The following is a 57,671-nucleotide window of genomic DNA, read 5'->3' on the forward strand; positions in this document are numbered from 1 at the left end:
ATGTCATGGCGCTGGTATTTGGTGCGGCCTTGGTTGGGGTGGCGATCGATTACGGTTTGCATTATTTTTCGGCGCGTTTGGCCTGCGGCCAGAAGTGGGAGGCGACACGCGGCACCCGACATTTGCTGGCGCCGCTAACGCTTGGGTTGTGCACCAGTGTGGTGGGGTATTTGAGCTTTGTGGCGGCTGGGTTTCCGGGGTTTACACAAATTGCGGTGCTGTCGAGTACCGGCTTGGTTACCGCCCTGGCTACGGTGTTGTGCTGTTACCCAAGTCTGTTATCGAAGGCGCCCGGGCGGGTTATGCCCGCCCGGTTACAAGATTTTATCCGCCGGTTGGTGAGCGTGCATGAACGTGCTTTGCGGCCATTGGCCCGCCGGCGCAGCTGGCTATTGGTGTTGCTACTGGGGTTAATTGCTCTGCTGAGCCTGGCGCCTACCAGCGACAGCATCCGCCAGATGCAACAGCCCGACCCCGAGCTTGTGCAAATGGAAGCTCGGGTGCGCGAAAGTTTAGGTGCCGGTACAGCGTTGCAGTATGTATTGCTGCAGGCATCGAGTGGAGAAGCATTAATGCACCGGGTAGAGCAGGCGGTAGCGCGGCTGGAGCCCCTGCAGGGTAGCCCGGCATTAGCCGGGTTTGACGCGCTAACCCGGGTGCTGCCTTCGGTGCGGCAACAACAACAGAATCAAGCGCTGTGGCAAAGTGCCGTAATCGACAGCGGTGCTTTACAGCAGCTTGCCCGGCAATTACAGCTGACGGACAGTGCCAGACAAAAAATGCAGCAGGCGGTGTCGTCCCCGCCGCTGTTAACGCTTGAGCACATGCAGCGCGTGCTGGCCGAGCGGCCTGATTTACCTTTGTATTTTAGCGCCGATGGCAAGCACTTTAGCGCGCTGAGTTTAACGATGCCCCTCAATGTGGCGGCCGTGCGTCAAGCGTTGGCCGGGCTCGATGGTGTGAGTCTGGTCGACCCGGTAGCACGCACCGATCAACTGTTAGAGCATTATCGGCACAGTGCCGCGGGGCTGTTGTTGTTGGCTTACGTCATTATTGCCTTGCTGTTGGCGCGCCGTTACACAATGCTTGGTGCGCTCATGGTTATTTTGCCCCCGGCATTGGCCAGCGCCTTGGCACTGGTGGTGATTAGCGTGGCAGGAAGTGCATTAAATGTGTTCCACTTAATGGCATTGTTACTGGTGTTGGGCATCGGTATCGATTACACCTTGTTTTTACGCGAGGCCCACTCTGAGCAGCTGGGTACACGGCTGGCCATTGGTTTATCGACCTTAACCACCGTGTTATCGTTTGGCCTTTTGGCCCTTTCGGCGACGGCAGCGATCCACAGTTTTGGTTTAACCGTGTTACTGGGTATTGTTATGGCCTACTTATTGGCTCCGCTGGTAATAGTGGCAGGAACCGTAAATAAAGCGTAATGGAATGACTATGGCAGAGCCAAACGAACCGTTAGATGTTGTGGTTATTGGTGCCGGCCCGGCGGGGGTGGTGGCGGCCACGTTACTGCAGCAACAAGGCTACCAAGTGCGGGTACTTGAGCGGCAGCACTTTCCGCGCTTTTCTATTGGTGAGAGTTTGTTGCCCCAGTGCATGGTGTATCTGGAAGAGGCAGGCTTTCTCAATGTGGTGAATTCGGCTGGGTTTCGTTTTAAAAATGGCGCTGCGTTCGGCTGGGGCGATCGCTATACCTGGTTTAATTTTGAAGAAAAGTTTACCCCGGGGCCCGGCACTACGTTTCAGGTAGAGCGCGCACAATTTGATAAATTGCTCGCCGATGAGGCTGCCGCCCGTGGGGTGGATATTCGCTTTGGCCAGTCCATCACGGGCTTTACCGAAACCGACACCGGCTCGCGCTTAACCGTCACCGCCGAGGACGAGAGTATTAGCCACCTTGACTGTCGCTATGTGTTGGATGCCAGTGGCTTTGGTCGGGTACTACCTCGCCTGCTGGAGTTAGAAACGCCGTCCGATTTTCCGGTACGCCAGGCGTTTTTTACCCATGTGTTGGATGGCATTACGTCTGAGGCGTTTGATCGCGATAAAATTTTAGTGACGGTACACCCCACGGAGCGGGATATCTGGTACTGGTTAATTCCCCTTAGCGACAGTAAGTGCTCCTGCGGTGTTATTGTCGATGAGGCAAAGCTCGCCCGACGCCGGGGTGAAACTCCCGCGCAATTGCTACGCGAGCTGATTGCCGAGGCGCCGGTGTTGGCGGATTTACTCAGCAACGCCCAGTGGCCTATGCCAGTTAATAAACTCTCTGGTTATTCGCGCAGCGTTAAGCATCTGGCTACCGAGCGCTATGCGTTGTTGGGTAATGCCGGTGAATTTCTCGATCCTATTTTCTCGTCCGGTATTACCATCGCTATGCGCTCGGCCAGTACGGCGGTGGCGACTTTGGTGCGTCAATTAGAAGGGGAGCCGGTCGACTGGTACCGCGATTACGAGCAGCCACTGCGCGAGGGGGTGGATACTTTTCGGGTGTTTGTCGAGGCTTGGTACGAGGGGTTATTTCAAGACATTATCTTTTTCCCCGGTCAGGTGCCCAGTGTGCGCGATATGATCTCGTCGGTATTGGCCGGTTACGCCTGGGACAAAACTAACCCCTTTGTGGCCGACCCCATCCGCCGCATGAACGCACTGGCCCAATTTTGTCGGCCGGAAGAGGCTTAACCCATGCGAATTGGCCAGCGGCTAGGTATGATAACAAGTGTTGTGCTGCTGAGCGCATGCGCCAGCGTGCCACCCTTTAGCGAGCGCGAGGTTTGCGCGCCTGCCAACGATAGCACGGCGCGCGTAACCGTGGCTTACAATAAGCGCGAGCAACCTTTGTTGTTGCGTACCGAGCGCCATAACGCCCAGACGGTGTTTGTTGCGCTGGACACTATCGGCTCGCCGCAATTTAGTGCCACGCTTAACGCCGGACAGTTGCAGCTTGATGTCTCACCCTGGTACCGGGGGTTAGACCCGCAGGCGCTGGTGTGGGGTTATTATTGGTGGAGTTTACCGAAACAAACGCGCAAAGAGTGTGCTGAGAGTGCCGGCCTGCAGTTACAGCAAGTCGGTAGCACGATAACCTTGACGCAGAGCGGGCGCAGCGTGTGGCGCTGGAGCCCTCTGCAGGCGCAACAATATCACTTGCCACAACAGGGCGGCCGCGTCAGCGTTGTGCCCCTTAAGAGATAATCATGGCGGTATATCTTACAGATTTGGGTTTGGTCAATGCGTTGGGCGCCGGGCAAAAGGCGGTTAGTCAGGCGTTGTTTGCCAGCGAGCGGGCGCTTGCCCTATGCGACTGGGTACCTGGCCGCACAACCTATACGGCACCGGTAACCGCCGATCTGGCGCCATTGCCGCCTGAGCTACAAGCGCTCGATTGTCGCAATGCCCGCCTGGCTGCCACCGCCTTAGAGCAAATTAGCTCGACGGTTGAGCTGGCCGTGCAGCGCTATGGCGCTCACCGCGTCGCCGTGGTGGCAGGCACCAGTACCTCGGGTATCGCCGAGGGTGAGGCCGCGATTAAAGCGCTGATGCAAACCGGTGAGCTGCCCGCCGACTACCACTATAGCCAGCAGGAAATCGGCAACCTGTGCGCGTTAGTCTCCAGGTTAACGGGTGCCGCGGGCCCCTCTTATACGCTGTCCACCGCCTGTTCATCCAGTGCCCATGCGTTAGGCTCGGCAAAGCGCCTATTGGATGCCGGCTTGGCCGATGCGGTGATCGCCGGCGGTGCCGATAGCCTGTGCCGCCTAACGGTGAATGGCTTTGCCGCACTTGAGTCGGTGAGCCCGGAGCCCTGCCAGCCTTTTAGCGTTAATCGCTCGGGCATTAATATTGGTGAGGCGGCGGCTTTTTTTCTGGTCACGCGCGAGCCGCTGCTTTACGACGTGGCATTATTGGGGGTCGGGGCCTCCTCCGATGCGCATCATATCTCCGCGCCAGACCCCACCGGCGCCGGCGCCGAGGCGGCTATTCGCGCGGCACTGGCAAGCGCTGGCTGCGAGCCCTACGAGGTGGACTATATCAACCTGCACGGTACGGGCACCCCACTTAACGATGCGATGGAGTCGGCGGTAGTGGCGCGATTGTTTAGCCATCAGCCTTTGTGCAGTAGCAGTAAAGGACAGCTGGGGCACACCCTTGGGGCGGCCGGGGCAACCGAAGCGGCGCTGTGTTGGCTGGCGTTAACCGAGAGCTGCACCCCGCCTCATGTGTGGGATAATCAACCCGACCCGGCGCTGCCCGAGTTGTATTTTGCCCCGCGTAACAGCTTGCTGTTGCCGGCCTCACCACGGGTTGTGTTGAGCAATTCGTTTGCGTTTGGCGGTAATAATGCCGCAGTGCTGCTGGGAGATGCACGCTCGTGAGCCTGGCCAATTATATTCCGCATCAACCGCCCATACGCTTGGTGGATACCCTCGTCAAAAATAGCCCCCTTGAGGTGGAAGTCTCGGCCCGTATTAACAGCGACAATATGTTTTACGATGCGGCACGTGGCGGTGTACCCGCCTGGACGGGAATCGAGTATATGGCCCAGGCGGCCGCGGTATGGGTGGGGCTGGAAGATGCTCAGGCCGGCCGTCCGGTCGAGCCGGCTTTTTTAATTAGCTCGCGCCAATACACCGCGCACCAACCACTGTTTGCGCTTAATGACACTCTGCGTATTTCGGTGCACGTCGATTTAATTGACGGCCCGCTGGTGGCTTTTACCGGTCGTATTTACCGGGATTCAGAGTTAATCGCCGAGGCAATTTTTACCGCCTACCGGCCCGATAACGTTGCGGCCTATATGGCGGCAACCGAGCCGGCTCTGCAAAGCCCGGACGCTAACCATTAATATTATAAGGAGTAACACCATGAGTCGCCGGGTATTGGTTACCGGATCGAGCCGTGGCATCGGTCGCGAAATCGCGTTGGAACTGGCACGTCAGGGCTTTGCCATTACCGTACACTGTCGTACCAACCGCGCTCAGGGCGAGGCAGTTGTGGAAGACATTCGCGCACTCGGTGGCGACGCCGGGTTGTTGTGTTTTGATGTTGCCAACCGCCGTGAGACCCGTGCGGCACTGCAGGCTGCGGTGACCGAACACGGCGCCTTTTACGGTATTGTCTGCAACGCCGGTATCACCCGCGACAATGCGTTTCCGGCCATGAGCGATGACGATTGGGACAGCGTGATTCACACGAATCTCGATGGGTTTTACAATGTGGTTCAGCCACTGGTAATGCCCATGGTACAGGCGCGCAGCGGCGGGCGTATTGTTACCTTGTCGTCGGTTGCCGGGCTTGCCGGCAACCGTGGTCAGGTAAACTACAGCGCGACTAAGGCGGGGCTGATTGGCGCCACAAAAGCGTTGGCGCTGGAGCTTGGCAAGCGCAAAATTACCGTGAATTGTGTCGCCCCCGGTATTATCGAAACCGACATGATCGATGAAGTGTTTGCCGATGAAGCGAAAAAAATGATCCCGCTTCGGCGCTTTGGCGAAGCGCGCGAGGTGGCAAGTTTAGTGGGTTATCTAATGAGCGATTCGGCCAGCTACATTACCCGGCAAGTCATATCCGTCAATGGTGGGATGCTCTGATGCGCAGGGTCGTGATTACCGGTGTGGGCGCCGTGAGTGCGCTGGGCAACAACTGGCCTGATGTACAAACCGCGCTTGCCGCCGGCAACAATAAAATTCAGCGCTTTGATGAGTGGGATGATATTGAAGGGCTTAATACTCGCTTAGGTGCGCCGGTTGAATTTAGTACGCCGGCCCATTATCCGCGCAAAAAGCTGCGCAGTATGGGCCGCGTATCGGTGATGGCGGTCAGCGCCACCGAGCAAGCGCTGGCCCAGGCGGGGCTGGTGGATGACCCCTGTTTAACCAACGGCAGTACGGGTGTCTCTTACGGCTCGTGTATCGGCACTCCGGCCGATGTGCCGGCGTTAACCCGCGTAGTCACCGATAAAACCACCATCGATTTAACCGCTTCTACTTACCTGCGCACCATGACGCACACGGCCACGGTGAACATCGGTTTATTTTTTAATATGAAGGGCCGCATTATTCCCACCGCATCGGCCTGCACCTCTGGCAGTCAGGGGGTGGGCTACGCCTACGAGGCGATTAAATACGGTATGCAAGATGTTATGGTGGCCGGCGGCGCCGAGGAACTTCACGTAACCCCCGTCGCGGTGTTTGATACTTTATTTGCCACCAGTACCCGCAATGACGAGCCCCGCCTAACGCCGCGCCCGTTTGATGCCGGGCGCGATGGTTTGGTTATCGGCGAAGGCGCTTGCTCACTTATTTTGGAAGAGTACCAACACGCCCGCGCCCGCGGGGCGACTATTTTGGGTGAGATCGTCGGCTACGGCACCAACTCCGATGGTGCCCATGTGACCGAGCCAAGTGCCCAGACAATGACAGCCGCGATGCAGCTGGCGCTGACAGATGCCAACATCAGTGCCGACGCGATCGGCTACGTCAATGCCCACGGTACCGCTACTACCAAAGGTGATATTGCCGAGAGCCGGGCCACAGTGGCGGCGCTGGGCGAGGGCAAGCCGATTAGCTCGTTAAAAAGTTATATCGGCCACACCTTGGGCGCCTGTGGTGCGCTGGAGGCCTGGATGAGCTTAGAAATGATGCGCAGCGACTGGTTTGCTCCCACCATTAATCTCGAGCGCATCGACCCCGAGTGTGGCGAGCTTGATTATATTCAGGGCGCAGGCCGCACCATCAATTGCGATTATGTGATGAGTAATAACTTCGCCTTTGGCGGGGTCAACACTTCGTTGATTATTAAGCGCTGCCCATGACCCGCGTGGTGGTTACGGGTATGTCCGGGGTGACCTCGGTGGGCACCGGCTGGCCGGACTTGGCCGCGGCGTTAAAAAGTGGCCGCAGCGGCATTCGCGCGATGCCCGAGTGGGCCGAGTACAAAGGCTTGCATACTCAGGTTGCCGGTCCAGTCGATGACTTTGTGATACCGGGCTATTACCCGCGCAAAAAGGTGCGCGGCATGGGGCGAGTGGCCCGGCTTGCGACGCGCGCTACCGAGCTTGCCTTAATAGATGCCGGGCTGGCGGACGACCCGATTGTTAGTAGTGGTCAATGTGGGGTTGCCTATGGCTCCTCTACCGGTAGTACGGTAGCGACGTGTCAGTTTGCCGAGCAACTTGCCAAACACGATTTAAGCCGCATGACCGCTACCACTTATGTGCAGATGATGAGTCATACCACGGCGGTTAATGTAAGCATTTTTTTTGGTGCTAAAGGCCGGGTGTACACCACTTCATCTGCCTGTACCTCGGGCAGTCAGGGCATTGGTTACGCCTACGAGGCGATTAAAAACGGCACTCAAACTGTGATGATCGCCGGCGGCGCCGAAGAGTTGTGCCCCTCCGAGGCGGCCGTGTTTGATGCCTTTGGTGCCGCCAGCACGAAAAACTCGACACCGACAATTACCCCCAGTCCGTTTGACGAGTACCGCGATGGCTTAGTGATTGGCGAAGGGGCGGGAACGCTGATACTTGAATCGCTTGAGCACGCACAAACGCGAGGCGCCACCATTTACGCCGAGGTAATAGGTTTTGGCACTAACGCCGATGGCGCTCATATAACCCAGCCCGACGCCGACAGTATGCAAACGGCCATGGAGCTAGCGCTAAGCGATGCCGCTTGTCAGCCACAGGATATTGCTTACATTAATGCTCACGGCACCGCGACCCCGTGGGGGGATGTCGCCGAAAGCTTGGCCACGGCACGGGTGTTTGGCAACACGGTGCCTGTCAGTAGTCTAAAGGGCCACCTGGGGCATACGTTAGGTGCCAGTGGCGCCATAGAGGCCTGGGCCTCGATCGCAATGATGCGCGAGCACTGGCTGGCACCGACGTTAAATTTATCTCACATTGATCCTCATTGCGCGCCGCTGGATTATATTACCGGTGCCCCCCGCGCCACCAACGGCCATACGTTAATGAGTAATAATTTTGCCTTTGGTGGCATCAACACCTCTTTGATCTTTCGCGTCACCCCGTAAGTGCTGCTCCTTGTGCCGCGCTTTGCGGCGTGAGGCGTGGGTATTACATTGTTCATTTGCACAATTGACTCTATAGTCTAAGTCAGCGCGCCGCCGGGTTATGGTGGGTGGCGTTAGGATTATTCGGACAGAGGGAAGTCATTGTGAAACTAATTGTTCAGGTGCCATTACTGATAGGGTTGGTGTGTGGTTCGGCCGCGTGGAGCGCCGAGCTGGATGAGTTGCAGCGCGAGTTGGATGCAGCGCGGGCGCAGCTCGAAGCGCTGCAGCAGCGGGTAACCGCGAGCGAAGTGACTAGTGAATCGCGACAGAAAAACTTTGTCGTGTACGGCTTTGCTCAACTGGACATGATTCAGGATTTTGCGCGAGTTAACCCCGATTGGGAGGCTACTTTGCGGCCCTCTCGTATCCCCACACAAGATGGCCAGTACGGCAGCGACGGGCAAACCATTGCCAGTGTGCGTCAGAGCCGCTTGGGGGTAGAGGCAAACTTGCCGCTGGGCGAGGATACGATTCACACGGTGTTTGAATTTGATTTGTATGGCGTGGGCAACGACGAAGGCCAAACCACCATGCGCGTGCGTCATGCCTACGGCGAGTGGAAGTCTATTCTCGCCGGACAAACCAACTCGCTGTTTATGGACGGCAACGTCTTTCCCAATGTTATTGACTACTGGGGCCCCGCGGGCATGGTGTTTTTGCGCAATCCGCAAATTCGCTGGACACCTATTAGCGGCACTAACACTTTTGCGGTGGCGATTGAAAAGCCCGGCAATGATGTGGATAACGGCATGCTAGGGGCCGGGGGCTTAGCGGTTAGCGGCAATCAGCCGGTGCCCGATGTCACCATGCACTACCGCAATACCGGCCGGTGGGGGCACGTGCAAGTGGCCGGTATTTTGCGCGATGTCGCCTACGAATCAATTCAAACCGACAACAACGAGCCTTCCGGTAGCGACCTTGGATGGGGCTTAAACGTGACCGGCACGGTTAAATTTGGCGACGACACTTTGCGCCTGGGTACCGTGTACGGCGAAGGCATTGCCAGTTACATGAACGACGGCGGTATGGATATGGCGCCCGACGGCTTGAGCGCCGATTCGCTAAGCTCTGTGCCGCTGCTGGGGGTGATTGCCTACTACGACCATCAGTGGAGCGAGCGCTACAGCTCCTCGTTTGGCTACAGCTTTACTGAAGTGGATAACCAGGCCTATCAATTACCCGACGCCTTTAAAAAAGGTGAGTATCTATCGGCTAACCTGTTGTTTACCCCCCGTAAAAATTTGCTAATGGGGGTGGAGTACTTATGGGGCCAGCGCACTGATTTTGGCGGCGCGTCCGGCACTGATAACCGGGTACAGGTATCGTTTAAGTATTCATTTTCGAGTCAAGATTTTTGATCGCTAAGCAGGTTTGAGTAAGCATTAACTGAATGGGCGAGAGCTCTTACTGGCAGGGAGTTAATAATGAATCAGTGGATCGTAAATAAAACCGCTAACAAAACCGAGAGCAGGGCAATGGCGGTTGTGTGTCGCTGGGTGATGGGGCTTGCTTTAACGGTAGCGTCTATTGCACCGGTACAGGCAGCCGACGTAGCCTTGAGCAAAGAAGCCATCGAGGGCGCGCTAAAGGCGGCTTACGATAAATATAAAAACCTCGATGAAGGCGCTAACGCCGATTATATTCCGGCTCTGGCAAAAGTAGATTCAAATATTTATGGGATTGCCCTGGTCACTACGGATGGCGAGCTTTATACCGTGGGGGATATCAGCTCTGAGGTGTCTATTCAGTCAATCTCTAAGGTGTACACCATGGCCCTGGTGATGGACGAGCAGGGGCCAAAAACCTTTTTGGATAACATGGGGGTCGATGCGACTGGTCATGTGTTTAACTCGATTGTGGCTATCGAGCAGTATCAGGGCGCTGAGATGAACCCACTGGTCAATGCCGGTGCCATTACCACCACCGGTTTGGTTACAGGCAAAGATTACGACGGTATCTGGAGCAAAATTTTGGCTAAGTACGAACAGTTCGCCGGCCGAGAGTTAACCGTGCTAAATGATATTTATGAGTCTGAGGCTGCCACCAACCAGCGCAATCAGGCCATTGCCTCGCTGATGCATGCCTACGGTCATATCGATGATAATTTTTTGCGGGCGACGGATATCTACACCCGCCAGTGCTCGGTGGGCGTTAACGCCAAAGATTTAGGCATGATGGCGGCCACCCTTGCCAACGGCGGTAAAAACCCGGTAACCGGCGAGCAGGTGACACAAACCGAAAACATACCCGAGATTCTCGCGGTAATGGCTACGGCCGGTTTGTACGACGATGCCGGTAAATGGCTGTACAAAACCGGACTACCGGCTAAAAGTGGTGTCGGTGGCGGTATTGTGGCGGTGTCGCCGGGCAAATTTGGTATTGCCGTTATCTCGCCACCACTGGATGCCGCCGGTAACAGTGTGCGGGCGCAAAAAGCGATTGCCGATATTTCTAATGCATTGGGCGGAAACCCCTATGAAATAACGCCGCAGTAATGCCGGTAAAACCGCACCGGGCGTTGCATTGGTGTAAAATTGCGCCTTTGGCAGCAACGTTGGCGGTTAGATGATAGAGCAGTGGATGTTTTACCTGCTGGCAGTACCTGTGGTGCTGCTGGTGGGCTTATCAAAAGGCGGTTTTGGTGGCGGCTTGGGCTCGCTGGCGGTGCCGGTACTTTCTCTCGCGGTTGATCCGCGTCTGGCCGCGGCGGTGTTGCTGCCTATTTTGTGCAGTATGGATGTGGTTAGCCTCTGGAGCTTTCGTGGCCAATGGGATAAGCGCAACCTAAAAATTATGTTCCCGGCGGCCATGTTAGGCCTCGCCTTAGGTGCTGCCATGTTTACCTACATGGATGCCAATATGATTCGCCTGATGGTGGGGTTAATGGCGCTGTATTTTGTCGGGTATTACCTGTGGGGGCGCCATATTCTTCAGCGTGTCGCGGTGCAGCAGGCCAGCGTGGTGCGCGGTAGCTTTTGGAGTACCATTGCCGGCTTTGTCAGTTATATTGCTCACGCCGGTGGGCCGCCTATCTCCATTTATCTGTTGCCTCAGCATTTGCCCCGCACCTTATTTGTCGGCACTACCGTGTTATTTTTTAGCGTGGTTAATTTTATTAAGTTGGTGCCCTATGTGGCTATGGGGCAGTTAAACCTCAGCGCCTTTACCACGTCGTTGGTATTGCTGCCGCTGGCGCCTTTGGGCGTGTGGCTTGGGGTATTTTTGCATCATCGGGTGAGCGATAGATGGTTTTACGGAGCCTGTTATTTGTTGCTGGCCGTGGCCGGTATAAAACTTGTCGTCGAGTCTTCGGGCGCTTTGTGGTGATCCGGGTGGCACAGCTTGGCAGCCGGTGGCGTGCTATCATCAAGTAAAGTCGCTGACCATCACAGCAACAAACACAGTACCGCTCGAGATTTTTGACACTCTTATTTTTATTCTGTCAGGTTTAGTCAGGTTGTTAATACTTATGTCACGTCTGCGTTTATGTCCGGTTATACGATGCTTTTGTCTGCTGGTGATATGGGGTTTGAGCTCTTCAGAGGTGTTTGCACAAAGCTTTACGCAAGCTTGCTCAAGCCCGACCATAATTGATGAGGGCGGTAGCAATAACTACAACCTTAACCCCGGTGACGTGCTTTTAGTGCGCGCGAATACGACACCGGGCTCGGGCGTGTTTACTGGCGCGATTAATAACTTCCCGTCGGGGGCCGCCATTTGTGTTGCTGACGATGCCGTGTTTATGCCGACCACCTTCAACAATGCCTCTGGTGCGTTGTATGTTCGCGGCGAGGCCCAGTTTCCCAATATAGTGGTTAACGCTGGGTTTTCGCTCGACAACGAAGGCTATGTGGCATTCTCGGCGGGGCTTAATATCAACGGTGAGATCACCGTAACCAACCACGCCGATGCCACATTAGAAATTGGCGCGGGCACCAATTTATCGTCGATTACACTGGAAAACCAAGGCACCTTGCGATTCCCCTCCGGGCTTAATTTAAATTCCGGCAGCCTATTAAATCAGGGCCAGTTAAGCGTCACGGGCCCCGCTGATATCGGTGGGTATTTTGTCAATACCGACCGGGTTGATGTGGATGGCCGCCTGACGGTGAACGGCAATGGCGACTTATACAATAGCTGTGTGGTGGCGGTTAACGCCGATATTATTTTTGACAGTGATGCCTATAACACCGGCTTATTATTGGCTCAAACTGACATCCTTATTAACAGTGGCGCAAGCGTTACGGTGGGCCCCGATGCGGCATTAAGCTCTGACAGCTTAACCTTAAACGGTGAAGTTAACGGCAGCGGAACGGTTCGGGTGGAAGGCTACTCGGTTAACCAGGGCAGCGCTGTGGGTGATGCCAATAATTTACTGAATGTGTATGACGCCTCGCAAACAAATCCGCCCGATTATTTTGATTTGCAGACCGGGTTAGTCAGTAATCTGGAGCGCGTAGCATTACCCCGCCCCGATCCAAATGACCCGGATCTTGGCTGTAGCCTGACGCCCGACCCGGTGGTTGATACCGGCTCGATAACCATCGTAAAAGACAGTGGCACCACCGATGGGGCCTTCGCGTTCGCTGGCGATTTGGGTGATTTTACCCTGACCACCAACAATGGCTCGGCGTCGACCAGCTTTACGGATCTTGCGGCAGGCAGCTACAGCGTCGATGAGTTACCCTTGGCAGACTGGATGCTGCAATCCATTGCGTGTAGCGATGGCTCCGCCGTTGATTTAAACAGTGGTGCCGCCGCCATTGAGTTGTCCGCTAACGAGCACGTGACCTGTACCTTTACCAATGCATTGCAAGAGCCGCCGGCGGGCACCATTGTTATTGCCAAGCGCGCCAGCGGGCCAGATGCCACGTTTAGTTTTACAGGTGATTTGGGCAACTTTGATTTGACCACACTTGATGGCAATGCCCGGCAAGTGTTTAGCGGTCTTACGCCCGGCAGCTTTAGTGTGAATGAAGTCGTTCCCACCGGTTGGATGCTGGAAAGCATCCGCTGTAGTGGTGGGCAAAACGTAAATCTGGCGGGCGACGAGGTCACCATCGATCTGCCTGCCGGCGGCGGGGTGGCCTGTGTGTTTGTGAACTCAGAGATTCCCCCCGCACCCGGCGCCGTGACTATTACTAAAAATGCTACCGGCGGCGATGGCTTATTCAGCTTTAGCGGTGATTTTGGCGACTTTACCTTAACCACCTCGGCGGGCACTGACTCAATTACTTTTACGGATGTAGCGCCGGGTGGCTATAGCGTGAGCGAAGTGGTAACGGGCGGCTGGAATTTAACTGACCTCAGCTGCGATGACGCTGACTCGGTAGGGGATACGGCCACCGCCACGGCGACCATTAACGTTAGCGCGGGTGAAAACCTCAATTGCACGTTTACCAATGAAGCGGAGCCGGCACCGACCGATACCATTGTTATTTCGAAAATCGCACTCGGCAATGATGGCACCTTTACCTTCTCGGGTGATTTAGGCGGTGGTGTATTTAATATGGTCACATCGGGTGGGCACGCCACCCGGGCCTTTACCGGCTTACCCGTGGGTGATTACTCTATCAAAGAGCATGTGCCCAGCGGTTGGGTGCTAGAGCGTATTGAGTGTACCGGCGACCAAACAATCGATTTTGCCAACGGCGAGGTCGATATCAGTTTGGATGGTGTTGGCGCAGGCGCCGCTTGTGTGTTTGTGAATCGCCAGCAACGTGGCTCTATTACCATTGTAAAAGACAGTGGTGCCAATAATGGCGTGTTCACTTTTGCCGGAGATCTCGACGCCTTTACGCTATCGACCACCGGCGGCACGGCCTCAACCCGATTTGATTATCTTGAGCCCGGCACTTATAGCGTGACCGAGACGCTCACCAGTGACTGGAGCTTAACTGATCTTAGTTGCGATGACGGCTCCAGCGTCAACCTTGCCAGTGGCACGGCAAGTATCGACTTAGCCGTTGGTGAGGATGTCACCTGTACCTTTACCAACGCTCTCAATCCGCCGCCCGAAGGGACGCTGGTGATTACCAAGCTTGCCCTTGGGGGCGATGCCAGCTTTGCCTTTGATGGCGAACTGGGCGCGTTTAACCTCGCCACTGTGAGCAATCGCGCGCGGCAGGTGTTCGGTGGTTTAACCGGCGACACTTATACCGTGCGCGAACTGGCCACCGATGGTTGGGTGTTAAACCGTATCCGCTGTAGCAGTGGCCACGTGACTGACTTAAACAGTGGCGAAGTGACGGTATCTCTGCCAAGTGGTGGTGGCGCTGTTTGTACTTTTGTGAACCAGTTGCTGCCACCCGAACCCGCCTCCATCACTATCGTTAAAAACAGCGGTAGCGACCCGGGTACCTTTACTTTTAATGGCGACTTAGGGGCATTTACACTGGCCACCAATGGTGCGCCAAGTTCAGAAACCTTTGATTTTTTAAGCGCCGGAACTTACACAATCAACGAGGTGGTGGCTGCGGGTTGGGCGCTGGACTCGGTTAGCTGTGATGGCGATTCAGTGGTGAGTGGCGCATCGGCTACCATCGAGTTGCAAGCGGGTGACGATGTTACTTGTACCTATGTGAACACCCTGGAGCCACCACCGACGGGAACCATCGCGATCGTTAAACTGGCACTGGGCGATGACGGCAATTTTGCTTTTACCGGCGATTTGGGAAATGTGAACCTAGCGACGGTTAATGGTCACGCCGAATACCTTGCCGGCGGCCTGGCGCCCGGTAGCTATACCATTGCCGAAACCGCGCAAAGTGGTTGGGCACTAAATACTATTCGCTGCGTTGGCGATCACAGTGTGGACTTAGCCAGTGGCGCGGTTACGGTAACACTGGACGGCAGCGGCCCCGGCGTTGCCTGCGCCTTTATTAACCAAAAGCTGCCGCCAGAGCCTGGCTCTATCACCATTGTAAAACAAACGGGGTTGCTTGATGGTGTGTTCGGCTTTGCCGGAGACTTGGGTGATTTTAGTTTACAAACTCAAAGTGGCACGGCCGAAGCGGTATTTGAGTATCTTGCACCGGGCACCTATAGCGTATCTGAAACCTTAATCCCAGGCTGGGCGTTAAGTGACCTGCAGTGTGATAATGCATCGAGTGTTAACCTTGCTGATGGCAGCGTCGATATTGCTGTCGCGGAAGGCGAAGATGTTACCTGCACCTTTACCAACTCGCGCCGCTTGCTTCGCTCGGGGCTTATCGCCGTGGGTAAGTTGGCCATTGGCGCTGATGGCACTTTTGCGTTTGATGGTTCCTCCGGCATCGGTGCTTTTGACGTGACTACCAGCGATGGTACGGGCGGTCAGTCATTTTCAGGCATAAGTGCTGGTGATTATACCCTTACCGAAACCGTTCCCGCCGGCTGGGCCCTGACCAATATTCAATGCACGGGCACTCACACCACCGATCTTACCAGTGGTTCCGCAACAGTTACCTTGGTCGATGGCGGAGCGGGTAGCGCCTGCGTATTTGTCAATGAGCCGCTGCCACCCACCTCGGGCGCCATCATTGTGAGTAAGCTCGCCGTCGGGGGGGATGATAGCTTTAGTTTTTCCGGTGACTTAGGTGATTTTAGCTTAACGACAACCGGTGGCCGGGCCTCCCGCAGTTTTACCGATGTTGCACCGGGTACTTACCGCATTAGTGAATCGGCTATGGCGGGGTGGAATGTCGCGAGCGTTAACTGCGTCGGTGGTGATGCCAGTTTTGATGGCGATCGCTCTGTGGATGTGACTGTCGAGGCCGGCCAAACCCTGCGCTGCGTGTTTGTTAACAATGCGGTGAGCCCTCCGCCCCCACCGCCAAACCCGCCGGCTATGTTACCGGTAAACTCGCCGGTGGCGCTGGCGCTGCTGACATTTTTGCTGCTGCTCAGTGGCGCCTGGGCCGCACGCCGGCGTGGGCAGTAACCCCGGGCGACTCCCCCATACAATGCGCTAAAGAGGTGTCTATGACTTGGTTTTTATTAATTCTTGCCATTGTGTGCGAGGTCATTGCCACCAGCGCGCTTAAGTCGGCGGCGGGTTTTACCCGCCTTGGCCCATCGGTGATCGTGGTAGTGGGCTATGGCATAGCGTTCTACTGCTTATCAGAGGTGGTAAAAACTTTGCCGCTGGGTGTGACTTACGCTATATGGTCCGGCGTGGGGGTAGCATTGATTGCGGTGGTGGGCTGGCTAGTGTTTGACCAAAAACTCGATGCCGCCGCGCTGTTAGGGCTGGGTTTTATCGTCACCGGCGTTGTTATTATCAATGTGTTTTCTAAGACAGTGAGCCACTAAGCGGTAAACTGTGACAGCGTTTTGCCTGCGACACCCGGGTGCGACAATTTGTCACTGGGCGCCTATAGCTCGATAGCTTAAAGTTTCTCACCATATTCGGGGAGAAACATGAAAACGACTAACAAAATAACAATGCTGAGTATCGCGGCCTTGGTTGCAACGCCGGTAATGGCGCAAAGCGGCCAGGCCAACAAGCCCGCCGTTGAAGAAATCACCGTGTGGGGCACCCAAAATGAGGCAACCAGCGCGGAGCGCGTGGGCCCCACCAGCGTGCTGCACCCGCAAGATCTAACCAGTATTAATGTCGCCACCACCGAAGATGTAGTCAAGTACGAGCCGAGCTTGGTGATCCGCCGCCGGTTTATCGGCGACTCGAACGGCACCCTGGGTATTCGCAGTGCCAATATGTTTCAAACCTCCCGTTCAATGGTGTTTGCCGATGGCGTGCCGCTGCATTATTTATTGCAGTCGCGCTGGAGTGGTGCGCCGCGTTGGACCATGGTATCGGCCAGTGAGATTGCCCGGGTCGATGTGATTTACGGGCCTTTTTCCGCCGAGTATAGCGGCAACGCCATGGGTGGGGTGGTGCAAATTGAAACCGCCATTCCGCAAGAGCGGCAGGTTCATATCGATGGCTCGTTTTTTACCCAGAGCTTTAACGATTACGGTTTTGATGACGATGTTAGCGGCTACAAAGGCTTTGCGTCCTATGGCGATAAGTTTGGTGATTTAAGTGTTTACTTATCCTATAACCATCTGGACAACGACTCGCAGCCGCAGTCGTTTTACTATGCGGGCAACGCTCCGGCGGACAGCTCTGCCACCGCCGTAACCGGTGGTATTTTGGGGTCAGACTCGCAAGAGGTGGAGCGCTTATACTTTGGTGATACCGGCGTTATTAACACCACCACCGATAATTTCAAATTTAAAACCGGCTATGAGTTTGGCCGCTTCTCGACGCTACTTAACGTGGCTTACGAAGATCGCCACTCAGATACTTTTGATGCTAACAGTTATTTAACCACTGCGGCCGGGGAATCGTTTTGGGGCGGCACCATTGAGCAGAATGGCAACTATTACAGCGTCCCCAGTAGCCGTTTAAACGTTTCTAACGCCGACCGTCAGAGTTTATCACTCGGTTTACGCCTACTGGGTGAATTATCGGATCGCACTACGGTTGAGGCAAACCTTAGTCAGTTTGATATTCTAGAAGATATTAGCCGCAGCTCTGCCACCAACCCCATGCACCCGGATTACGATTTGTCGGGTCAGGTGTCTGACTACGAGGATACCGGCTGGCAAACCGCCGATGTTAAAGTAACGGTTCGTGATTGGGCGACGCCCGGGCTCGATTTTATTACCGGGGCCCGGTATGAAGCCTACGAGCTTAACTACAATGTCTACGCCTCGGATAACTATTTAGCCTCAAGCAAAGATCAATACACCAGCCGCAGTGGCGGTACGACCGAAATTGCCGCCGTATTTGCCCAGTTTAACTGGCAGTTGTCCGATCAGTGGGATGTGAGTTTTGGCGGGCGCTATGAACACTGGCGCAGCGACGATGGCTATTACTCGGACGATGATGCGGCGACCCCCGAGTTTGATCTGGAGCAAGTGCCGGGCAACGATATCGCGCGCTTCTCGCCGAAGTTCTCGCTGGGCTACGCGCCTAGCCCCGGGTGGCAGCTGCGCTACTCGATCGGCCAGGCGTACCGTTTTGCCATTGTCGAAGAGCTGTTTAGCCAGTACCAGGCCTACAACACCGTAAGCGAAGCCAATCCTGAGTTAAAACCGGAAGATGGTTTACACCAAAATTTAATGCTCCAGCGTGAGCTGGAAAACGGCTACCTGCGGTTGAATGTTTATCAGGACGATGTGGATGACACGATCGAGTCACAGTCGACCACCTTGCCTGGCGGCACGTCAATTCGTACTTTTATTCCCATCGATAATGTTCGTACCCGTGGGGTAGAGTTTATCGCTAACGCGTATGGCTTGTGGTTGGATGGGTTAGATGTACGCTTTAACGTTGCCTACACGGATGCCGAGATTCGCAAAAATGCCGCCGACCCGCAACTTGAGGGAAACCAGTTTCCGCGCATGCCCGAGTGGCGTAGCAACCTGCTGGCGACTTATCACTTAAGTGATCGCTGGGACATTGGCGCCAGTGTGCAGTACGCCAGTAACAGTTACGGCCGACTGGATAATACTGACACCGCCGAAAACGTTTACGGCGCGCAAGATGGCTACACCCGTTTTGGGTTAAAAAGCAGCTACCAATTCTCGAAACATTTTAAGGCGGGCGTGGGGGTGGATAACCTAACCAACGAGATTGCCTACGTGGCTCACCCATGGCCCGGGCGCACGCTTTACCTTAACTTCTCCTACGATTTGTAAGCGGATAATCCGATGAATCAAGCCGTTAATCAAACTGTACCCGCCGCCAGCGCCGAGCCGCTTAAGTCGCGTCGTCAGCGTTTATACCGAACACTCTGGCGCTGGCACTTTTACGCCGGTGTTTGCTGTATTCCTTTTGTGATTATTCTGGCGCTGTCCGGTGCTATTTACCTGTTTAAGCCGCAGTTTGAAGATTGGGTGGACCGGCCCTATCACCAACTCGCCGTTTCGGGGCAGGCAGTGTCGGTAAATCAGCAGATCGCTACCGCGCGTGCCGCGGTGCCGGGGTCGCAGTTTATGACTTATCAGTTGCCGGCAAGTGAGGCGAGCGCGGCCATTATCAGCGTCAGCGATGCCGGGATACGTACCTTGGTGTATGTGGACCCATATCAAAATACCGTACTGAAACAAATCGCGTATAACGATCAATTTATGCAGCAGGTCAAAGCGTTTCATGGCGCGCTATTGGCCGGTACGGCGGGCTCGGTAATTGTCGAGCTTGCCGCCTGTTGGGCAGTCATCCTGGTGGTCACCGGCCTATACCTCTGGTGGCCACGCACGTCGAAAGGATTCGCTGGCGTGTTATACCCTCGATTGCGCCAGGGGCGGCGCATTTTTTGGCGCGACATTCACGGCGTTACCGGCTTTTGGCTGGCAAGCTTCACCTTGTTTTTATTGATCTCGGGCCTGCCCTGGACGACGGTATGGGGCGCCGCTTTTAAAGAGCTGCGCCAGTGGAATACAGCACCGGTGGAGCAAAGCTGGAGCAGCGGTGCGGCTAAAGCGGCGCCAGCCTGGAGGCCGCTGGCGGTTGATAGAGTAGATTTATCGGATACCGTGGTGAGCGCCGTTCGCGAACTAGAGCTGGCACCACCGGTAGAGCTGTCAGTAGCTGCCAGTGAGCCCTTACTGATTAAGGCCAGCTCGCTGACGCAAAATCGCCCTAAGCGCGCCACCGTATGGCTCGATGGCGAGACGGGGAACGTGCAGCGGGCGTCAAACTTTACGCAAAAAGGCGCGCTAGACCGAGTGATTGGGTTTGGTATTGCCGCCCACGAAGGGCAGTTGTTTGGCTGGTTTAACCAGTTGCTGGGCGTTATCACCGCCTTGGGGTTGGTGTTGCTGTGCGTCAGTGGCACCGTACTTTGGTGGCGCCGCAAACCCGCTAAAAAGCTTGGGGCACCGGCCTCGGTGCCGGCTGGTCGTGCTGGAGTGGTTGTCTCGGCAATCATACTTGCACTGGGTATTGCACTACCGCTGGTGGGTATGTCGTTACTTGCCGTGTTAGTGCTTGAGTGGCTGATTTTGCGCCGGTTTCGCGCCACCCGGGATTGGCTGGGGCTTGCTAAGCAGGCCTAGTTTCCCGGTAAGGCGCTATCGAGTGTTGTTTACCCTGGCGACAACCTAGCTTATAGTTACATTAACTATAATAAAAGTTAGGAGTCACCATGCACACACCTTTAGTCCGTAGCCACTTAGTCGCTTTGCTGCTGATGTTGTCTATTGCCTTCCTGAGCACCGCCTGCGGTGGTGGCGGTGGTGGTGCCAGCAGCGCGCCACCTGTTACCCCGTCGCCACAACCAGAGCCGGATCCCGAACCAGAGCCGGATCCCGACCCCGAACCCCAGCCAGAACCCGATCCTGAACCAGAACCACAGCCCGAGCCTGTGACGGATATTCCCGCCGGCGGTGTCTCGGTGATTACCTCGGCCCCGGCAACCAGTTACGCATTTTGGCAGGGCGATAACAACGGTGCCGTAGGCTCGGCGGAAACTGTCAGCGCCGATCACGAGCAGTTTTCTCAGGCGGTGCGTATCTCGGTTACTAACCCATCGGGTGAGTTTTACAACGGCCAGTTGCAGTACCCAACCACCACCGCGTTAAATGAAGATGACGTATTGTTGCTGCATTTGTACTTCCGCTCGGTGGAAAACACTTATGAAACCGGTGCTGGCTTTGCCACTGTATTTATGGAGACACCGGACTATACCAAGTATGTTCAGCACGAACTAAGCAGTGCTGGCGAGTGGCAGGAGTATTTTATTCCGCTGCAAATGCCGCGCTCTGAATCCGCCGGTGAGACTATTGTGAAAGTCGGTTTTGGCGCTGGAGACCGCAGCCAGGTGTTTGATGTGGCTGGTGTGCAGTTGCTTAACTATAGCAATACACTAAGCGTGGACGATTTACCCGTTACCAAGCTGAGCTATGTAGGCCGCGAGCAAGATGCCAGCTGGCGAGCAGAAGCGAATGCGCGTATCGAACAGTACCGCAAAGGTGACTTTACCGTCACGGTGCTCGATGCCAATGGTGCGGCCGTTAGTGGCGCAGACGTTCAGGTAGAGTTTGAGAGACACGCCTATCATTTTGGTTCGGTGACAGTGGGTAGCCTGTTAATGGGCGAGGGCAGCGATAGCGACACCTACCGTGACAAAGTGCTGGAGCTGTTTAACCAAAGCGGTCCGGAGAACGATTTAAAATGGGCGCCGTGGGCGGGCGAGTGGGGCACAAGTTTTAACCCGACCACAACGATCGCGGCACTACAGTGGCTAAAAGATCACGACTTTTACACTCGCGGGCATGTATTGGTGTGGCCCTCAAAAAGAAACCTACCAGAGCTAATGCAAGGTTACTTGCCCGAGGGTAACCCCGCCGCTGCAGACCCTGAGGCTAAGCAGAAGGTACTTGATCATATCGATGACATTACCAGTGCCACGGCAGCCGTTTTGGATGAGTGGGATGTTCTCAACGAGCCCTACGATAACCACTATTTAATGGACGCCTTTGGCGATGAGGTCATGGTGGACTGGTTTGAGCAGGCGCGTTCAAACCTGCCATCCCATAAGCTTTATATTAATGACTATTCGATTTTGTCCGGTGGTGGGCGTAACTTTTCCCATCAAGATCACTACCAACAGACCATACAGTACTTAAAAGATAACGACGCGCCGATTGATGGTATTGGTTTACAGAGCCACTTTGGCAATTCTCCAACCTCAATTAGCCGTATTTACGATATTATCGAGCGCTTTCATCAGGCGTTTCCCGATTTAAAAATCCGCTCGACAGAGTTTGATGTCAACACCACAGATGAAGACTTACAGGCAGATTTTACCCGGGATTTTCTCACTATTTTCTTTAGCCATCCGGCTACCGTTGGGGTGCAAAAGTGGGGCTTTTGGGCCGGCGCACACTGGAATCCCGATGCCGCTATGTACACCCAAAGCTGGCAAGAAAAACCCAATGCCCAAGCGTGGAAACAAGCCATTTATGATACGTGGTGGAATGATTTTAGCGGTACCACCAACGAAGTGGGCGAGTATGCTAATCGGGGTTTTTACGGTAAATACACAGTAACGGTTAGCCGCGATGGGCAAGAGCAGTCGCAAAGTGTAATGCTACTGCCTGATGGCGAGCGCGAATTCACTTTAACGATTACCCCTTAATTTTTACGAGCATAAAAAACGGCGGCCGAAGCCGCCGTTTTTTTTATGGAGTAATGCTACGGCTAGTTTTGCAAACCGTTATCAATGGCTTTAATCAGCTCGCCATTATCAGTATCGCCGTTCAGCTCCCAGAAGAATGCGCCACCTAAACCCTGTTGTTTAAGGTATTGCATCTTGCCGTTAATGGTTGCCGGGGTGTCGTAGCTCCACCAGTTGTTGCCACACTTGGCGTAGGCTGTGCCGGCAATAGTGCCGGTAGCCGGGCAGGTGTTTTTAAGCACCTTGTAGTCTTCAATGCCCGCTTCGTAGGTGCCACTCGCCGCGCCGGTGGCAGTGCCGCCCGGTGTTGCTTGAGTTACGCCCGTCCAGCCGCGACCATAAAAACCAATACCCAGCATGATCTTCTCGGCGGGTACCCCTTTGCTCTTAAGCACTTCAATACCGTTGTTGGTGGTAAACCCCTGTTGCGGAATGCCATCGTAGGTATAAAGCGGCGAGTGCGGCGCCGTGGGACCTTGCTTGGCCCAGGCACCGAAGAAGTCATAGGTCATGAGCATATAAAAATCCAGATACTGAGCCGCACCACCATAATCGGCCGCGTTAATCTTAGTCTCGCCCGCGCCAATGGCCGAGGTGACCAGGGCGTCTTGACCAAACTCTTGACGCAATGCCTGCATTAAGTCGCGGTAACCACCAAAGCCGCTATCGTCACAGCTTAAGCCACACTCGTTGGGGTATTCCCAATCAATGTCGATACCGTCAAATACATCGGCCCAGCGTGGGTCTTCGACTAAGTCGTGACACGATTGCGCAAACTGCTGCGGGTTAGCCGCTGCCTGGCCAAAACCACCGGACCAGGTCCAGCCACCAAACGACCACACCACTTTAATCTGTGGGTACATGGCTTTTAAGCGGCGCAGCTGACCGAAGTTACCATCCACTTCACTGGTGCCCCAAACATCGGCAACACCGTCAACACTGTCGGCAGCGCTGTAGGTTTTTTGGTAGTCGGCGTAGGCGTCGCCCACCACACACTGTCCGTTTTTCACGTTACCAAAGGCGTAGACGATGTGCGTGAGCTTTTCGGCCGAGCCGCTGGTGTGGATATTTTTAACGTGGTAGTTGCGATCGTACACCCCCCAGTTGGTGAAATACCCGATGACTTTATCGCCGTAAGTCGTATTCACCGTGCCCACAGTAACTGTGGTGGTGACACTATCGGTGGCGCCTTCGTCGTCAGTAATGGTCAGGGTAACGGTGTATTGGCCGTCGCTACTGTAGCTATGGCTAGGATTAGCCTGCGAGCTGCTATTGCCATCGCCAAAGCTCCAATCGTAGCTGACAACGTTGCCATCCGGGTCCGAGCTACCGGCACTGGAAAGGCTAATGCTGGTGTTGGCCTCCGTGTTAAAGGGGCCGTTAACTTGTGCCACCGGAGGCTGGTTTTGATCGGCCATAACCACCGTGATATTCGCCGTGCTGGAGTGGTTTGCCCCGAGGTTGTCAGTAACCGTGAGAGTCGCCTGGTAAGTACCGGCATTGGCGTAGCTGTGCGACGGGTTGGCCTCGGTGCTGGTGCTGTTATCGCCAAACTCCCATAAATAGGCATTAATAGTACCGTCTGGGTCGCTGCTGCCAGCGCTGCTAAAGGTGATGGCACTACCGGCACTGCCCGAGTAGGGGCCGTTAGCGTTAGCCGTAGGAGCTAGATTGCCCGGCTCGCTGCAGCTATCGGTTTGGCTCCAGGCCTCTTGCCAGTGGGCGCCATTACCCGGCTCGTAGGCCCAGCTGGCCGATGATGAGCACCAGCCGGCGATGTCGCAGCGATACACTTGCCCGGCGTTTTGTACCAAGTCGCCCGCCGCGTATTGCGTACCGGCGTTATAGAGGGCGGCGGTACAGTCGCTGGGCTCACCCGAGTCGGCACTGATAGCGGCGCTGGTGCTGGCCGTAGCGCTGGCGCCGTCGTTGTCGGTTACCGTGAGCGTAACGCTGTAGTCGCCGTCACTGGAGTAGCTGTGGCTGGGCGATGCCTGGGTGCTGCTGGCGCCGTCGCCAAAGTCCCAGGCGTAGCTGGCAATGTTGCCGTCCGGGTCGCTAGAGCCCGCGCTGTCAAACGCAATGGCACTGCCGGGCACGCCACTGTAGGGGCCGTTAACATTGGCTGTGGGGGCCTGATTATTGTTTGGATCTGATCCGTCACAAGCGCCGAGGGCAGACCATTGCTGGTATTGGCCGGAATTGGTGCTCGGGTCGTTCCCCTGCGTCCACCAGTTTGCCTGATAGGCCTGCCCGCTGCGCTGCACTTGCGTGCCGCCGGTGTAAACCGCCTGAGCGTCCCAGTTAACAAGGTTGGTGCAATCGGCAGCCTGTAGGCTGTGTGCGGCAAGCGCCGCCACCGAGCACAAGCTAAAAGTGTGTATAAGTTTCATGGAGTATCCCTGTTATCGTATTTATGTTTTAGGGGCGGTTGATTTAAATCGCTCCCAACACCAACAGGGCTCGACACGCAACCGCTGGCAAAGCATTACTCATCCTCCAGTAATACATTGCACTGTTCGCGTTGCCCCCGTTACGGGGTTGTGCGTCCTTGGTCAGACAACGTTGTCTTATTTTGCCGCGCCACCCCATACCCGGGTCAACGATGGATAGGCTAAATTGTGACCTTGTTAAAAATTGTAAAAGAAATAAGCACCTTAGATCGAAAAAGCATCAGTGCTGGCATGAAAATTACTTTTTAATTACTGAAATTCTCGGTTTTTTAATTTTCTATTCCATATAATTATTATTCGGCTGGTAGTAGTCGCTGGCTCCGACAGCTCGGTGCTGTAGCGTCGCGAGTAGACTCATCGTGTCGTCAGCCACACGACCCATGTATACGAATGCAGTACGCAGGAGATGGCGATGAGGTTCCGCGTTGGAGGTTACGAGTTATGGGTGTTGGCATTGTTTACCTTCTCTGTTCTTGGCTGTGGCGGTGGGGGAAGCAGTAGCAGTGCTGAAAAACCGGAGCCACCTCCTGTTACGACGCCATCTCCAGAGCCTGAACCAGCTCCAGTGCCCGAGCCCTCACCGGAACCAGATTGTACCTCGGTAGATTGTGTTGACGAGCCGGCGGTAGGCCAAAGCGCTTTGTTTGGCGTGAACTGGGTACCTGGGGATGCAATTACAAACCCTCATGATGCGAGTAAGACTTCTGCCCTGCAAGATTATTCATACGCGGGTTTTGCCTATGGCGAGAGTGCGCTTCCTGAAGCCACTGCCGAGTACGTGATTAGCGTTATCAATGACGGCAGTGCCGACGTATCAGGTGATATTCAAAAGGTGCTCGACCAAGCGGTAAGTGTTGGCGGCGGCGTACTTTATTTACCCGAGGGCTTGTATCGCTTGGATAAACCCTTGGCGATCACAGGCTCGGACATTGTGTTGCGTGGAGCAGGGCCCGGAAAAACCCGTCTGTGGTTTAAAGACGGTGGAGGCACAAGCAATGCCCACCGAGAGAACTTTACCATGACTGGCGGGCAGCCCTTGCAGTATCAGCGGCAAACCGACTGGCGCATGACAACAGCCGCCGCCATTAACGATACCTCGGTGACGTTAAGTTCGGCGCAAGGGTTATCCGTTGGTGATGACATAGTGATTGCGTGGACAATTACCGCAGACTTTAAAGCCGAGCACAATAGTGCGGCCTATTGGAGTCATGTGGCGAACGGTGAATTAAAACCATTTTTTCGCCGTACAATTACCTCGATTAGTGGTAACCGAATAACGTTTAAAATCCCGGTTCGCTACCCTGTTAAATTGCGCGATAACCCCGAAGTACAAAAAGCACTGCACTATGGTGAGCGCAATGGCCTGGAGGCATTATCAATAACCAATGCGGTCGGGGTTGAAAACGCCTGGCGCGGCTTTGACAAATCGACATTAATTGCGCTGCGCTTTTGTAAAAACTGCTGGGTGAAGCAGGTAGCAAGTTATGACCAAACGGGAAGTGGTTATGAATTGCGCTCGCACGGTATTGCGGTTGATCAGAGCGTTAATGTCACCATCAGTGATACCCGCATGGCGAATGCGGAGCACCTGGGCGGCAACGGCAATGGCTATTTGTATCAGATATCGGCGAGTAATGAAGTCTTAATTAAAAACTCAGAGGCTATCAACGGACGCCATAACTTTAGTTTTAGTTGGGATTTTGGGGCGTCGGGTAACGTTTTTTTACGGGTTAAAAGCGAGGGGGGGCGTGTTTGTTCGTCCTATACTAAACAGCTACGCAATGATTGTTCAGAGGGCGGGGCGGACTTCCACCACGCGTTATCAATGGCCAACTTATACGATAGTGCCGTGATTAATGACAGCCTCAGAGTGGGCAACCGACTTACGGCATCATCCGGTGCCGGCCAGACAGGCACTATGAATGTGTTCTGGAATATCCGTGGGCGTGGCAACCTTTACGCTTATAATCACGGCGCGGGTTACGTTATTGGTACCTCAGCCAGTGTTAGTGTCAGCACTGATTTGGCGCTAAATGATTACCCCGAGCGGTTGTTGGCAATTGGTACAGAAGAGGAAGATTACACCGAGCTGCTCGGCCAGGCAGAGATCTTATCGCCCCAGTCACTGTACGAAGCTCAGTTGGCACGTAGGCGTTAGGGGTCATGAAAATTTCATGGCAAAAACAGTACAGCTAATGGCCGTTTCGCCAATTGCGGTCTACTCTCTAAGACGGTGGCATTGTTGTCGATAGGTTAACGATGCCGTTGACGGCTTTAATGAAGCTAACTAAAGGAATTGGATTGAGGGAAAGCATATGGCGTACGTCACAATTGAAGGTGAAACTTACGAGAAGGAGTTACTGGAGCTGGCCAAGCAACACACCACTGGCCGCAACGAGGGCAACCTGTCAAAAGACGAGGTGTTGGATTTAATGAGCTCCGCCAAAGATGGCCCCGGTGTTACCGATACAGAGTTAAAAACGCTGCATTACATTCGCTCGCACTTTCCGTTTACCGATGCCGCCGCGACTCTGTTTGATAAAGAAATCGCCAGCTTGTAATTACCTGAGGTAGTAAAACGATGAGCTTATTAAATATGGCCGCTGACATATTCTTGAATCAGTTGGGCGGCAAAGGTGAAGGGTTAGATTTACAGAAAGTAATGGGCGGCTTAAAATCGCTGCTACCCACCGAAGGGGGCGATCTGGATATACCGGCCCTGCTGAATATGGTGACCCAGCAAGGTGGCGGTTTGGCCGCCGCCGCGCAGTCCTGGTTGGGCGATGGTGCCAACCAATCGTTAGGCTCGCAGGATGTGAAGAGCTTGCTGGGTGAAGACAAAGTAGCGCAATTTGGCAGCCAGATTGGCGTGGAAACCGATACCGCCGCCGAAGGTTTAGCGGGCATGCTGCCTAAACTACTGGATAAAAGTAGCGAGGGTGGCAGCTTGTTAAGTGGCGTGGTTTCCTCGGGTGCAGGATCACTACTGAAAGGGTTGTTTTAACTGTGACTCGCGCCGGGCGTTAGCTGAACGAATTTAGGGCTGCGCACCCGGCGCGAGCTGATCCTGGTGCTCCCCCGCTTTTAGCGCGCTTAAATCTTGCTCAAGTCCAATCAGCCAACTCTTAAACGCCGTGCGCCAGGCAAGGTTCTGGCTGGTTCTGTTGTTGATATAGGCCTGGTGCTGCAATGGCAATAAGTCCTCAATAACCGCCAGTAACGCACCGGTTTTGGCATTGACCAACACGGCCTGAATTTTAATGCTCCCGAGGCTCCCATCGGAGAACGTTTGACCTACGGTATCTAATTCAGCGTCTGCAACGCGTTCACTCTTAGGATAGAACTCTGTTATACGAAACTCTAGCGCAATAACGTTTAAACCTCCGGTGTGAGTCGGAGAGAATTCGTCGCTGCGATTGAAAATAACCGGCGCAAAGGAATCAAATTGTGCACAGATGGCATCCATCTCTTTGAAGGAGGACTTCTGCCAGCTGAGCACCACCTCATTGCTGGCATGCTCAGATAAGGTCATGCGATCAAATGTGGCCGGAAAAAATAAAATCTTATCGTAGCCGGAAAAATCCACTTGGCTATCGACAAAAAAGGAACCGGAATGTGAGTTTTGCCACTGACGATACGCCGAGACATCGGGTTTATTATCCTCTTTAGCCGCTTCGGCGTGACTGACACAAGCAAGCGCTACTAGTATCGCCGCTAGCCACTGTAAATGTTGCCAGAGCAAACGACCTAATGGGTAAGTGGGGGTAAGGGCACCGGGTGGGGTGTTAAGTCGCATAGAGATATCCACATTTGATGGTTATTGGGCCTCTACAATTAGTCGCCCCGCACATACCTTTGACCCCAGCGGGTTAATACCACCGTAGCGATACCTGCCAGCAGCCAGATAGGCGAGAGCAGCACGGCTAAGGCAACACCATCGACTAAGCCCATTAGTGCAATCATCCAGGGGATAACGGCAAATCCGTAGCCGTTTGGCAGTTTGTTTTCGAGCCGCGCCACGACCGTAACCAGTAACGTATAGCCACACTGAATTAACCCCAGTATGACCACCGCTTGGGTGGCGCTGCCCGACAGCGCAAAGGCCGCTACCAGATAAACCCCTAAGCGGGTGCTGGCCATTAACGCGACCGTAGCCCAGTGCCGTTTGTGCCACACATCGTAGGCAATAATAAGGGCCAGTAACCCGGCTGCAGCCAGAATACCGCGACTGTTGGGGGCTAGCCACAAAAGCGCAAGGCCCGCACTAAACAGCGCCAGTGATAACGTCAGTACAGTGCGAGCTTTAATATCGCCATTGGGGATAGGGCGATAGGTTTGGTGCACGGCATCCCAGTGGCGGTCGCAGTAATCGTTAAAGCTCATGCCGCCGGCGTAAAAGCACGATAGCGCCAGTAAAATTAAACCGCTGGCCAGCACCGGAAACCCAGTGCCCAGCGCCGCGCTGGTAAGCGCGATACTGGCCACGGCGTTCATCCATACCGTGGGCAGGTTACTTACGCGGCCAAGTTTAAGGGCGGTGTTAAGCGTCAGTGGCATGTTCGGGCTCCGGCGTTGTTTGCGGCTCATCGCTAAAGATATGTTGCAAGATTAAATCGCAGACATCGGTGGCGTGAATTTGATGCTCCGGGATCAAGTTTGCCTGAGTGCTCATTAGCACCGGTGTCGAGTGATCTGTACCATCGTAAACACCGTGGGAGCCTTTTACTTGCATTGGGTCGGTAGAGATAACATCCAGCACATAACGCATGCCCATTTTCTTTTGCGCCAAGCGGCGCGCAACTTTTAGCTTGGGGAATTTTAGTTTGGGGTCGAGAAACAGCTCGCACGGGTCAAAACCAGGCTTGCGATGGATCTCTACCTGGTGAGCAAAGTCGGGCGCGCGGGTGTCATCTTGCCAGTAGTAATAGGTAAACCAGCTGTCCGGCTCGGCTAATAGCACCAGCTCGCCGGCGCGCTCGTGATCCAGGCCGTACTCGGCGCGTTCGGCGCCCTCTAGTACTTTGGCAACGCCTTCGGTGTTGGCAAACAGTGTTTTGAGCTCGGCAATATCCTCGTGCGCCTGTACGTAAATATGGGCGATCTGGTGGTCGCTCATGGCAAAGGCGCGGCTGGTGTGAAAGTCTAGATACTCCCGCCCCAGGTCCACCTTTAACGATAGCTTACCGGCATCGCGCAAAATTCGGTTGGGGTGCACCGGCCGCGAGACCGGCACAATGCCATACTCGGACAACAGCATCACCCGGCAGTCGCGCTTGCTAAAGTAGGTCAGTAACTCGCCCACCAAATCATCAATTTCGGCTAGGTCTTGCGCGATATCGCCCTCGGGCCCGACTTTTTGCAAGATGTAATCCAGGTGCGGTAAATACACCAGTTGCAGGGTCGGTTGATGCTCCGCCTCGATATGCATGGCGGCGTCGGCGATCCAGCGCGATGATTTAATGCTGGTGGCCGGCCCCCAAAAGTTAAACAGCGGAAATTTGCCCAGTTTTTTACTGAGTGTCTCGCGCAGCTCGAGCGGATAGGTGTAACAGTCGGGGAGCTTGCGGCCATCGGCGCAATACAAAGGCCGGGGCGTTAGGGTGTAGTCGGCATCGGTGGCCATGGCGTACCACCAAAAGGTGTTACTGCAGGTAAAACTTTTATCGCGCGCCCGGGCCATGTCCCAGATTTTGGGGGCCTGAATCAGCTTGTTGCTCTGGCGCCACAGCCACACCTCATTTTGCTCGCGAAAATACCAGCCGTTGGCGACAATCCCGTGCTCGCTGGGCTGCTTGCCGGTTAAGTAGGTCGCCTGGGCTGAGCAGGTAACCGCCGGTGTCACGGGTTTAATGGTGGTACTGCGTGCCGCGAGCTGATTGATATTGGGGGTGTGCTCCCCAAGCAGTGCCCGGGTAAGTCCGACTACATTAAGAACGACGGTTCTGTGCATATTGGGCCTCGTTTATTCGGTGGTGTTGCGCGCCGCTAGTCTAGCAGTGCTTTAACCCACAAGAGTTCGCGGGCAATGCTCTCGCTTACGGTATCGGTGCGTAACTGTTCGGGGATGGCGGCAAAGCTGTAGGTTTCTACCTCGAGCGGTATATGGCTGTCCAGCTGGGGTAAAAGCTCGCGCAAAAAATCCTGTGTGGTGCCGCACTCACCCAGATGTTCGAGAAAAATCGGGATATGAAAATGCACCCGGCACTCGTCAAAGTGCTGCCCTTGTTGCAGGGCCTGTTTAAAGTCAGTGAGGTCGGTAAAGCGGTGCAGCTGATTGCTGTGCTGGCAATGGGCCACCGCTTGGTGCAAATACACGGGCTCGTCAAAATTCAGCAGTTTAGGTATTTCATCGCCGGTGGCTTTGAGGGCGCTGGAGACCTGCACTTTGCCAATGGTAATGCCCGCCGCAATAATTCGCTGTAGGCAATCGCTGGCACTTTCAAACTCTACGGCCTGGTGGCAGCAGTCAAAACACAAGCCCACGTGGCGGCGTAAATGCTCGGGTAGATTTAACCGCTTAAAAAACTGGATGGCTTCGTCGGTGGTTTCAAGTACGCACATTGGCTCCGGCTCGAGCGCGAGCACCAGCAACACGCCGGTTTGCTGATAGAGCTGATAATAGTGCTCGGCCACATCGCGAACGTAGCCACAGGCGAGCTCCCACTCATCAATAGCGTCGGTATTAAACGCTGGTTTAAAAGCAATGGGTACCGTCGAGATCGACAAACGCTTGGCGCCCGGCTCGAGCTTTACCGCTAAATCACCTAAACGTTTACTGTAGCTCGCCCGTTCAGCGCTGCGCCAATCGGGTAAATACACATTCTCTTTTACCCGGCGATTGTGAAAGGTGCCGTAAGGAAAGCCGTTAATGGTGAGCAGGTAGCAATTGTGCCGCTTGCACCAGGCGCGAAACTCGGCGATGGCGTTATCGTCCGCTTCCAGCACCGCCTGCTGAGCGATGCGTAACCCCAGCGGAAAAGCGCCGGTGGGGTTTACGCGGGCTTTAACTTCCAGAGCGTGGCTGTCCAGGTTGTGCATGACATCCGCCCAGTGCTCGCCCGGGTGAATGTTGCCGCAGTAGGTCAGCTCGGCCATGTGCCCTCCAGTAAGTACTGGCGGCAGCGCTCCATTAAGCGGTGGTCAATTTCGTCAACCTCCTGGGCGGCCCCTTCGCGAGTGAGCAGGGTGATGCACAGGCGGCCTCCCAAATGCTCGCGAAAATCCTCAAGTGCTTTGTGGATATCGAGTGATTCGAGCGCGGTGTGGGTGAGGCTAAAACCGACGCCTTCGAGTGTGGTGCGAATACGGCTCAGCGACTCGAGCGTAATCATGCCTTTAAGGTAGGAGTAGATCGAGTCGAGCGCGATGCCAATGGCGACGGCCTCGCCGTGGCGCAGTTCACTGGCCGAGATTTCCTCCAGCCGGTGCGCGCACCAGTGACCAAAATCCAGTGGCCGGGCGCTGCCTTGTTCAAACGGATCGCCGCTGGTGCGAATATGGTTTAAGTGCAGCTCGGCGCAGCGGGTAATCATGTACTCGGTAGGCTCGGCACTAAACTCGGCCAGCCCCTGGCGGTTATCGTGCAGCCAGTTAAAAAAGTCGCCGTCGCGAATCAAGGCCACTTTGATCGCCTCGGCAATGCCCGAGACCCGATCGCGCGAGGGCAGGCTGGCTAAAAAATCAAAATCGTTAATCACCGCAAAGGGGGCGGCAAAAGTACCCAAATAATTTTTGCGGCCGCGGTAGTTGATCGCATTTTTTACCCCGATGCCCGCGTCGTTTTGCGCGAGCACCGTGGTGGGCATACGAATTAACCGGATGCCGCGGTGAGCGGTTGCCGCCGCGTAACCAATGGCATCGATCACCGCACCGCCGCCAATGACTAAGGCAAAGCTGTGGCGGTCGATGTTTTGCGTTTGCGTGCGCTGATAAAACTCGTCCACCTCGGTTGGATCGGATTTGCTAATCTCGCCGCCACGGACAATCAAGGGTGGCTCGATCAGCTCCAGCGCCTCGCCGTGGGTGTCGGCGTAAAGCTGCAAGCGGTCGACGATATCGGGGTGAGCCTGCAGCACGTTTTGATCGATAACCGGCAGTACCCGGTGAGGGCCGGGCCCGGCGCGTTCAAGAATGTCCCGCAACAGCGGGCTCTCGGGCGCGAGGGTATCCCGGTCAAAACACACCGGAAACTGATGGGTCATGGTAAAGCTCTGATCAATCTGCAACACGTGACACGCTCTTATCGTTAATTTTTTACTGGCTCATCAATGCGGGGCTGTTGGCCGCGCAAAACGGAGTTGTCGCTGTAGGATTGCGACTGGTCGATCACCGCATCTTGCATCAGGGCGTCGACGTCGATTTGTCCAGATTGGGCGTACGCCTCGAGTGCATTGCCCCAGCAGGTTAGTTCGATGGCGGCCGGCTCGATGCCGCGCTCTTTCATTAAGTGGGCAGTTTTCGGTACCGACAGTGGGTCACTCACCCCCCAGTCCGCCGAGCTGTCGACGATGATGCGCTCGGGGCCGTATTGGCGCACGATCTCAACCATGCGCTCGGAGCCCATCTTGGTGTTGGGATAAATGGTAAAGGCGGCCCAGGCACCGGCGTCTAATACGCTTTGCACTGTTTCTTCGTTGTTGTGGTCGATCACCAACTTGTGTGGCGGTACGCCCATTTCAAGCGCTACATCGATGCTGCGAATAATGCCGTTCTTTTTATCGCGGTGGGGCGAGTGCACCATCACCACCATGTCGTGCTCGACGGCAAATTTAAGCTGCGCCTGATAGATAAACTCTTCGGCTGGGGTGATCTCGTCGTAACCAATTTCACCGATGGCGACTACGCCTTCCTTTAATGCAAAGTTGGGTAAAAGCTCCAGAGCTTCACGCGCGAGGCCCTCGTTATTGGCCTCTTTGGAGTTAATACCGATGGCGCAATAGTGGGCTATGCCAAACTGTGAGGCGCGAAAACGCTCCCAGCCTACCAAGCTTGAAAAGTAGTCGATAAAGCTGCCCACATTGGTCCGCGGCTGCCCCATCCAGAAGGCGGGTTCGATAATGGCGCGGATGCCGGCGGCGGCCATGTTTTGGTAGTCATCGGTGGTGCGACTGGCCATATGGATGTGTGGGTCAAAAAATCTCATAGCTCTGTCTCGCTGTTATTGGTGACCAGACGGGCAAATTGCTGTTGATCAAATTTACCGCCCAGCGCCGCATCAATAGCGTGTGCGACGTCGATATCTGACTCGGTTTCGGCCAGACGTTGTACTTCGGTGTGCTGCTCGGCTCGCGCCAACCCGAGGACAATGGCCGAACGGGTTACAGTGTCGGCTTCGGGCCACAGTTGCTCGGCCAGCGCTCGGCTGCGCTCGGCGTGGCTGGCGTCCAGACACAACCATAAATCGTGGGCAATGGCGCGCCCGGCGCTGCGGCGCTCGTCGGCCAGATCGAGCGCAATGCGGGTGAGCTCCGCGCTGCGGCGCTCGTCCAGGCCGATAATACGGTGCAGTGGCAGCTCTAAAAAAAGCGCTTTAATTACCAGTTGGTTCCAGCCGGTATCATCAAAGTGTTTGACCGGGTAGGGGTTATCCAGAGCAATAGCGCTGAATACACTGAGCATATTCGAGCGGCAGCCCTCGCCGGCGCGCCAGACAAACCGCCCCGCCTCTGGCAGCAGTGCCAGCGAGCGATACAGGGCGCAGGTTTCTCCCTCGTCGGCATAGACGAATAAAGACTCAAAATCCTCTGCAAAGTTCGGCTCGGTGACGTCTTCGCGGGTGCATATCAGGGCGACCCGGAACAGCTCGAGCAAGTTCCAGCGTTTGGGTGACCAGCCGGGTGCGGCATGCTCGCAGGCGGCTAGCTCAGCCTCAGTGAGCGCCAGAGGCACGCGCTTGGCGTGGCGGCTGGCCATTGAGATAAGTGCTGAAAAGCGCGAGCGCTCGGCGCCGGCCGCCACTTCTCGTTGGGCTTTTTGCCAAAAATCGAGGGCGGCGTCACTAAGGCGAGGTTCGAGTAGCTGCGCCAGTGTTGCTGTTATTTGTTCTTTCATAGAGTTTCGCTATGTTATTAAAGGGCGCTTGCGCCGATTATACGGAATCGCCTTAGGGTTATCGAGTTGCTCGGGTGCAAGCGGGCCGTGGTTGCGCCAAGTGGGGCGCGGTCTGTAAAGATTTGTTGCACACGTTTACGCCGTTATTAATGGTAAGCTTGCAGCTTACAATTTGTATTGGAGCAGATTAAAGCATGATTGGTAAGATAATTGGCGGTGTATTAGGTTTTGTGGTCGGGGGCCCTCTGCTGGCTATGCTGGGGGTGTTTATCGGCCATATGTTCGATAAAGGCTACCGCAATCAAGCCCGTATGGCGTCTCCGGAGCAGCAGGCGATCATACGCCAGTGCTTTTTTGAGACAACCTTTACTCTGCTGGGGTATCTCGCCAAGGCCGATGGTCGCGTGAGCGAGATCGAGGTGGCTCAGACCGAGCAGCTCATGACTCAGATGGGCCTGTCTCCCGACCAGCGCCGGGTAGCCATCAATTTATTCAAAGAGGGCTCTCAGCCTGACTTTAACCCTGAGGCGACTTTCGCGCAGTTTCGCACCCGCTGCGGCAACAACCGCAATTTGGTGCAAATGCTATTGTCGTATCTGGTGAATCTGGCCTTGGCCGATGGCCAGTTTGATGCCAGCGAAGAGCGTGTGTTGCGCGAAGTAGCCGCCGCCTTGGGTATCAGTGGTTTCGCCTTTGAGCAATTGCTGCGCATGATTAAAGCGCAGCACTCGTTCTCGGCTGGGGGCGGGTATCAGTCCGGCGGTGGCGCCCAGCCCCGGGGTGGCGACTTAAGCAGCGCTTATGAAGCACTTGGAGTTGAATCCAGCGCGTCGGATGCCGAGGTGAAAAAGGCTTACCGTAAATTAATGAGCCAGTACCACCCGGATAAACTCGCCGGACAAGGTTTGCCTGAGGATGCGGTTAAAGCCGCCACTGAGCGCTCGCAAGAGATACAGGCGGCTTACGATTTGATTAAAAAGTCCCGTCAGTAACTGCAATTAAAGTGCGGTGCGCGGGCACACTTCCCGTTCACCGTTCACCGTCAATATGTTCAATCAGCTCGACCAAATCGTCTGCGTGTTCTTCCTCTTGCGCTAACAGGTCCTCCAGAATGCGGCGAGTAGTGGGGTCTTTATCGCCGACAAAGCCAATCATCTCGCGATAGCTGCTAATGGCAATGCGCTCGGCCACCAAATCTTCTTGTAGCATTTCCAGCGTGTCGCCACCTGTGTGGTAATCGCTGTGCGAGCGCTTGGTTAGCTCATCCGGGTTCATTTCGGGCACGCCGCCGAGCTGGGCAATACGTTCGGCCAATTGGTCGGCGTGTTGTTGCTCCTCTTGGGCGTGCTCCCAAAACTCGGCCGATGCCACTTTGGCACCGCGGCCGTGCGCGGTGTAGTAATGCGCCTTGTAGCGCAATACGCAAATGAGCTCGGTGGCGAGCGCCTCGTTAAGTAGCTCAATAATCTGATCTTTATCCTGAGTAAAGTCCTCGGTAACGGCACCGTTCATCATGTGCTTGCGCGCCTGAGCGCGGCGGTTATCCAAGTCTTTAATAAAGGCTGTATTTGTCATATGGTTACCTCTGAGTTGCATCACGGTTAAATTTTGAATGCGTCAATTGGCTACGGCGCAACGCTTAGTTTGTTGTGTACTTTGTCGATATCCGGATGTTTAGTGACAATGGCCTCAGCAAGCTTGAGCTGTGCGTCGCTATCGACCGAGCCGGACAAGGTCACCTCGTTTCGGTAGGTGTCAACGTCGATGCCAAGACCGCTGAGATTTGACGAAGCCAGAAGCTCGGTCTTAATGGCGGCAGTCGTCGAGATATCAGATAGATACTCTGCAAAGCTGCGGCCCTTTTCTTGGTCTCCATCAAGCGCTAGGGATTTATCGACACTGAGTTGGTTGTCTACCTTTTCAATACCCTCCACGCCCATTGCAACATTTGTTGCCAGCTCTTTGTCGATTTCATTCGCAACGGCGCCGGTAAGCGTCGCGGTAGATGCGGTTACGTTTACGCTCAGCTCGAACGGATTGAGGTGTTTGTTTAACGCCAAAACCGTGTCGAGCCGGCCTTCTATCCAGCCATCGCGAAACGCATCTTGCTCGCTCTCCCAGCTCTGCCCGCTGTCTTGGCTAAACTCGGCCCAATAATCTTTGGCTGAGGGCTTATCAGCGTAGGCACCCTTACCGCTCGCACCGATCGCGGTCGAGACTGAGAAGGCGGTGACAAGTGCCACCGACGTAACGGGTGCGATCATGTGTTGCAGTGAGTGTCTTTCCGGGGTGTTCATCGTGTAATACTCCGCAAATAAAATGACAAGACAAAACGATTAAAAATTCATTGTTGCCTCCCTTTATGCGTAAATCGTGCCAGACGTATAAGAAGAGTTTTGGATGTGGTGAAATTCGTAAGAAAACGGCGCGGCCACCTTTGTCGTCTGGATGTTTTAGCTTTTTAGGCTTGAAGAAATGGCGCATTAATCGCGCGCGCCGAGCGGTGAGTGCGAGGGCTTAATTTTCAAATCTGTGAAAAATGTACAGCCCTAATGGCCATGACATTAGTTTTGTTGCGGAAAAAGGCCTTTTTTATCGTTTATTTACTCATCAACGGGCTGGTATAGATTTCGCAGTAATTGACGACTTTGCGTGTAAGCCAGATCGGGCGAGCATGTGCCTGTTATTACCAAAGCGTCACCATCCAGAGGCCAACAATATGTCGACAATCCCTAAATCCGACCTTACGGTAGCAGCCGTTAGTGATCGCCTAATCAGTCGAGGCGCTTTGCTGGCACTAAAGCTATTAGCGATCCTGGCGGTGCTATATACCTTATATTTTTCTCAGACTTTATTGGTGCCAGTTTGTGTTGCGGCCTTTATCGCGCTGTTTTCAAGCCCGTTGGTTCGAGCATTGGGTGTGCTTTATATACCTAAGCCTGCAGCGGCATTGATGGTTATTGGCTCTTTAGTCGGGGGGATTAGCTATCTGTTCGGTTTGTTAGTCGAACCCGCGACACGTTGGTTGCAGGTAATTCCGACGTTAAGTGACAAGCTCGCCAGTGAGATGGGAGAAATGTCGAAGTCGTTTACGGCGATTAAAGAAAGCGTGATGTCCGGATCTTCGTCGGGCGGTGGGGGTGACTCCATAGAGAAGGCCATGGATTCGACCTTGCATTCAGCGGTGTCGGTATTGGCCGAGACAACAGCGCTGTTTGCTATACAGGTTGGTGCTGTGGTGGTGATTACCTATTTCTTTCTTGTGTTTGGCGAGGAGCTCATGCGCCATGTAGTAAAGGCTCGCAGCACCTTTAGCGCTAAAAAGTCGACCGTCGTGGTTTTTCAGGCAATACAAGATGATATCTCTCGCTACGTGCTTGTCATTTCACTAATTAATGTCGGTTTAGGGCTGGCGACCGCCGGTGTAATGAAATTGTTGGGGGTCGAAGACGCCTTGTTGTGGGGGGCGCTGGCGACCTTGCTCAATTTTGCGCCCTATGTGGGGCCAATGTTGCTGGCGGTAATCCTCACTGGTGTGGGGTTTATGGAGTACTCGTCCTGGGAGGCGGTCGCTATGGTGCCTGGGGCGTTCTTAATTCTTAACTTTATCGAGTGTCAGTTTGTTACTCCCACCCTACTAGGTCAGCGATTCAATATGAATCCGTTGCTTGTTGTTCTTTGGATGTTTGTTTGGGGGTGGCTGTGGGGTGCCGTGGGGATGTTGATAGCGATCCCGTTGCTTGTGTGCGGGCGCATACTGGCGACCCACTTAGATCTTATGGGTCGATGGGTTGGCGTGCTCGATGGCGGGTATGGGGCGGATACAGAAGCGGCACCGGCGCCACGTTCAGTCAGCTCTAACACTGACTCGTAAGAAAGGTTTTGGCCGGTGCGGCGCGAAATATATGTGTAAAACGTGCGTTTACGGATGCAGATGTTGCAAGTTAAGGGGTAAAAAGAGGCTGCTGTTGCCCTGCTAAACCCGGTGTTTTGCCCCGCAGCCTAGTAGCGGCGCGGCTTTAAAAAAGTTGGCACGCCGTTTGAGTTATAAAACCTGTAAGCCGCCAAAAGCGCAAGCGTGAAGATGGCGGCATAAACAGCAAAGGAGAATAGCTATGTTAGGTTACGCAATTTTATTTTTTATTATCGCACTGGTCGCCGCTGTATTCGGTTTTGGTGGTATCGCGGGCGCGGCGACGGGCATCGCACAGATATTGTTTGTGGTCTTTTTGGTGCTGTTTATTCTGTCGCTTATCTTTGGTCGCCGCCGACCATAACGGTTGGTAGCGAGCTGGCAAAGCAATAGTTTGTCGTTTGTTTGACAGCGGCGAGGCTCTGCACAATAGTTAACGAGACTCGCCACACCATCACATCAATTTGGAAGATTACGATTAAGAGGAATTTATCATGGCTACGCAAAGCGGTAAGTCAAGTAGAACGAGTAATTCAACCAATGCAGAAGGAGTTTCCATGTCTGAAGCAATGGATCAAGTTAAGCAAGCCACCTCTAGTGTTTACGATGCCGTCGGTTCGATCGGCTCTGCCGGTGCGGCTGAGGCACGCCTGAAAATGGAGGAGGGCAAGGTTCGTGCGCGCGAGTACGGCGACCAAGCTGAAAACTTCGTACGCGAACGTCCATTAGTCACCGTGGGTGTCGCCTTTGCCGCCGGTTGGTTGGTGTCGCGCTTGATGAAGTCATCTAGGTAGCGCGGGCAACAATGACCGAGCAGAGAAAAGATGAGAGCGGGGCCAGTAAGCCCCGCTCAATCGATTCTGAAGAGCGGGTAGAGCAAACTGCTGGAGAGCAAGCTTCAGAAGATGTTGTTACCAGCCGCCTCGCCGAAGAGTTTCACAATGCCGTTGCTATAGGCGATGGTGTGATGGGGTATCTCAAAAGTTACTCAGAGTTGCTGGGGTTAGAATTAGCTTTGGCACTTAAGAGCATTCCCGCACTTGTTGGCAGCTGGTTGCTGCTGCTTCCCGCTATATTGTTAACCTGGCTGAGTCTTTCGGCCTTGGTGGCGTGGGTTGGCTACAGTGCCAGCGGTATCCCCGTTATTGGCTTTTTGGTGCTGTTTGTCATGCAGGTGCTACTGCTGGTTGCTATGTGGTTTAGCGTAAAGCGTTACCGCAGACGGCTGACCTTACCGGAGTCTAGGCAACAGCTAAAAACGTTTATTCAAGGGGTGCGTAATGAGTTTAGCGAAAAAAGTGCAGCAAAAAAGCCTGAAACTGAGCGCTCGCAGGAAAGCCCTCAATGATATGTTGGTGACGGAGTACGGTGAGGTTGACCGCCGGGCGTTGTTTTGGGGAGCGGTAGCCAGCGCATTGGTCGCTGGTTTTTTGGTTGAACGTATTGCCCCGACACATAATGTTCCACGCAAATTGCTGCGTTACAGCGGTTTAACACCCTGGAGCCTGTTTTTATAGCGGGAATTAAAGTGAGGGTGTTTTTACTGGATTGGGTAAGGTTTGTTCGTCAAAGCCGGTTGAAGCTCGGATGTTTCGGCAAACGAGCTCGTTCATCTGGCTGGCGGCGATGCCCAAAAGGGATTGCCGTTCTGCGTGAATGCCTCTGATTGGTCTCTGCGAAGCCATACCACTAGTTGCCTTTATAGCGTCAGTGTGGCGGCTACTGAGGGAGTGAGGAAGGTGGGCGGGCTACTGCATTTGATGGTTCGACCGCTCCCTTCCTGACAGTGGCCTCTAGGCGCGGGGTTGGCCGCGGAAGAGGTTTTGACCGACAAGCCGTAGGCGATCTAGTAGGTTGCGGGGCGTTGTTGCCAGACCTTGCTGATGAGAGTTGTGGCGCGATAGTTGATCGGCGCCTAAAGAATCTGCACTGCCTAGCCCGGCTAAATAGGTTAGTGTTTTGTGGCTGGCGGGGCCGTTGGGTGAGTGAGTCATAACATTACCTCTCTTAGACTGCATACGTGGTGGGCGGTAACGCTACTGCCCCTATTTGGTAATTGTGGTCAAGCAAGGTTTGTGCCATCAGTGTTAGGGCTGGTCATCCACGCTAAAGCGCGGGTATTGCTGGCGCCTTAGATAGAACAGAAAAAATACTACTGGCCAGTGGGCGAAACCACTGCGCATATTTTGCAAAACGGTGTAGCATTGTCGTCCGAAACCATATCGAGACAGTGTTGTATTAACGGAACCGAGGAAGACTCAGTGGCGCAAATTTTATTGGTTGATGATGATTTAGGGTTTTTAGAGGCAACCACTGAGTTGCTGGAATTACTTCAGCATACCGTGGTAGCGGCAAGCACCGTTGCCGATGCGCAAGCTAAAGCGGCCGGAAGATCCTTTGACCATGTCATTCTTGACCTTATTATGCCCGACGGAAGTGGCCTGCACGTGCTGGATTCGATCAAAAACCGCGAGCAAACTCGCGTTACCCTGGTAACCGGTCACCCGTCCGTAAAATCCATTGTTAAAGATCTATATGGGCCGAATATTTCGTATCTAATCAAACCAATCGATTTGGCGCAGTTACAGTCGCTGTTTGAAGATGACGATGATGTGGGTGAGGCGGATACAGCCCTGTACTTTGGCCATCTGGTGGGCGAGTCGGCACCGATGCAAAAGCTCTATCAGATGATCGAGCGAGTGTCGCAAACCAAGGCGAACGTATTGCTGATGGGCGAGAGCGGTGTGGGTAAAGAGGTGGTGGCATCCGCGATTCATACCGCGAGTAAGCCCAAGGGCAGTTTTGTTCCTGCCAACTGTGGCGCGTTTGCCCGTGACCTGATTAGCAGTGAGTTATTTGGCCACGAGAAAGGCGCCTTTACCGGGGCAACGCACCGCAAGGCCGGTGTGTTTGAGTTGGCTCACGAGGGCACGTTGTTTTTGGACGAAATTACCGAAATGCCTATCGACCAGCAGCCCAACTTACTGCGTGTGCTGGAAACCCATAAAGTAACGCGACTGGGCGCGACCAGTGCGGTTGATATTGACTGTCGGGTGGTATCCGCGACTAACCGAACCGAGGTTGAAATAGCTGAGCAAGGCTGTTTGCGCGAAGATTTGTATTTTCGGCTGGCGGTGTTTCCGATTCATATACCACCGCTGCGTCAGCGAGTGGAAGATATCCCTCTGCTGATCGAGTATTTTTTACAGGCGTTTAACCGCCAATACAAAGCGAGTATTAAACTGGATGCCAAGGATTTGGCGCGGCTACAGGCTTACGATTGGCCGGGCAATGTGCGCGAGTTGCGCCATGCGATTCACCGGGCATTTATTATGGCCGACCCCGATACACAGCTTTTGGTGTTGCCAGATGACTTGTCGTCGCCGTTTTCTAAAGTGGGAGACAATAAAGGTGCCGGTATTACCGTGGGTAAAACGGTAGAGGATGTCGAGCGCGAGCTGATAGAGTCGACTCTGGAGCACCTGGATGGCGATAAGAAAAAAGCCGCCGAGATGTTGGGGGTAAGTCTAAAAACCCTGTACAACCGGTTAAACAGTTACTCGGAGCAGTAATCAGTACACGTCGTGTTAATTGTCTGACGGTTGTTAGAGCGATTAAAAATTTGCAGTAATTACTAGTTTTAAGGTTCTTTATGAGTAGTGACACACAGCGCTTGCTCCATGATGTGCGAAACCCACTCAATAATATCTCGGTCAATGCCGAGCTGGGTAAATTAACCCTTGAGCGTACCGGCGATGTCGAAAAGGCCAGCGCCATCTTTGAACGAATACTGCAGGAGTGTCGCCGCTGCGACACCGTACTTACAGAACTACGCGATCATCTGTCAGTTGAGCCGCGTTCTGACTCAGGCAGTCAAGGAGAGCGCAATTGATTAGCCTGCTTGATAAAAACACCAGAATGCCAGGCCGGCCTTGGTTACTGGTACTGCTGGCACTGGTGGTGTTTTTTGTCGTTAGTATGAGCACTGCATACCGCTCTATCGGGGTGATGCACGAAAACAACCAAAGCATTACCAATACCCTGGAGGTGTTGGCGCTTATTAAAGAATTAAAAACCGAGTTAGTTAACGCCGAGAGCGGCCAACGAGGCTATTTGCTCACTAACGATGGCCAGTACCTCGAGCCGTACCACAAGGCTTTGGCGCAGGTCGACCAATTGTTGGCGTCTTTGTCCGGCGCCACCACCGAGCTCCCGGTACAGTTGACGCGTTTTAAAAACGTATTTGAATTAACGAATCAAAAAATCGATGAGATGCAAGAAACGGTCTCGTTAGTGCATGCCGGTGAGCGTCAGCAGGCGATGAACCGAGTGCGCTCGGATGTCGGCGTGAGCTTAATGCGACAGCTCAGTGAGCTGATGGACGACATGGAAGCCGACGAAATGATGATGTTGTATAAAAATCGTCACGTCGCGCGGCAAGACCGACAGTTTATTTTACAGTCTTTGTTTGCCACTAATATCCTGGGGCTTGTGTTGTCACTGGTTATTTTTGTGGCGGTGTATCGCAGCTCCCGGAGGCTAAACTCCTTGTACGCCCAGATCGAAAAAGCCAACAGCGAGTTGGAAGACAAAGTAGAAGAGCGTACCCTCGTGTTGCAGCAGTACTCGGATGAGCTGCAGCGCAGTAACCGCGAGCTGGAAGAGTTCGCCTTTGTCGCCTCGCACGACCTACAGGAGCCGTTGCGTAAAATTCGCGCTTTTGGTGATCGCCTGCTAAAAAAATACAGTACCGAACTGGGTGATAGTGGCGCCGACTATATTCGCCGCATGCACGCCGCATCGGAGCGTATGTCGCACCTTATTGACGATTTGCTTAGCTTTTCCCGGGTGACGACCCAGCAAAAACCGTTTGAGCTTGTCGCCTTAAACTCGGTGATGGATAGCGTGCTAGAAGACCTTGAATACGCGATTGAGGATACCGGGGCGAGTGTCGAGTTTGGCGAGCTGCCCGAGATTGACGCCGATCAATCGCAAATAAGTCAGGTGTTTATGAACCTGATCGGCAACAGCCTTAAGTTTCGTCGCGAAGGTGTCGCCCCTGTGGTTCGTATTCACTGCGAAGATGTTGCTGACGAAGATGCCCTCGATGATGAGGGCGCCGAGCCGCGTGATTGGTTGCGCCTGGTGTTTAGTGATAACGGCATTGGTTTTGATACCCAGTACAACGATCGGGTGTTCAACCTGTTCCAGCGCTTACACGGACGCGATGAATACGCCGGTACCGGTATCGGTTTAGCCCTGTGTCGAAAAATCGTCGAGCGCCATGGCGGTTCGATCATTGCCGAAAGTGAAGTGGGTGTAGGTACACAATTTATTATTACCTTGCCGAAAACTCAATTTGAGTTGGCAACCATAGAGGAATAACCTTCCATGAATGTAGAAAAGAAGCCTTTGATTATTCTGATGGCGGATGATGACGCCGACGATAGGCTGTTGGCAGAAGAAGCGTTAGTGGAGAGTCGGGTCCTCAATGAGCTGCACTTTGCTGAGGACGGCGTTGAACTGATTGAGTACCTTAAAGGCGAGGGGCAATACGCCGATCGCAGCACGTACCCGTTGCCCGGCTTGATATTACTCGATTTAAATATGCCCAAAAAGGACGGGCGTGAGGCGCTCGCCGAGCTTAAATCTGACCCTGCACTGCGTCGTATCCCGGTGGTGATTTTAACCACCTCGAAAGCCGAAGAGGACATGATTAAAGGCTACGACTTAGGTGCCGCATCCTATATATCTAAACCTGTGACATTTGAGGCGCTGGTCGATTTGATGCGAACTTTGGGTAAATACTGGGTCGAATTTGTCGAGTTACCTTAATCGCTTATGCAAGATGTAAAGCTATTAATCGTCGATGACGATGAAGATGACTTTCTGCTCGCCCAGGATTTGTTGGATGAGATAACCACCGGGCCTTATCAGCTGGATTGGGCCCCGAGTTACGACGCTGGGCGCGAGCAGCTCAGCCGCAATCAACACGATTTGTGCCTGATGGATTATAAACTCGGTGCCCGCGACGGTATCGAGTTGCTGGCTGAGGCGCAGTCGCTGGGGTTTAGCGGGCCTATTATCCTACTCACCGGGATGCATCAGGGCGAGGTGGATATGCAGGCCTTGCAAGCCGGTGCGGTGGATTATCTGGTTAAGGCCAGTCTTACCTCCGAGCAGCTTGCCCGTGCTATTCGCTACGCCTTGGCGCGCCGCGAGATGGAGCGTGAGCGGGTTGAGCGTTTAAAAGCCGAGTCGGAGAATCGCTCGAAAAGCGAATTCCTTGCGCACTTAAGCCACGAGCTGCGCACACCTTTATCGGCGATTTTGGGTTTTACCGAGTTATTACTGACCAACAGTAAAGACGCTGAATCCTCCGGGCATTTACGTGTCGTGCACCGCAATGGTAAGCACTTGCTGGGCCTTTTGAACGATATTCTGGATCTATCCAAAATTGAGGCAGGCAAGCTAGAGTTAGAGCCGCAGCAGGTGTATTTGTCATCATTTTTAACGGATATCTATTTTTTGATGCGCGGCGCGGCCGTGGATAAAAACTTAGAGCTGTTGATGGAGACGCCCTCGCCATTACCGACTCAAATCGTTACAGACCCCACTCGCCTGCGTCAGGTGCTGCTGAATTTAATTGGCAATGCCATTAAGTTTACCGAAGCCGGCAGTATTACTGTGCGGGTAGAAATGGGTGGCGAGGCAGGCGCGGAGCAACTGCACTTTTGGGTAGTAGACTCTGGTGTGGGTATTACCCTGGCGTCTCAGGCCGAGATATTTCAGCCGTTTGTTCAGGCCAAAGATTCCTATGCGCAATCGCAAGCCGGTACCGGCCTGGGGCTGGCTATTAGCCGGCAACTGGTTGAGCGCCTGGGCGGCGCGATTGAGGTGAGCAGCACTCCGGGCGAGGGCAGCACTTTCAGCTTTTATATTAATGTCGGCGCAGTGCCGTTAGAGGTGCGCGAAACCTTTTCGTTGGAAGTTGACGTGGAGCGCGAACCGTTAAGCGAGATCCCCCAATTGGCGGGTCGAGTGCTGGTGGTTGACGACCTGCGGGATATTCGGTTGCTGATTGGTCACTTTGTCAAAATAACCGGTGCCGAGGTTAGCTACGCGCAAAACGGGGCAGAGGCGATAGAGCGTATCCAAGAGCAACAGCAAAAGGGCGAACCCTATGATTTGGTGCTTATGGATATTCATATGCCGGTTATGGGGGGGCACGAAGCGGCCCAGACCCTGCGGCAACAGGACCATACCACACCGCTGGTGGCTCTTACCGCCGCCCATATGAAGGGCGATATGGATGCCTGTTTGGCCTCGGGCTTTAATGCGTATCTAAGCAAGCCGGTGGATCAGGCTCAATTGTATACGCTGCTATTGCGCCACTTAGAGGTTACCGCCGCGCTAAGCACTGCGCCCTCAGGCGCAGGTGATAGCGGCGCTGAGCGGCCGGTTATTATGCTGGTTGAAGATAACCCGGATGCCTTGCTGGCGACCCGCGGTTTGCTCGAGCTGCTGCAGTGGCGGGTAGTGGGGGCAAAGGATGGCGCTGAGGCCTTGTCGTTGTTACTGGAAGAGACGCCTAAGATAATTTTGCTGGACGCTAATTTACCGGATGTGGACGGCTACCAGTTGGCGCAACGCTGCCGTATGTTGCAGCCCAATGCCCGGCTGGTGCTTGCCAGTGGCGACCCACTCGATGAGGCTCGTGCCAAGCAGAGTGGCATCGAGTCCGGTTTGTTAAAACCGCTGTCTTTGGCCGATTTAGAGCGAGTGCTGGGCTAGCTCGCCAAGAAATTACTGGCTATTGGCAGTGTTTATGCTAAAAACAATATGACGCCGGAATAATTAACGTATATTTGTAAGTTGCTGGATCTGGCGTGTAAAAGTTGCAAGAAAATCTAAAGATGTATCCTGCCGAGCCTTTGCAACACGCCTATTGTGGCCATTTACTAAGTTGGCATGGTTCACGCATAGGTTAAAGTACGCAACGTTCGAGTAGGGTTTGAAGTTACGCAAGCAAGCCATACGACAGGTGCGACTAAGAAAACAGCCAATACCAAGGAGCAAAAAATGAACGCGATTAAACGTTTACTGTTACTTATGATGATTACGGCCCCACTGATGGCGTGCGACACCAATGATGGTGGTGCTGAGCAACTGGGCGAAAGTCTGGACAACGCTGCAGAAGATACCAAAGATGCAATGGAAGATGCCGGCGATAAAGTCAGTGATGGCGTGGAAGATGCCTGTGAAGAAGTGTCGGGCGAAAACTGTTAAGCTAGCCATTGCCGATATTGCTTAGGCAGTATCACGCGATACCAAAAGCGGTGGCGTACGTTAAGTGCGCCACCGCTTTTTTATGCTTACCCCCAAAACTCTCGGCCCCCGAATACCTATACAGTTAGCGTGAAGCTTATCAGCGTTTGATTTAAACCACAGTGAGATTTGTTATGACCTTTGCTTGTCGCACCCTATGGCGCCCGGTGTTTGCCCTATTGATGATGTTCATTGTTGCTTCGCCGATATCGGCAATGCCCGGTCTAGGCCTTGATATTGGCAGTGACTCATCGTCATCACAGCAGGGCAGTGAAAACTCATCGTCCGCAGCTTGTGAGGGGCAAGAGTGCGATGCCGGCAGCGAAGGGTCGCGCTCGCAGGCCGTTGACGTCGATCATGTTATCAATGTCGACGAGGTAACCCAGAGTTGGGAAAGTGGTGTTGAGGGCTTGTTAGACCGTCTCGGCTTTGAGTCGAGCGCATCAGATCGCTGGGTGGCTATTGGGCTGATTGTGCTGGTGGCTATTGTCGTATTCTTTTTTGTTCTTTGGGCGGTTAAAAAACTATTCAGAAAGCTCCACGCCGCGCGTAAGCGATTTCGGTTTAACCATAAGCGCTTAAGTTTTTATCACCGACTAATCAACATCCTTGCGTTTTTATTTATATTTATCTTCGCTGGCCTAGCGGTAATGGCGGTTGGTGGAGACGGTTCTACCAAACTCACCATTAGCCAGACGGTGGCTTCCTGGTTCGAGAGTTTATTCAGCTTTTTAATTGCCCTCATTTTTGCGGTCATCTTGTTTGAGGTAATCTCTGCCGCTCTAGAGCATTATTTTTACCGCCTGGAAAAACGTGGCAGTTCACGCATTAACACCTTGGTGCCAATTGCACGCAATGTTCTTTATGGTGTGGTATTGGTCATTTTTGGCATCACCGTTATTGCGGAGCTCGGGATCGATGTAACTCCGCTGCTGGCGGGTGCCGGTGTTGTGGGTGTGGCGATTGGGTTTGGCGCTCAGGCACTGATTAAAGACGTGTTAAACGGCTTTATTATTATTGTCGAGGATTTAATACAGGTGGGTGATGTCGCCGCCGTGGGCGGAAAAACCGGCTTGGTCGAGAAGATTACCCTGCGTAAAGTACAGCTGCGTGACTTAGACGGCCGGGTGTATACAGTGCCCTTTAGTGAGATCACGGTGGTAGAGAACTACACCAAACACTTTAGCTACTATATGTTTAACGTGGGTATCGCCTATCGCGAGAGCCCCGATGAAGTCATTGATGTACTAAAAAGCATTAGTGCAGAGCTGGAAAAAGACGACGACTTTAAAGAGTTAATTCTTGAGCCCCTTGAGGTGCTTGGGGTTGATGCGTTTGCCGACAGCGCGATTGTCATCAAAGCGCGTATTAAAACGCTGCCTATTCAACAGTGGAAGGTGGGGCGCGAGTTTAACCGCCGGATGAAATACGCCTTTGACGAGCATAATATTGAAATACCTTTCCCGCATCAGACCTTGTATTTTGGCGAGGACAAAGACGGCAGTGCGCCACCTGCGCGGTTAATGGTCGAGCGTATAACCGATGCCGATGATGCTCTGCAAGCCAATGCCGATAACGATGAACCGTCAGGCGACGCGGCTGATTCTGGGTCGGGTAAAAAGCACGATCGTTCACCCACTGCCAAGCGAGGCGCGCAGCAACCATCGTCAGACGATGATCCTGCGGAGGAAGCGGATGGTGGCGAGGGGCGATAAGCCCCTTGCGGGGCAGGCTGGTATCGGTAAACAGCGATGCGCTTTGCGGTGTTAGTGCTCGCCCACAAAGCGCTTGGCCAGAGCGTGAAACTTGTCGTTTTCGGTCCAGGCCGAGCCATCGGGTAGCCGGTAGCGTGCTAAGCCTGCGTCGCTGTAGTCGACACCGACCCCTGGGGTGGAGTTCATTTGGTAGTGTCCGTCAACCACGATGGCCGGGTTACTAAAAACGCCCTCATGGACGCTGCGCTCTGGTTCTTCCACAAACTCTAAAATATCCGGTGTACCCTTAATGTTGGTGTGACCGAATAGCGCGTGCTGCAGCGCCTGGACATTCCGCATGCCCTCGCATAAGCCAATGCCCCCGGTGTGCGGGCAAATGCGAACATCGCGGCCCTGCTGCCGAGCATGTTGCGCCAATAGTAAAATCGCCAGGTTATCGGCGATGCCGGCAACGCGCGAGTAATCCATCTGAATGACCTCGATGGAACAGGTTAATTCGTGCTCAAAGCGCCCGAGGTTGGCAAACAGTAAATCTTTAAATACCACCGGTGATGCGCCTTGTTCTCCGGTAGATAAAGGCACCTCCAGCGGTGGCTCGTAATCGGTAAAAGCCAGTTGTAGCGAGTGTTGTATCGCCAAGTGGGCCATGGCGCTGTGTGGTGTTGTGGGCTCTTCAAACCAAACTATTTTATAGTCGGGGTTAAGCTTGTATAGCTCTTTGCCGAGGTGGCCAATAAAAACCACGGCCGAGCGCACATCAAATACCTGATTGCTGTCCACAGCAATTTGCAACGGCTGATGACGGCGATCATAGTGCTCGATGGTTTCAAATACGGCGCGCAAGCGGATCACATCGTCATCGGCCGCCTCTTTTGCAAGCTGGTCAAGCTGGCCGCGGTTTGGTGTTTGATTTTGCTCGGTTAATTGCAGGCGGCGTTGGGCAAAGCTAGCCCCTACCTTTATTTTTATTTGTGGCCAGCGCCGGTCGATCATTAGGCGGGTTTGAGCTTGCAGCTGTTCGATACTGATGCCGCTCCAGCCGGCGGTGTTATAGGCGAGTAAGCCGCGCTGGTATACCCGTTCAATCCGCTGGGCCAAGCCGTGTTGCGCGTTTTGCAGCAGTGTCAGGGCATCGGCAGGGGTTAAAGCATCGCTAATATGCTCAAAGTCGACACAGGCAATCAGTTGTTCGGGTTGCATCTGGGCCAGTACATGCCACGCGGGCTTTTGTTGATGCTTTGCCAGCAGATCCCACAAGCCGTTAATAATGGCGCCTATGGCCATGCGTGACATACCGACGGCTCCGAGCCAGCAGTAGTCAGAATCTTGCAGCATCCTTTGGCACAAACGGCCGAAATTAGTGCCCTCGTGTAAGGTGTCGACTCTGATAGGGGAGTCGCTGGCAAGCAAAAAACGCGTGGCAAACTGCTCGGTGAGCTGACACATTTCTTTTAAGCCATAACCATTGGTAAAGATAATGCTGCTGCCGCTTAAACGGCTGTCGCTGGTGGTAATTTGTAAATAAACATTGGCATACGTCGGGCCACCCTGGGCGATATTGCGGGCGTCGCCACCAAAGCCAGTAGGTGGTGCCGCAACCGGGGTGACTTGAACGGACTGGATGGTGATCATGTCGCTTTGCCTCCTGATGACCGCTATATAAATAGGGTGATGAGCGCTACTATTAATGGCCTTGATTAAAATAGTGTTAACAGCCTGCTATATAGCATAGCAGCTGGCCCACAAGACGACGCCCCTGCCGCAAGAAGGGGCGACGTTACAGGGGCGACGATAACAGCGACCACAAGAGAGAGCTTTATGTTACACAATGCGCTGATTTATTTATGTGCGGCTATTATTGCCGTGCCTTTGGCTAAGCGGTTAGGGCTGGGCTCGGTGCTGGGGTATTTGATTGCCGGTGTGCTCATCGGCCCCTATGCGCTTAGCTTGGTGGGCGATCAGACCGACGTGATGCATGTGGCCGAGTTCGGTGTGGTTATGATGCTGTTTTTAATCGGCCTTGAGCTACAGCCTGCGCGCTTGTGGGCGCTGCGCCGGCCCATTTTGGGCTTGGGTGGCCTGCAGGTTACCCTGACGGCGGCATTGCTGACGGTCATTACCGTTGTGGTCAGTGACCTTAGCTGGAAGAGCGCGCTGGCGATTGGTTTGGCGCTCGCGCTGTCATCCACGGCCATTGTGTTGCAGTCGATGACCGAGCGGGGCCTGTTAAAAACGCCGGCCGGCTCCAATAGTTTTTCAGTCTTGCTGTTTCAGGATGTGGCCATTATCCCAATCCTGGCGCTTTTGCCGCTGTTGAGCAGTGCCAGTGGCAGCCCCGAAGCGATGACCCCGGACGCGAATTTTATTGCCCGCTTATCGGCGCCGCTGCGGGTTATGGTCAGTGTCGCCACCATTGCCGCTGTTATATTAGCCGGGCGTTTTTTAGCCGCACCGGTGTTTCGCTGGCTGGCGCAAACCGATAGCCGCGAGATTTTTACCGCCTTTGCGTTATTTATCGTGGTGGCTATTACGGTGTTGATGCAAGGGGTGGGGCTGTCGCCGGCGTTGGGCGCATTTGTGGCGGGTGTGGTGTTAGCCGATTGTGAGTATCGCCATGAAATTGAAGTGGATATCGAGCCGTTTAAAGGGCTGTTGTTGGGGTTGTTTTTTATTACCGTTGGCGCCAGCGTCAATTTTGATGTCTTGCTCGATAAACCACTGCTGATTGCGCTGGCGGTTATCGGCCTTATCGCTCTAAAAGCGGCCGTGCTAATGCTGCTGGCATTGATTTTCAAAATGGGGGTCAAACGCGGCTTATTGTTTTCGCTGGCTCTGGCTCAGGGCGGTGAGTTTGCCTTTGTCATTGTCTCGGCCGCCGGCGGTATGAATGTTTTTACCCCAGAGGTTGGCCAGACGGTAACCGTTATTGTGGCTTTATCCATGCTTATCTCGCCTCTGTTACTGGCCGCTTACGAATGGTTTTTTAGCCGTGCCGGGCAAAACAAGCCAGAGCCTGCCGCGGATACCGATATCGCCCCCACCGATCACGTTATCATCGCCGGTTACGGCCGCTTTGGCCAAATAGTAGGGCGCTTACTGAGCGCACAGGGGTATCGGTTGACGATTCTCGATCATAGCCCCGGCCAGGTCGAGTTGGTGCGCCGCTTTGGCAATAAGGTTTACTACGGCGATGCCTCCCGATCTGACTTACTGCGTGCCGCGGGTGGCGACGAAGCCGCGGTCTTGATTGTCGCCGTGGATGAGCCCGACCGGGCCATGCGCATCGTAACCACCGCGCAAAAGCACTTTCCCCGATTAAAAATATTGGTGCGGGCGATCGACCGCCGCCATGCTTACCAGCTTATTGCGGCAGATGTGGCCGGTTTGCGGCGGGAGACATTTCACTCGGCGCTGGAGCTGGGGGTTGATGCATTAAAAGTACTAGGACAAACCGAACAGGCCGCCGAGCGGGCGGGGCAGTTGTTTGAAGAGCACGACGAAAAATCGCTGCGCAAGCTGGCCAAACTGTGGGGCGACGATAAAAGTTATGGCCGCGCGATTCGCAAAAATCTCGACGAATTGCGCAGGGTGCTGCAGGATGATGCCGGTACAACGCAAGCTGAGGACACTGAAATCCCCGTTAGCGATAAACGTTAAGTGGTGTATTTTCTGTATAACGTAATAGTACCCGGAGATGCATTTGCCGTGTTTTAAAAGGTTACTGTGGCTGCTTGTATTATTGCCTGTGCTGAGCAACGTCGCGCAGGCCCAAGTGCTGCAGAAGCTTGCCGATAACAGCGTTCAGGCACCCGTATAGCCACTAGACATAAAGAATGCCATCTTGGCTTGCGCCGTGAACGCCGGTTACATAATTGCCCGCCCCGACTTTCTTTTATCTGAGTTTGCCCGCGCCCTCGCCGCCTTTAGGGAACCCCCTGTTGTTCAGTTGTACGCATCAATAAGATGTCGCTCGGGCACCTCAATATCGGGCAATATCTTTGTATCCCATTGAAATTTATAGATTATTTGGCTTTTTTATGGGCTGGTGTTAGAGCGTAAAAGGGGCGTTCGGCATGGTTAAGGCCTTAATTGTGAATGGCTTGGCGGTAAATCTTTGTAATATTTTGTTGTAATCGGTTACATTTTTGTGGAGAATACCGCGACGATAAAGGCAATTATCGTATAAAAAGATAACAGTCTGGTATGCCCGTTTGCCCACCTGGCTTTGGTTGCTCCTCAGCCAGCCTAGTGAGCAAAGGCCAATAAAATATAAAAGAGGCAAGTCATGAGAAAAACACTCCCTAATCAGCGAGTTCTGTCCACCTGGATTACGGCACTGTCCCTGACGGCAACTGCCAGTGTGGTTCAGGCCCAACAAACGTCCGATGAGCAACTGCTACTTGAAGAGGTTGTTGTACGCGGTATTCGCAGCTCTCAAGAGGCGGCGGTTGACGTAAAACGCGACTCCAAAGTGATTGTCGATTCCATCGTTGCCGAAGACATCGGTAAGCTGCCCGACGTAACCATTGCGGATTCATTGCAGCGTGTAACCGGGGTGCAAATTCAGCGCACGGCCGGTGAAGGCACAAGCCTGAATGTGCGCGGTATGCCGCAGGTGCTCACCACCCTAAATGGCGAGCAGTTTTTAAGCCCCTGGTCGATTACCGACGTAGGCGCTAATTACGGTGATATTCCCGCCTCCATGATCTCTGGTGTGGATGTTTATAAATCGCAAAGTGCGGGCTTGTCTGCCGGCGGTATCTCGGGTGTTATCGATTTAAAAACCCGTCGCCCGCGCAACCTTGAGCAGGGCTGGACCGCGGTTGGCAGCGCAGAGGTATCGCAGGGCTCGATTACCGAGGAAGACAACTACAACACCAATGCGTTTGTGGGATATAACGGCGACCGGTTTGGTTTTACGTTGGGTGCTTTTAAGTCCAACTCTAATGCGGCCAATTACCAGATTTGGGAAGATGCCCGCCTGGGCTTTGTTAATGCCGGCGGTGATCCGTTGGATTTGAATGGCAATGGTGATTTAAACGATCGCTACTTAGTGCCCGGTGGTTATGGTGTTAGCGCATTTGTGATGGAGCGCGAGCGCGAAGGTTTTGCCGGTTCACTGCAGTTTGATATTAACGATGCCATGCAGCTGACGGCCGATGTGTTTTACACCAAAATGGATCAGTATGATCGTGGTGTGCGCACGCAGTTTAATGGCAGTAACAGTGACAATTACGATGTCTTACGCCCAGGTACGCAAAGCCAGATCGAAGCGGTTGTGCCCGCCGAAGGCGAGACCCCTGAACGTGTGATTAACTCGGTACAGGTGGCGGTGGTTGAAGCCCCCGATTTTCAGGCGACAACGCAAAGCAAACAAAATCATACCGATGCGATCAACGCTAATCTGGAGTTTAGCTACGATAACGGTGGCCCCTTCACGGGCTCGGTTCGTTATATTCACGCTGAGGCTGAAAAGAACTACGCTAACGCGACCTTCCAGCAGGGCACGCCCGAGTGGTACTGGGTCGATGAAGACGGTGATGGCCAGGATGACCCGGTTGACCCTTTCTGGGTAACCGTTGATTACCGGGAAGATTACCCTACCTTCCAGTTTGAGGATGACCTGTCGAGTACCGATCGTCTCAACTTATTTCAGGCGTTCGCCGATGGTACCGACGATGAAGCGACGCTTGATGCTTTGCGCGCCGATGGCTCGTACGAGTTTGATTTTGCCGGCTTTACCTCGGTGGACTTTGGGGTTCGTTATGGTCGCCGCGATGTCGACCACACCCGCTTTATTTATATGACGCCAACCGGCTACTACTCCACTTGGGCAGACTCTAACGTGCCAGAAGAGTTGTGGTACGAGCCGCTGCCCGGCGATTTTGTTTGGCAGCAGTACCCGGACTGGAACGACTTTAAGGGTAATGCCGATTTGGGTATTGCGCCCTACGATGAACTGCGCGAACAGCTTATCTCCTACAATGACTTTGGCCCGTTTGGTGGTTGGGGCGACGGTGTTGCCGCATTGGACCCCGAGAGTCTGGATGATTTGAACGGGTTTATGAACTTTGTTTATCCGGGGGCGCAAAAGTTTGCCGACCCATCGCGTGCTTACTCGGTGGTGGAAGAAGAAACCTCAGGTTACGCTCAATTTAATTTTGAAAATATGGATGGCATTTTCGGCGTTCCCTTCGACGGTAATGTTGGTGTGCGTGTGGTCGAAACCAGCCGCGAGGTCGTCAACAGTGTTTACGATCAGGGCGCGGTTCCGGAAGAGGGCACCTATTACGGTGGCGGCTATCCGGCCACCTATGGTCAGCCGCAAGGTTGGCAGGTGATGTACAAAGTGCTTGGCACCGAAACTACCGAGACTTCATTTACCGATGTACTGCCCTCGGCCAATATCAACTTTTACCCACGCGAAGACGTAATCGTCCGCTTCGGTTATGCCGAAACTATGTCGCGCAACGACTTAGTGAATGTGGGGGAAGGTGAGTCGCTCTGGTATCAGGAGTATCGCGTGTATACCCCGGATGGCAATCAGGTCGACGAGAACGGCGAAGCTTACAAAGTTGTCACCAGCCCAGGCGGTGGTAACGATCAGGGTAACCCGTATATCGATCCGTGGCGTGCCAACAACTACAACATCTCGACTGAGTGGTACTTTGGCGAAGGCGGTATCCTGGGCGCCGGCGTGTTCCTGATCGAAGTCGAGAGCGCCGCACAAACCCTGCAAGAGCAGCGTCAGTACCCGGACTCAGACGGTGTCGTTCGCCGCTCGGCCAACATCTGGACCACCAAAAATGTTCCGGCCTCCGATCTGAAAGGGTTTGAGTTGGGTTATAAGCAGGCGCTGACCTTCTTGCCCGGTATTTTGGTTAACACGGGTATCGAGGCGAACTACACCTACTCTGATAACGACTCGGGTAGTGTCGATCTGGAGGGCAACAGCTTTCCGCTTAATTCCAACTCAGAGCATCAGGCTAACCTCGTGTTGTGGTATCAAGGCGATAAGCTAAGCACTCGGGTTGCCTACAACTGGCGCAGCGATATCTTCCAGGGGCAGGTGGGGTTGAATACCAACGAGGCGCCGATCAGTTTGGGTAACTGGTCAGAGCCCGCCGGGTATTTGGACGCCTCTATTAACTATGACATTAACGATAACGTCGCGGTTTACCTACAAGGCACCAACTTAACCGAGACCGATTATCGCAACTATGCGCAGTTTGAAGATCAGTTCCGCTCTTTGAATGTGCAAGAGCGTCGTGTGGCTTTGGGTATCCGCGCGCGTTTGTAAGCTCTCCGACCCAAAAACTTGTGTAGCATGTACATAGCCTTGTGGGAGTCGGGAAACCGGCTCCCACTTTTTTGTTTTTGCACCTCAGTGCTGCCTGTTTGCAGGTGTTTTTGTGCAACACGCTATAGTATGACTACCACAACTCACTTTTAAGGGCTGTATTCATGTTAAAAACAATAATCGCCACGCTGGCACTTTGCTCGGTGGTTGCGTGTACTCCCGCGTCCGGCAAGCTAACCCCTGCGGCGACATTGCAAACAGAGCAAGGCTTTTCGGGGGAGTCTGTTACGTTGGTGGGCCGCTTCGATCAGCGCACGGATGGGCGCGCGGCGTTTACCTGGCCGGGCACCTCAATGGCGTTTCGGTTCAAAGGCTCAAGTGCTGCCATCCGGCTTGCCAGTACGGCCGATATACGCTTTCTGGTTGAGGTTGACGGCGAGCAATCTGAGCTTTGGGTAAAAGCCGGCGAGGATGATTACGTTTTGGCCTCCCGCCTCGACGACAAACCTCACCACGTGCGCCTGACCCGTTTAGCCGAGTCGTTTTCAGGCGTCACCGCCTTAGCGTCTGATCCTGTCACAGACGGCAAGCTGCTCAACCCGCCCGCACCTTCTTCGCGCCGTTTATTGGTTATTGGTGATTCCATTACCGCCGGCTATGGTGTCGAAGGTACAAATAAAAGTTGCAGTTACTCGCAGGCAACTAGTTCGCCGGTTTTGGCTTATGCTGGCGTTGCGGCCCGGCAGCTTAACGCCGATATCCATACCATTGCCTGGTCGGGTATTGGTGTATGGCGCTCATACGGCGAAGACACACCCCAAGCCCCAAGCATTGCCGAGCGCCGCCTGCTAACTCTGGGTGACGACTTTGACAGTGAGTGGGATGTTTCTCGCTATCGCCCCGATGCCATTATTATTGCCATCGGCACTAACGATTTTTGGCAGGGCAGTGCGCCGGGCTACCGCGCGGCGATGGGCGAATTCGTGTCGCAAGTACAAATCGACTACCCCGAGCGACCCATTTATTTAATGGTAAGCCCAATGCTCTCGGGCGACGCCCGCGCGGCGCAGCAAGCCGACCTTGAGGCTATTGCCTCTGGCCAGGTTGAGGTTGTCGATTTGGGTAAAATTGAACCTGACGATGGTTACGGCTGTGATTATCACCCCAATGTTGTCACGCAAAAACGCTTGGCAGATAAGTTAGTTAAGATCTTGAACAGCGATTTAGGTTGGTGAGTTAGGCGGCTTGATTCGCTCTTTGAAAAAAAGCCGCTATCCGAGAAGATAGCGGCTTTTTGTGTGGTGGGCGAGCCACATGGATGTGGCGGATGATGATTCTGCAGGAGCAAGTATCGACCTTCCCAGAGTGGACTCGGCACGTCCTGTGCCTCGGGCTTTGCCCGCCGTCGCTAAGCTCCCGCGCCCAAATTTGATCCTGTCAAATTTGTGAACTGGGGGCCTGCCCCGACTTATATGAGAAGGTGAGTCGGATGCTCTAACCAACTGAGCTAAAGGTCAATAAAAAAGCCGCTATCCGAAAAGATAGCGGCTTCCTATATGGTGGGCCTTCCCAGACTTGAACTGGGGACCTGCCGATTATGAGTCGGATGCTCTAACCAACTGAGCTAAAGGCCCTTAAACTTGTCTTTTG

At 54.0% G+C, this 57,671-nt stretch carries 46 protein-coding genes and 1 tRNA gene (1 of these 47 cut by a window edge); 35 read left to right on the forward strand and 12 right to left on the reverse strand.

The genetic code is table 11. The features are described 5' to 3' along the window. From AAC019_RS01660 to AAC019_RS01735, 16 genes are all read left to right on the forward strand, one after another. Positions 1-1,436, forward strand: the 3' portion of a protein-coding gene (locus AAC019_RS01660; protein ID WP_339896811.1) for an MMPL family transporter. The gene continues 898 nt to the left of window position 1, outside the view; the window shows 1,436 of its 2,334 coding nt (coding positions 899-2,334); its start codon lies beyond the left edge, outside the window; it ends in the stop codon at positions 1,434-1,436. A gap of 10 nt (positions 1,437-1,446) precedes the next feature. Continuing rightward, on the forward strand, positions 1,447-2,694 hold the full coding sequence (locus AAC019_RS01665; protein ID WP_339896812.1) for an NAD(P)/FAD-dependent oxidoreductase: 1,248 nt from the start codon (positions 1,447-1,449) through the stop codon (positions 2,692-2,694). Between the two features lie 27 nt (positions 2,695-2,721). Then, positions 2,722-3,207: a hypothetical protein gene (locus tag AAC019_RS01670; RefSeq protein WP_339896813.1), complete on the forward strand. Its 486-nt coding sequence runs from the start codon at positions 2,722-2,724 to the stop codon at positions 3,205-3,207. Between the two features lie 2 nt (positions 3,208-3,209). Beyond that, positions 3,210-4,388, forward strand: coding sequence for a beta-ketoacyl-ACP synthase (locus AAC019_RS01675; protein ID WP_339896814.1), 1,179 nt, complete (start codon positions 3,210-3,212; stop codon positions 4,386-4,388). Next, positions 4,385-4,858, forward strand: coding sequence for a hypothetical protein (locus AAC019_RS01680; protein ID WP_339896815.1), 474 nt, complete (start codon positions 4,385-4,387; stop codon positions 4,856-4,858). Before AAC019_RS01675 ends, AAC019_RS01680 begins: the two co-directional genes overlap by 4 nt. A 19-nt stretch (positions 4,859-4,877) precedes the next feature. After that, positions 4,878-5,603: a 3-ketoacyl-ACP reductase FabG2 gene (locus AAC019_RS01685; RefSeq protein WP_339896816.1), complete on the forward strand. Its 726-nt coding sequence runs from the start codon at positions 4,878-4,880 to the stop codon at positions 5,601-5,603. Continuing rightward, positions 5,603-6,826: a beta-ketoacyl-ACP synthase gene (locus tag AAC019_RS01690; protein WP_339896817.1), complete on the forward strand. Its 1,224-nt coding sequence runs from the start codon at positions 5,603-5,605 to the stop codon at positions 6,824-6,826. Before AAC019_RS01685 ends, AAC019_RS01690 begins: the two co-directional genes overlap by 1 nt. Continuing rightward, positions 6,823-8,049, forward strand: a complete 1,227-nt coding sequence (locus AAC019_RS01695; protein WP_339896818.1) for a beta-ketoacyl-ACP synthase — start codon at positions 6,823-6,825, stop codon at positions 8,047-8,049. The genes AAC019_RS01690 and AAC019_RS01695 overlap by 4 nt, the downstream gene beginning before the upstream one ends. A 143-nt stretch (positions 8,050-8,192) precedes the next feature. Then, a complete protein-coding gene (locus AAC019_RS01700) occupies positions 8,193-9,449 on the forward strand; it encodes a DcaP family trimeric outer membrane transporter (RefSeq protein ID WP_339896819.1) in 1,257 nt (418 codons plus the stop codon). Between the two features lie 66 nt (positions 9,450-9,515). Further along, complete coding sequence (gene glsA / locus AAC019_RS01705; protein ID WP_339896820.1) at positions 9,516-10,586, forward strand: glutaminase A; 1,071 nt, start codon at positions 9,516-9,518, stop codon at positions 10,584-10,586. A gap of 70 nt (positions 10,587-10,656) precedes the next feature. Continuing rightward, positions 10,657-11,418, forward strand: a complete 762-nt coding sequence (locus tag AAC019_RS01710; RefSeq protein WP_339896821.1) for a sulfite exporter TauE/SafE family protein — start codon at positions 10,657-10,659, stop codon at positions 11,416-11,418. A gap of 202 nt (positions 11,419-11,620) precedes the next feature. Beyond that, a complete protein-coding gene (locus AAC019_RS01715) occupies positions 11,621-16,012 on the forward strand; it encodes a hypothetical protein (RefSeq protein WP_339896822.1) in 4,392 nt (1,463 codons plus the stop codon). A gap of 41 nt (positions 16,013-16,053) precedes the next feature. Beyond that, positions 16,054-16,383, forward strand: coding sequence for a multidrug efflux SMR transporter (locus AAC019_RS01720; protein ID WP_339896823.1), 330 nt, complete (start codon positions 16,054-16,056; stop codon positions 16,381-16,383). Positions 16,384-16,491: 108 nt separating this feature from the next. After that, positions 16,492-18,780, forward strand: coding sequence for a TonB-dependent receptor (locus AAC019_RS01725; protein ID WP_339896824.1), 2,289 nt, complete (start codon positions 16,492-16,494; stop codon positions 18,778-18,780). Positions 18,781-18,792: 12 nt separating this feature from the next. Further along, positions 18,793-20,139, forward strand: coding sequence for a PepSY domain-containing protein (locus tag AAC019_RS01730; protein WP_339896825.1), 1,347 nt, complete (start codon positions 18,793-18,795; stop codon positions 20,137-20,139). Positions 20,140-20,228: 89 nt separating this feature from the next. After that, complete coding sequence (locus AAC019_RS01735; protein WP_339896826.1) at positions 20,229-22,223, forward strand: endo-1,4-beta-xylanase; 1,995 nt, start codon at positions 20,229-20,231, stop codon at positions 22,221-22,223. Positions 22,224-22,285: 62 nt separating this feature from the next. Here the strand turns inward: AAC019_RS01735 and AAC019_RS01740 are convergent, their stop codons facing one another. Continuing rightward, on the reverse strand, positions 22,286-24,655 hold the full coding sequence (locus tag AAC019_RS01740) for a glycosyl hydrolase family 18 protein (RefSeq protein WP_339896827.1): 2,370 nt from the start codon (positions 24,653-24,655) through the stop codon (positions 22,286-22,288). Positions 24,656-25,127: 472 nt separating this feature from the next. Here AAC019_RS01740 and AAC019_RS01745 point away from each other — a divergent pair, with 472 nt between their 5' ends. The 3 genes from AAC019_RS01745 to AAC019_RS01755 all read left to right on the forward strand — a co-directional run bounded on the left by AAC019_RS01745 (position 25,128) and on the right by AAC019_RS01755 (position 27,719). Continuing rightward, positions 25,128-26,873, forward strand: a complete 1,746-nt coding sequence (locus AAC019_RS01745) for a glycosyl hydrolase family 28-related protein (protein ID WP_339896828.1) — start codon at positions 25,128-25,130, stop codon at positions 26,871-26,873. 157 nt (positions 26,874-27,030) lie between these two features. Next, entirely contained in the window at positions 27,031-27,276 is a 246-nt protein-coding gene (locus AAC019_RS01750) for a hypothetical protein (protein ID WP_339896829.1), read from the forward strand. Positions 27,277-27,296: 20 nt separating this feature from the next. Then, positions 27,297-27,719 carry a YidB family protein gene (locus AAC019_RS01755; RefSeq protein WP_339896830.1) on the forward strand — a complete coding sequence of 141 codons (423 nt, stop codon included), beginning with the start codon at positions 27,297-27,299 and terminating at the stop codon, positions 27,717-27,719. Between the two features lie 33 nt (positions 27,720-27,752). Here the strand turns inward: AAC019_RS01755 and AAC019_RS01760 are convergent, their stop codons facing one another. The 7 genes from AAC019_RS01760 to AAC019_RS01790 are packed head-to-tail and all read right to left on the reverse strand — an operon-like array spanning position 27,753 to position 34,765. Next, positions 27,753-28,511 (reverse strand): hypothetical protein, encoded by a 759-nt coding sequence (locus AAC019_RS01760; protein WP_339896831.1) that lies wholly within the window; start codon positions 28,509-28,511, stop codon positions 27,753-27,755. Positions 28,512-28,549: 38 nt separating this feature from the next. After that, entirely contained in the window at positions 28,550-29,272 is a 723-nt protein-coding gene (locus AAC019_RS01765) for a UbiA family prenyltransferase (protein ID WP_339896832.1), read from the reverse strand. Further along, positions 29,256-30,665 carry a nucleotide pyrophosphatase/phosphodiesterase family protein gene (locus AAC019_RS01770; protein WP_339896833.1) on the reverse strand — a complete coding sequence of 470 codons (1,410 nt, stop codon included), beginning with the start codon at positions 30,663-30,665 and terminating at the stop codon, positions 29,256-29,258. Before AAC019_RS01770 ends, AAC019_RS01765 begins: the two co-directional genes overlap by 17 nt. A 35-nt stretch (positions 30,666-30,700) precedes the next feature. After that, positions 30,701-31,810, reverse strand: coding sequence for a metabolite traffic protein EboE (gene eboE / locus AAC019_RS01775; RefSeq protein ID WP_339896834.1), 1,110 nt, complete (start codon positions 31,808-31,810; stop codon positions 30,701-30,703). Further along, the gene (locus tag AAC019_RS01780) at positions 31,798-32,943 is read right to left on the reverse strand and encodes a 3-dehydroquinate synthase (protein ID WP_339896835.1); all 1,146 of its coding nucleotides are present in this window, start codon (positions 32,941-32,943) and stop codon (positions 31,798-31,800) included. The genes eboE and AAC019_RS01780 overlap by 13 nt, the downstream gene beginning before the upstream one ends. Before the next feature lie 17 nt (positions 32,944-32,960). After that, positions 32,961-33,857, reverse strand: a complete 897-nt coding sequence (locus AAC019_RS01785; protein WP_339896836.1) for a TatD family hydrolase — start codon at positions 33,855-33,857, stop codon at positions 32,961-32,963. Further along, positions 33,854-34,765, reverse strand: coding sequence for an EboA domain-containing protein (locus AAC019_RS01790; RefSeq protein WP_339896837.1), 912 nt, complete (start codon positions 34,763-34,765; stop codon positions 33,854-33,856). Before AAC019_RS01790 ends, AAC019_RS01785 begins: the two co-directional genes overlap by 4 nt. 194 nt (positions 34,766-34,959) lie before the next feature. Between AAC019_RS01790 and djlA the strand changes: the two genes are divergently transcribed. Beyond that, positions 34,960-35,757, forward strand: coding sequence for a co-chaperone DjlA (gene djlA / locus AAC019_RS01795; protein ID WP_339896838.1), 798 nt, complete (start codon positions 34,960-34,962; stop codon positions 35,755-35,757). A gap of 37 nt (positions 35,758-35,794) precedes the next feature. On the opposite strand, the gene AAC019_RS01800 is transcribed toward djlA, so the two are convergent. Beyond that, positions 35,795-36,340, reverse strand: a complete 546-nt coding sequence (locus tag AAC019_RS01800; protein WP_339896839.1) for a ferritin-like domain-containing protein — start codon at positions 36,338-36,340, stop codon at positions 35,795-35,797. A 50-nt stretch (positions 36,341-36,390) separates the two neighbouring features. Then, positions 36,391-37,062: a BON domain-containing protein gene (locus AAC019_RS01805; RefSeq protein ID WP_339896840.1), complete on the reverse strand. Its 672-nt coding sequence runs from the start codon at positions 37,060-37,062 to the stop codon at positions 36,391-36,393. Between the two features lie 242 nt (positions 37,063-37,304). On the opposite strand from AAC019_RS01805, the gene AAC019_RS01810 reads away from it, so the two are divergent. The 12 genes from AAC019_RS01810 to AAC019_RS01865 all read left to right on the forward strand — a co-directional run bounded on the left by AAC019_RS01810 (position 37,305) and on the right by AAC019_RS01865 (position 48,721). Then, on the forward strand, positions 37,305-38,639 hold the full coding sequence (locus AAC019_RS01810; RefSeq protein WP_339896841.1) for an AI-2E family transporter: 1,335 nt from the start codon (positions 37,305-37,307) through the stop codon (positions 38,637-38,639). Positions 38,640-38,880: 241 nt separating this feature from the next. Then, positions 38,881-39,042 (forward strand): DUF1328 domain-containing protein, encoded by a 162-nt coding sequence (locus AAC019_RS01815; protein ID WP_339896842.1) that lies wholly within the window; start codon positions 38,881-38,883, stop codon positions 39,040-39,042. Positions 39,043-39,235: 193 nt separating this feature from the next. Beyond that, positions 39,236-39,472, forward strand: a complete 237-nt coding sequence (locus tag AAC019_RS01820) for a hypothetical protein (protein WP_339896843.1) — start codon at positions 39,236-39,238, stop codon at positions 39,470-39,472. 11 nt (positions 39,473-39,483) lie between these two features. Continuing rightward, on the forward strand, positions 39,484-40,026 hold the full coding sequence (locus tag AAC019_RS01825; protein WP_339896844.1) for a TMEM14 family protein: 543 nt from the start codon (positions 39,484-39,486) through the stop codon (positions 40,024-40,026). 1 nt (position 40,027) lies between these two features. Beyond that, complete coding sequence (locus AAC019_RS01830) at positions 40,028-40,195, forward strand: hypothetical protein (protein WP_339896845.1); 168 nt, start codon at positions 40,028-40,030, stop codon at positions 40,193-40,195. A gap of 744 nt (positions 40,196-40,939) precedes the next feature. Further along, the gene (locus AAC019_RS01835) at positions 40,940-42,250 is read left to right on the forward strand and encodes a sigma-54 dependent transcriptional regulator (RefSeq protein WP_339896846.1); all 1,311 of its coding nucleotides are present in this window, start codon (positions 40,940-40,942) and stop codon (positions 42,248-42,250) included. Positions 42,251-42,330: 80 nt separating this feature from the next. Continuing rightward, complete coding sequence (locus AAC019_RS01840) at positions 42,331-42,570, forward strand: histidine kinase dimerization/phospho-acceptor domain-containing protein (protein ID WP_339896847.1); 240 nt, start codon at positions 42,331-42,333, stop codon at positions 42,568-42,570. Further along, positions 42,567-44,063: a CHASE3 domain-containing protein gene (locus tag AAC019_RS01845; protein WP_339896848.1), complete on the forward strand. Its 1,497-nt coding sequence runs from the start codon at positions 42,567-42,569 to the stop codon at positions 44,061-44,063. The genes AAC019_RS01840 and AAC019_RS01845 overlap by 4 nt, the downstream gene beginning before the upstream one ends. 6 nt (positions 44,064-44,069) lie before the next feature. Then, positions 44,070-44,513 carry a response regulator gene (locus AAC019_RS01850; RefSeq protein ID WP_339896849.1) on the forward strand — a complete coding sequence of 148 codons (444 nt, stop codon included), beginning with the start codon at positions 44,070-44,072 and terminating at the stop codon, positions 44,511-44,513. Between the two features lie 6 nt (positions 44,514-44,519). Continuing rightward, positions 44,520-46,472 carry a response regulator gene (locus AAC019_RS01855; protein WP_339896850.1) on the forward strand — a complete coding sequence of 651 codons (1,953 nt, stop codon included), beginning with the start codon at positions 44,520-44,522 and terminating at the stop codon, positions 46,470-46,472. Between the two features lie 288 nt (positions 46,473-46,760). Continuing rightward, a complete protein-coding gene (locus AAC019_RS01860) occupies positions 46,761-46,967 on the forward strand; it encodes a hypothetical protein (RefSeq protein ID WP_339896851.1) in 207 nt (68 codons plus the stop codon). A gap of 173 nt (positions 46,968-47,140) precedes the next feature. Next, positions 47,141-48,721, forward strand: coding sequence for a mechanosensitive ion channel domain-containing protein (locus tag AAC019_RS01865; RefSeq protein WP_339896852.1), 1,581 nt, complete (start codon positions 47,141-47,143; stop codon positions 48,719-48,721). 51 nt (positions 48,722-48,772) lie between these two features. Here the strand turns inward: AAC019_RS01865 and AAC019_RS01870 are convergent, their stop codons facing one another. After that, complete coding sequence (locus tag AAC019_RS01870; protein ID WP_339896853.1) at positions 48,773-50,353, reverse strand: enolase C-terminal domain-like protein; 1,581 nt, start codon at positions 50,351-50,353, stop codon at positions 48,773-48,775. 186 nt (positions 50,354-50,539) lie between these two features. Between AAC019_RS01870 and AAC019_RS01875 the strand changes: the two genes are divergently transcribed. The 3 genes from AAC019_RS01875 (at position 50,540) to AAC019_RS01885 (ending at position 57,256) form a co-directional block, all read left to right on the forward strand. Further along, positions 50,540-52,378 carry a monovalent cation:proton antiporter-2 (CPA2) family protein gene (locus tag AAC019_RS01875; protein WP_339896854.1) on the forward strand — a complete coding sequence of 613 codons (1,839 nt, stop codon included), beginning with the start codon at positions 50,540-50,542 and terminating at the stop codon, positions 52,376-52,378. Between the two features lie 628 nt (positions 52,379-53,006). Further along, complete coding sequence (locus AAC019_RS01880; RefSeq protein ID WP_339896855.1) at positions 53,007-56,021, forward strand: TonB-dependent receptor; 3,015 nt, start codon at positions 53,007-53,009, stop codon at positions 56,019-56,021. A gap of 164 nt (positions 56,022-56,185) precedes the next feature. After that, positions 56,186-57,256 carry an SGNH/GDSL hydrolase family protein gene (locus tag AAC019_RS01885; protein WP_339896856.1) on the forward strand — a complete coding sequence of 357 codons (1,071 nt, stop codon included), beginning with the start codon at positions 56,186-56,188 and terminating at the stop codon, positions 57,254-57,256. 322 nt (positions 57,257-57,578) lie between these two features. Here AAC019_RS01885 and AAC019_RS01890 read toward each other — a convergent pair. Further along, positions 57,579-57,655: transfer RNA gene (locus AAC019_RS01890), tRNA-Ile, on the reverse strand. Positions 57,656-57,671: the final 16 nt, after the last annotated feature.

It is taken from the genome of uncultured Gilvimarinus sp. (assembly GCF_963975215.1).
Taxonomy (GTDB): Bacteria; Pseudomonadota; Gammaproteobacteria; order Pseudomonadales; family Cellvibrionaceae; genus Gilvimarinus.

What these genes read in the sequence shown, in the direction of transcription:
- AAC019_RS01665 (WP_339896812.1), top strand. Translation starts at nt 1,447, where the DNA reads ATGGCAGAGCCAAACGAACCGTTAGATGTTGTGGTTATTGGTGCCGGC.
- AAC019_RS01670 (WP_339896813.1), top strand. Translation starts at nt 2,722, where the DNA reads ATGATAACAAGTGTTGTGCTGCTGAGCGCATGCGCCAGCGTGCCACCC.
- AAC019_RS01675 (WP_339896814.1), top strand. Translation starts at nt 3,210, where the DNA reads ATGGCGGTATATCTTACAGATTTGGGTTTGGTCAATGCGTTGGGCGCC.
- AAC019_RS01685 (WP_339896816.1), top strand. Translation starts at nt 4,878, where the DNA reads ATGAGTCGCCGGGTATTGGTTACCGGATCGAGCCGTGGCATCGGTCGC.
- AAC019_RS01690 (WP_339896817.1), top strand. Translation starts at nt 5,603, where the DNA reads ATGCGCAGGGTCGTGATTACCGGTGTGGGCGCCGTGAGTGCGCTGGGC.
- AAC019_RS01695 (WP_339896818.1), top strand. Translation starts at nt 6,823, where the DNA reads ATGACCCGCGTGGTGGTTACGGGTATGTCCGGGGTGACCTCGGTGGGC.
- glsA (WP_339896820.1), top strand. Translation starts at nt 9,516, where the DNA reads ATGAATCAGTGGATCGTAAATAAAACCGCTAACAAAACCGAGAGCAGG.
- AAC019_RS01710 (WP_339896821.1), top strand. Translation starts at nt 10,657, where the DNA reads ATGATAGAGCAGTGGATGTTTTACCTGCTGGCAGTACCTGTGGTGCTG.
- AAC019_RS01720 (WP_339896823.1), top strand. Translation starts at nt 16,054, where the DNA reads ATGACTTGGTTTTTATTAATTCTTGCCATTGTGTGCGAGGTCATTGCC.
- AAC019_RS01725 (WP_339896824.1), top strand. Translation starts at nt 16,492, where the DNA reads ATGAAAACGACTAACAAAATAACAATGCTGAGTATCGCGGCCTTGGTT.
- AAC019_RS01730 (WP_339896825.1), top strand. Translation starts at nt 18,793, where the DNA reads ATGAATCAAGCCGTTAATCAAACTGTACCCGCCGCCAGCGCCGAGCCG.
- AAC019_RS01735 (WP_339896826.1), top strand. Translation starts at nt 20,229, where the DNA reads ATGCACACACCTTTAGTCCGTAGCCACTTAGTCGCTTTGCTGCTGATG.
- AAC019_RS01740 (WP_339896827.1), bottom strand. Translation starts at nt 24,655, where the DNA reads ATGAAACTTATACACACTTTTAGCTTGTGCTCGGTGGCGGCGCTTGCC.
- AAC019_RS01745 (WP_339896828.1), top strand. Translation starts at nt 25,128, where the DNA reads ATGAGGTTCCGCGTTGGAGGTTACGAGTTATGGGTGTTGGCATTGTTT.
- AAC019_RS01750 (WP_339896829.1), top strand. Translation starts at nt 27,031, where the DNA reads ATGGCGTACGTCACAATTGAAGGTGAAACTTACGAGAAGGAGTTACTG.
- AAC019_RS01755 (WP_339896830.1), top strand. Translation starts at nt 27,297, where the DNA reads ATGAGCTTATTAAATATGGCCGCTGACATATTCTTGAATCAGTTGGGC.
- AAC019_RS01760 (WP_339896831.1), bottom strand. Translation starts at nt 28,511, where the DNA reads ATGCGACTTAACACCCCACCCGGTGCCCTTACCCCCACTTACCCATTA.
- AAC019_RS01765 (WP_339896832.1), bottom strand. Translation starts at nt 29,272, where the DNA reads ATGCCACTGACGCTTAACACCGCCCTTAAACTTGGCCGCGTAAGTAAC.
- AAC019_RS01770 (WP_339896833.1), bottom strand. Translation starts at nt 30,665, where the DNA reads ATGCACAGAACCGTCGTTCTTAATGTAGTCGGACTTACCCGGGCACTG.
- eboE (WP_339896834.1), bottom strand. Translation starts at nt 31,810, where the DNA reads ATGGCCGAGCTGACCTACTGCGGCAACATTCACCCGGGCGAGCACTGG.
- AAC019_RS01785 (WP_339896836.1), bottom strand. Translation starts at nt 33,857, where the DNA reads ATGAGATTTTTTGACCCACACATCCATATGGCCAGTCGCACCACCGAT.
- AAC019_RS01790 (WP_339896837.1), bottom strand. Translation starts at nt 34,765, where the DNA reads ATGAAAGAACAAATAACAGCAACACTGGCGCAGCTACTCGAACCTCGC.
- djlA (WP_339896838.1), top strand. Translation starts at nt 34,960, where the DNA reads ATGATTGGTAAGATAATTGGCGGTGTATTAGGTTTTGTGGTCGGGGGC.
- AAC019_RS01800 (WP_339896839.1), bottom strand. Translation starts at nt 36,340, where the DNA reads ATGACAAATACAGCCTTTATTAAAGACTTGGATAACCGCCGCGCTCAG.
- AAC019_RS01805 (WP_339896840.1), bottom strand. Translation starts at nt 37,062, where the DNA reads ATGAACACCCCGGAAAGACACTCACTGCAACACATGATCGCACCCGTT.
- AAC019_RS01810 (WP_339896841.1), top strand. Translation starts at nt 37,305, where the DNA reads ATGTACAGCCCTAATGGCCATGACATTAGTTTTGTTGCGGAAAAAGGC.
- AAC019_RS01815 (WP_339896842.1), top strand. Translation starts at nt 38,881, where the DNA reads ATGTTAGGTTACGCAATTTTATTTTTTATTATCGCACTGGTCGCCGCT.
- AAC019_RS01820 (WP_339896843.1), top strand. Translation starts at nt 39,236, where the DNA reads ATGTCTGAAGCAATGGATCAAGTTAAGCAAGCCACCTCTAGTGTTTAC.
- AAC019_RS01825 (WP_339896844.1), top strand. Translation starts at nt 39,484, where the DNA reads ATGACCGAGCAGAGAAAAGATGAGAGCGGGGCCAGTAAGCCCCGCTCA.
- AAC019_RS01830 (WP_339896845.1), top strand. Translation starts at nt 40,028, where the DNA reads ATGTTGGTGACGGAGTACGGTGAGGTTGACCGCCGGGCGTTGTTTTGG.
- AAC019_RS01840 (WP_339896847.1), top strand. Translation starts at nt 42,331, where the DNA reads ATGAGTAGTGACACACAGCGCTTGCTCCATGATGTGCGAAACCCACTC.
- AAC019_RS01850 (WP_339896849.1), top strand. Translation starts at nt 44,070, where the DNA reads ATGAATGTAGAAAAGAAGCCTTTGATTATTCTGATGGCGGATGATGAC.
- AAC019_RS01855 (WP_339896850.1), top strand. Translation starts at nt 44,520, where the DNA reads ATGCAAGATGTAAAGCTATTAATCGTCGATGACGATGAAGATGACTTT.
- AAC019_RS01860 (WP_339896851.1), top strand. Translation starts at nt 46,761, where the DNA reads ATGAACGCGATTAAACGTTTACTGTTACTTATGATGATTACGGCCCCA.
- AAC019_RS01865 (WP_339896852.1), top strand. Translation starts at nt 47,141, where the DNA reads ATGACCTTTGCTTGTCGCACCCTATGGCGCCCGGTGTTTGCCCTATTG.
- AAC019_RS01870 (WP_339896853.1), bottom strand. Translation starts at nt 50,353, where the DNA reads ATGATCACCATCCAGTCCGTTCAAGTCACCCCGGTTGCGGCACCACCT.
- AAC019_RS01875 (WP_339896854.1), top strand. Translation starts at nt 50,540, where the DNA reads ATGTTACACAATGCGCTGATTTATTTATGTGCGGCTATTATTGCCGTG.
- AAC019_RS01880 (WP_339896855.1), top strand. Translation starts at nt 53,007, where the DNA reads ATGAGAAAAACACTCCCTAATCAGCGAGTTCTGTCCACCTGGATTACG.
- AAC019_RS01885 (WP_339896856.1), top strand. Translation starts at nt 56,186, where the DNA reads ATGTTAAAAACAATAATCGCCACGCTGGCACTTTGCTCGGTGGTTGCG.